The sequence below is a fragment of the uncultured Marinobacter sp. genome (assembly GCF_913055835.1).
Taxonomy (GTDB): domain Bacteria; phylum Pseudomonadota; class Gammaproteobacteria; order Pseudomonadales; family Oleiphilaceae; genus Marinobacter.
Genome location: NZ_CAJXKQ010000003.1, coordinates 57296 through 113317 on the forward strand (window position 1 = coordinate 57296; position 56022 = coordinate 113317).

The following is a 56022-nucleotide window of genomic DNA, read 5'->3' on the forward strand; positions in this document are numbered from 1 at the left end:
AAAGATGTTTGAGGAGACCAACGTGGAACGCGAATCGATGGAATTTGATGTTCTGATCGTCGGCGGCGGCCCGGCGGGCCTGTCGGCAGCATGCCGTGTCATGCAGCTGGCGCAGGAAGCTGGCGAGGAACTCACCGTATGCGTGGTAGAAAAAGGTTCTGAGATCGGCGCGCACATTCTGGCCGGTACCGTATTCGAGCCCACTGCCCTCAACGAACTCTTCCCGGACTGGAAAGAGAAAGGCGCTCCGCTGAACACCCCGGTTACCCGCGACGACATTTTCCTGCTGAAGAACCAGGAAAGCGCCACCAAGATCCCCAATGCGTTTGTGCCCAAGAACATGCACAACCATGGCAACTACATCATCAGCCTGGGCAACCTGTGCCGCTGGCTGGCCGAACAGGCCGAGCAGCTCGGCGTAGAGGTCTATCCCGGCTTTGCCGCCTCCGAGACCATCGTTGAGGATGGCCAGGTGAAAGGCATTATTACCGGCGATATGGGCGTTGCCCGTGACGGTTCCGAGAAAGACGGCTACATGCCGGGCATGGAACTGCGTGCCAAGTACACCCTCTTTACCGAAGGCTGCCGTGGTCACCTGGGCAAGCGCCTGATCAACGAGTTCAACCTGGATGAAGGCAAGGATCCCCAGCACTACGGTATCGGTATCAAGGAGCTGTGGGACATTGATCCGGCCAAACACGAGCCGGGCCTGGTTGTTCATACTACCGGCTGGCCGCTGAAGGAGACCGGCTCCACCGGTGGTTCCTTCCTGTATCACCTGGAGAATGGCCAGGTCTACGTGGGCCTGATTACCGATCTGTCCTACAGCAACCCGCACCTGAGCCCGTTCGAGGAATTCCAGCGTCTGAAGCTGCACCCGGAGATCAAGAAACACCTGGAAGGCGGCAAGCGCGTTTCCTATGGCGCCCGTGCCATCACCAAAGGCGGCTACAACGCCCTGCCCAAGATGAGCTTCCCGGGCGGTCTGCTGCTGGGCTGTGACGCCGGCACCCTGAATGGCTCCAAGATCAAGGGCTCCCACACCGCCATGAAATCCGGCATGCTGGGTGCAGAAGCGGTTTTCGAGGCGCTCAAGGACGGCAAGAGCGGTGAAGAAATCACCAGCTTCCAGAAGAAGTTCGAAGACAGCTGGCTGTTCAAGGAGCTGTACGCCGAGCGTAACTTCGGTCCCGCCATGCACAAGTTCGGTAACGTGGTTGGCGGTGCTATCGCCTTCTTCGAGCAGAACATCCTGCGTGGCAGCCTGCCGATCACCTTCCACGATACCACTCCGGACTACGCCACCCTGAAGCCGGCGGCCGAGTGCAAGAAGGTGACCTATCCGAAACCGGATAACACGCTGACCTTCGATCGTCTGTCCTCGGTGTTCATTTCCAACACCAACCATGAGGAAGACCAGCCGGTACACCTGAAGCTGACCGATCCGGAGCTTCCGATTCGCGATAACCTTCCGAAATACGACGAGCCTGCGCAGCGTTACTGCCCTGCTGGTGTGTATGAAGTTGTCGAGAAGGATGATGGCAGCGGCAAGCGCTTCCAGATCAACGCCCAAAACTGTGTTCACTGCAAGACCTGCGATATCAAGGATCCTGCCCAGAACATTACCTGGGTGACGCCGGAAGGCGGCGGTGGACCGAATTATCCGAATATGTAAGTTCGGATTCCGGTGATAAAAACGGCCCCTCGCGGGCCGTTTTTTTTGGATTCGGATTGTCGGATTACGGCTTCGCCTAATCCGATCTACCGGTTTGACGTGCGCTTGGGGTGGTTTTTGTCGTCGGATTACGGCTTCGCCTAATCCGACCTACTGGTTTGACGTGCGCTTGGGGTGGTTTTTGTTGTCGGATTACGGCTTCGCCTAATCCGACCTACTGGTTTGAAGTGCGCTTGGGGTGGTTTTTGTTGTCGGATTACGGCTGCGCCTAATCCGACCTACGGGGTTGGGGTGAGGCTTCGAAGTGTGTTTTTGTAGGTCGGATTAGGCGCAGCCGTAATCCGACACGATTATCTCCGGGCATAAAAAAACGGCTCCCTCGGGAGCCGTTCTTCGTTGCGCTTCAGAAAAGCTTAGTGAGCGTGGCCGTGCTCTTGCTCTTCTTCAGTCGCGTCGCGAGCCTCTACCACTTCTACGTCGAAGTGCAGAGTCTGGCCGGCGAGCGGATGGTTGGCGTCGATGGTGACGGTTTCGTCGCCAACTTCAACCACGCGAACAACCTGGGGGCCGCCCGGGGTTTGCGCCTGGAACTGCATGCCCGGCTCGATGGTATCAACGCCTTCAAATGCAGAACGCGGAACCGGCTGGATCAGCTCTTCGTTAACTTCGCCGTAGCCTTCAGCAGGTTCTACAGAAACCTTAACCTGATCGCCTGCGTTCTTTTCGTTCAGTGCACTTTCCAGTCCACCGATAATGTTCTGTGCACCTTCCAGGTAAGACAGAGGCTCACGACCTTCTACACGGGAGGAGTCAAGCTGCTCTCCCTGATCGTTGGTGAGCGTGTAATGGATGGTGACAACACGAGGTTGGGCCATGTGATCTCCTTGCGTGTCGCAATGACTGTTTAATTGATTTAGGCAATCGAAAGTGATCGTGAACAGCCAGACTGCACAGAGGGACTAACGACCACCGGGCCTCGTTAGAGAGCCAGGCTCATAACAAGTATGAAAACACAGTTTAACAACTGAGTTAGTGCGTTTTCTACCGTAATTCTGGGGCCGCGGTACGGGTTTTCAACCACCCTTCCCGATTTTGTAGAAAATTCCGTGACTAAAAACGCCCAGAACCGGATGGCCGTCCTCGTTTCGCTCCACCACATGCTCCGCCAGGTCATAATAGGCCGCGGTTACCAGTCGGGCTTCGACCCCGTGGCGTACCTGTACGACGGGACGCGGTTCCTCGGAGCCCGGATAGGTTCCAACTTCCAGAGGATGGTGTTGGCCAATCTCCAGCGTCTCGCCCACGTTGGTGGTCAATGAGATGACCTGCCTGTCGCCTTCTCCGGTTACCTGGAGCGAATGGGCAAGCAGCGGCGTATCCTCAACCTGAATCCGCCATTTTTCAACGGGCGTCACCAGGTAGTAGTCGCCATCCTCTTCCCGGCGGAGAATGGTGGAGAACAGCCTCACTATTGCTTCGCGAGCCATGGGCTCGCCCTTGAAGATCCACTGGCCGTCCCGGCTGATACGAAGATCCATATCGCCGGACAGCTCCGGGTTCCACTGATCAATTGGCGGGTTACCGGGTTTTTTCACGGTTTCCTCCACCTGTTTAGCAAGATTTTCCGGATTCATGCTCATAACCGTGGCTCCCGGTTCAATGATTTACAACCCGCGCATCCACTCCGCACGAAGCGGCGCTGCGCCCGGATTGGTGATAGCCAGGTTAACCTGGTCCAGCATTTTCTGCTTGTCGCGACCAAGGGTCCCTTTCAGCACCAGGTAGTTGGAGGCGTGATCGCTGCGGAAGATGGTTTTGTCGAGTTCAAGGTGCTCAAGGAAAAGCCGAATTTCTTCGAAAAGCCCCTGCTGGGAGAGTGGGGTGAAATCATCACCGAAGCCCTCCCGAAAACGCTCCTCCCCCTGGGGAAAACTGACCACGAGCGTGGACAGATAATCCGGCTGGGTCTCGTTGCAGAGTGTCGCGGTATTGATCGCGTGCTGGCGCGAGAGGCTCTCACCTCCGAGCCCGTTCAGCACCATCACGGAACTGGTCAGGCCGGCCTCCCGAATCTTCACCAGCGCCGAGCGGGTGGATTCCCAGGTTTCGCCCTTGTTGACGCGGCGCAGAACCTCGTCGTCACCGGATTCCATGCCAACATACAGAATCTGCAAGCCGGCTTCTTTCAACTGGGCCAGCTCCTCCACGGATTTCTTTGCAAGATTGCGGGGCAGACAGTAACTGGACACCCGCTGGAGGTCCGGAAACGCCTCACGTAGCTGCGTGAGAATCTCCAGCAGACGACGGGTAGGCAACACCATGGCATCGCCATCCGCCAGGAACACCCGGCGCACGCCACCCAGGCTACGGGCGGCGTTCTGGATATCCTTGAGCACGTCATCAGGCTTGCGGGCCCGGAATTTCTTCTGCGGTTGGGTATACATCTCGCAGAAGGTGCATTTGTTCCAGGAGCAGCCGTTGGTCACCGGCAGTATCAGTGACTTGGCTTCACTGGGTGGCCGGAACACCGGCTCCACGTAGTCAATCGGAAAGCTGTACATAGTCAGGCTCGAATTGGAGGATTCACAAATCGGTAAACGGAAGTATCAGGGCAGAAACTGCGCTTTCAAGTCTGCGCAGCCCGGGCCAACCACCGGCATATCAAGCATCACAGCCTGGGAGGTCATGAACGGGATGCCCCGGCGGTGGGCGTCTACCAGGAGGGTTGCCAGGCCGCCGACCAGGGGCATGTGGGAGACAATCATCAATGGCGAATCGTGATACTCAATAAGCGCATCGAGACATTCGCCGGGATCGTCATCCGGAGTGATGAACATCTTTTCCTCAACGGGGCAATTGAGGATCTCGGAGACAATGGCAGCCGTTTGCCGGGCCCGCACATACGGGCTGCTCCAGATCAGTTTTGGCCGCCAGGGCGACTCGGCGATGCGGGCAGCAACCTCGGCAACGCCCAGCCGGCCGGATTCGGTCAGTTCACGCTCCTGATCCAGGGTATGCCAGCCAGCTTCGCCGTGACGCATGATGAGCAGTTGCAAAGACCTTCTCCTTGTAGACCCTCTAAGGCGTTTCCGGGCAGTTCTACTGGCTGATGGTACGCGGCAATATGAACTCTACGTCGGAATTCTGGACCGACATCATCAGGCTGTTGATCACCGCCTTGATTGACGCATTATCGTAAAGGATTTCGTAAAGCCCGCGAACCAGCGGCATGTAGATGCCAATCGCCTCGGCCTTCTCCTTGACCAGCTTCAGGGTATAGATACCTTCTGCAACCTGCCCAAGATCTGCAACGGCGTCGTCCAGCTTCTGGCCCTGCCCAACGGCAAAGCCCACTCGGAAGTTACGGCTCTTGGACGAGGTGCAGGTGACTATCAGGTCGCCAACACCCGCCAGCCCCATAAAGGTCATCGGGTTGGCACCGAGGCTGACGGCAAACCGGCTCATTTCTGCAAGGCCCCGGGTAATCAGCATGGCCTTGGCGTTCTCCCCCATCTCCAGGGCCGATGCGAGGCCGGCGACAATCGCGTAAATATTCTTCAGCGCCCCGGCAAGTTCCACGCCATACACATCGACATTGGCGTAAACCCGGAAGTACTCGCAGCCCAGCAGATCCTGAACGGCGCGGCGCACATCCGGATCCTTGGCCGCAATAACGGTGGCAGTCAGGTCGCGGTTTACAATTTCTCCCGCCAGATTGGGGCCACTGAGAACGCCAATCCGACAGCGGGGAATTTCTTCCTGGAGAATCTCGCTCATCAGCTTGAAGCCGTGCTCTTCAATGCCTTTGGTCAGGCTGATAACAATCTGGTCATCGCGGAATTTATCGCAGTTTTCACGGATTACGGCCCGAAAGGCCTTGCTGGGAATGGCGACGAACACGATTTCAGCCTTGCTGACCGCATCCGCAAGATCGGTGGTGGGCTGGATATCTCCGGCCAGCTCAATGCCTGGCATATAGCGGCTGTTAATGCGGGTGGTGCGGATTTCCTCGGCCTGGGCCTCACCGCGCATCCAGAAGTGCACACGGTGACCGTTCTCACCCAGCACCTTCGCCATGGCGGTGCCAAAGCTGCCACCGCCCAGAACCGCTACATCATGCACCGGTCCGCGTGCCTCAGTATCGCGAGGCGTCGATTGTTCAGACATAGTTCTTCCGTTTGTCAGATCGGGTGTGAAACCGGCTGCGCCGCGCTCAAAAGGCAGGAGGCGTTAACCGGGCTCTTCGCATTCCAGAGCGCGCACCAGATTCTTGAATTCTTCCCTGTTTCGGTTGTTCAGGCCCATCAGCACCTTGTGGGCATCGAGAACCTTATCCCGAACCTGCTGTTCGCTGGCCCTGAGTACAGGTATTTCTTCAAGCTCTTCAATACGGGACGCGGGTTCTCGGACAATAATGAAAATCTTGTCGAAGCCCATGGAAGTGATAATGCGGGTAATGTCAGGGTTGGTCGAAATCAGCGTGGGCAGGAAATGGCTCTGTTTCTGGGCTGCCATGGCTATTTTCGCCAGCAGACCGAGCGTGGTGCTGTCGATGATCTCGGTTTCGGTCAGATCGACCACCACGGTTTTGAACTGTGGGTCCTGGGTGATGGACTCAACCAGATTGTCCAGCGTCGAACACAGGTTCAGCCGGATTTCCCCGATAAACTTCAGGACATAAATGCCCTGTTTTTCAGCTTGCAGGATCTTGTAACCAGCCATGTTTCACACTGCCACTATTTCGACGGGGTGTTATCTGATCCGTTTATGGTATCAGTTACCGACACGATAGCGATATCGTCCGGCAGCTCTGTGATCTGATCGAGGTTCAGAGCCTCGCTCAGAGAGGCGATAGTGTGACGACCTCCTGATACGAGTTCAAGTAGTGTCCGCTCCTTTTCATCCAGACCTTTTTCGCGGATAACCTCCAGAATTCCATCCGAAAACAGGGTCAGGTGGAAAGGCTTGTTCAGGGGTACTTCGTACACCTCCCACTCCGGGGTCTCAAAAAGCCCCACCGGCAGCCCGCTACCCTCGAGAAAAGCCGTCTCTCCTCCCTCGAAGGACAGAATGGGCATTGGAAAGTGTGCACCCACCGCGTAATTCAATTTACGCTCACTCAGGCAAATAATGCCAACGAACACGGTTACGTGTTTGCCGAGACCGGTATCAAGCAGTTCCGAGTTAATCCGTTCCAGGAATCTATCCGGATACAGAATGTCCTCACTGGAACCGCGGCGCAGGTTGCGTTGCAGCCGGTTTGTCAGGTTTTTCAGCAAAACCGTCACGAACGCGGAACTTGCGCCATGGCCTGATACATCCGCGATGTAGACCAGAACCTTGTCGTCGGAAATTCGGAAGTAATCCAGGAAATCACCGCTCAGATAGAGCGATGGTTTGATCATGTGGTCTACGTGCAGCCCACTCATGACCTGCTCGTGTTCAGGCAGCATCCTTAGCTGGACTTTCCGGCCGGCACGCTGGTCTGCCCTCAGCTCCGCAATGCCGTCCCGAAGATCCCGGTTTGCCTCTTCCAGTTCCTGCCGGTACAGCTGGTTAAGCCGGTTGACCCGCACCCTGTCAAACAGCTTTCCCAGCACGTCATCCAGGGCGCCCTTGTCGTCGTTGCAGGGCTTGAGCACGAAGTCCGCAGCCCCGGCCCGAAGCGCACTGACCACATCGGCACTGGATTCGCTCGATGAACAGGCGACGATCGGGGTGAAGGTTTCGGCTTCTTCCAGGCGGTTGGCAAGGTCCCGGATGGCCTCCGGTGACAGATCTGCAAAGATGACGTCGGGAATGTTATCGTCAAACAGTGCCTTGGCGCCGGCGAGATCCGGGTATCCCGTTACATAGAAGCCCCTCGCTTCGAGGTATCGGGCGAGATCCATACGGGCCTTTTCATCGGCGTCTATTATAAGTATGCGCTCGGTGCGCGAGGTCATGGCGACTGCCCTAAACTACCAGCGATAAACGATAAATTGGCTTTGTTAAGCCTATTCTGGCACGCCCCTGTGATATAACAAGGCCAGTTTCATGAAATTGGGAGATTCCATCTGATGCGACGTGCCGTTAACGATCTTCTCGGAGCCTATGACAAGCTGATCATGGATCCGGTTCACGGTGGTATTCCACTTTACCGGCACGAGATTCAGGTGATTGACCATCCGCTTTTCCAGCGACTGCGCAACATCTGCCAGAACGACATCCTGAGCCTGGTCTTTCCCGGCGCAACCCATTCCCGATTCCTTCACAGCATTGGTGTTATGCACGTAGGCACCCGGATGTTCCGGTCAATGATTGACGCCTACCTCAGGGAACGCCAACTGAGCGAACAAACCGACCTGAGCCTGAGCCAGCTTGACGCCATCGACTACCTGGCCAAAACCATCCGGCTGGGCTGCCTGTTACACGACAGTGGCCATTCAAGCTTCTCCCACCAGTTCACCCAGGCTCGACGCATTCGGGAACTGATGTCGAGGCCCGGCCGATTCCGGGATCTCTGGCGGGGCGTGGATTATTCCGCCTACCACCCGGAGGAGCCGGATGAACTGGAACACGAGCATTACTCCGTGCGGGTCGCGCACGACGTGCTGATGGCAGTGGATCTGGAAAGCGCCGGTCTTTATGCCCGGGATGTTATCGGCATCATGGAAACTACCGAAGTGAAACCCAGCGAGACCTTCTGTCGCCATGCCCGAACCTTCTGGGCATTCATTGCCGGTGAGGATGCGGCGTCGGGTTCGCCGCTGAGTGACAACATCCCCGGTCTGGTGATGGATTTGCTGTCTTCAATTGTATCCGGGGAGATTGATGCCGATCGGGCCGATTATATGTTGCGGGATGGCTTCCACTCGTCGGTAACCATAGGCGGCTTCAATCTGGACCACCTGCTGAGTAACCTGCGTTTCGGTTGGGATGTGTCCGAACCCTGGCTGGGGCTGGCCATCACCCAGAAGGGCCTGGGTGCGCTCGAAGACTTCGTTTACAGCCGCCACCAGATGTATCGGAAAGTGTACGCCCACAAGACCGCTCTCGGCTTTGACTGGCTGCTTCGGGAAGCGATCAATGAAGTGCTCGATGACCCGGAAAATTTTGAATGGGTGGATACCTGCCTGAGTGATATGACCTTCTTTGCGGAGCTCACCGACAACTTCTTCTGGGAGGCATTCAGGAAGGTGGCCCGCAAACACCCGAAGAGCTTCTCGTTCTGTATTGTGAACCGGGTGAAGCTGAACCATCTGGATACCCGGGAAGACCTCTCAGCCAGGGGCATTGAACGGCACAGTACCTGGCTGGCCGGCGAGCTTTCGCTCAGCCCGGCCCAGGTGGTGACCTGCTCAATGCGGGCGCGGTTCTCGAACATTCAGGACAATTTCAACGGTATCAAGGTACTGGTTCGCGAGCCCATTCACCGCTCCCGTTCACTGAAGAAGATCACCGATGTGAGCGCGTTTTTCAGCAAATTCAGCGACGGCACCATCACCCATTTCTACACTCGCCCGGATGTCACCACCGGCAGCCAGGAATCGCTCACTGAGTAGCAGACCCGGCATTGAGTTCGGCAACCAGTCCGCAGGCGCTGTCGAACGCACCCTCGACGCGACCACCGCTGAGCCAGTCGCCAGCCAGCCCAAGGTGATAGTCTGGGAACCACAGGTGGCCGGGCTGCTCGCCCCCTTCGGAGCGGGCATAAAGCCAACGATGAGTGACAACCTCATCTGGCCCGGTTTCGAAGCCCGTAAGTTCCTGGAACGCAGCCAGGAGTTTATCGGCCACTTCCTCCGCGGGAGCATCCACATGCTCCTCCGTCCAGGCCGGGCTGGCGTGCAGAACCCACCACTGGCCATGATCGTCCCTACCGGGTTTGCTGGAATTGTTGGCAACCCAGAACAGGGCCGGGTGCTGGCACCGCATGCCTTCGTGATGCGGCCACGGCGAGAGCGGGAAGTGCGCGGCCACGGCCCAGCACGGCAAAACCCGGCTTACGGGATCATCCAGCTGGGACGCCAATGCGTCGAGGCCACTGTCAGCCAGCAGATCCCGGGCCTGGGCCGGAGGCGCGGTAATGATCACCCCGTCAAAGTCGCCAAGGTGAGCACCGGCGGTGTCCAGGACAGCCCAGGACTGGTCGTTACGGGCCAATTTGCCTACCCGGGTTTCCGTGACAACCGTGGCATGCTCGGACAGCGCCCGGCTGATGGCGGTCATACGCGGTTTGCCTACGAAACGGGTCTCCTGGGGAAACGGCTTCCATTGACCTGCCTCCGTCTGGAAACCAAACCGGCCTTGCCAAGGTCCGAAGCTGTCAGGGCCGGCAAATTTTCGGAGAAACGGCAGAAAATCCGGGTTTCGGGAGGTGAAGTATTGTGCACCCACATCCGCCGACCCGCCCGTAACCCGTTTCGCTGCAAGCCTGCCACCGGGTCCCCGGCTTTTCTCAAAGACAGTGACGCGATGGCCGAGCCCCTGTAATTGGATGGCCGCTGTCAGGCCGGCAAGGCCTGAACCAACAATGGCAATACGGCGTATAAGTGGCGCATGAAAGGTGTGATTAAACATGGATTATCGTGCATCCAATTCCGGTAGTGAGATCGTACAACTCCCCATGAAACAGCTTTGGCAACACGGCTGACTGTGCGATCAAGGTTCCATTAAAGAGAAAGGGCAATCAGGGTATGACCCGAATGCAGCATTGGCTTACAAACATTCTGAGATGGTTCGACTCCGAAGCGGGTTCGGATCACATCGACACAACGTCCAGATCGTTCAATTTTTTAAGGGTTATCCCGTTCATAGCGCTTCACCTGGCGTGCCTGCTGGCGTTCTACACCGGTGCCAGCGCTTTCGCCATCGGGTTTGCGATCGCGTTTTTCCTCGTGCGCATGTTCGCAATCACCGGATTCTACCATCGTTACTTTGCCCACAAGACCTTCAAGACCGGCCGCCCTGCCCAGTTTGTTTTTGCCGTTCTGGGCGCCAGCGCAGCCCAGCGCGGGCCATTATGGTGGGCCGCTCACCACCGCCACCATCATCAACACTCCGATGACGTCAAAGACCTCCACTCACCCCACCAGGGCGGTTTCTGGTGGGCTCACATGGGCTGGTTCACCTGTGACGCCGGTTTCGCCACCGACGAACGCCGGGTCCGTGATTGGCTCAAATTTCCCGAATTGAGACTGATCAACCGCTTCGATGCTCTCGTACCGGCCTTGGCGGCCGTGGGTATCTACGCCCTGGGTGAGGCTTTGGCCGCCTGGGCGCCGGGTCTTGGCACCAACGGTTTGCAATTGCTGGTGTGGGGATTCTTTATTTCAACGGTGGTGCTGTTCCACGCCACTGTCTCGATCAACTCCCTGTCCCACGTCTGGGGCAAGCGCCGCTTCGAGACATCCGACGACAGCCGGAATAATTTCTGGCTGGCCCTGATCACTCTTGGCGAGGGCTGGCACAACAACCACCATCGCTGGCCCCAGTCTGTCCGCCAGGGCTTCCGCTGGTATGAAATTGACATCACCTGGTACGGGCTCTGGCTGATGTCCAAACTGGGCATCATCTGGGAGCTGAACCCGATACCCAAGCATATTCAGGAAGAAACACGCGAACTGGATAGAATGAGGAGGAGCAGGCAATGACAACCGCCTCAAAGATCGAAGTAGGAACGCGTAATTCGGCTGTGCCGGCAACGCTGGACAGTTTCCGGGCGCTGTTCAACGAACTGGACAAAGGCAACCTGAACAAGCTTTCGCGGGTCTACAGTGAGGAAATCCGCTTTCAGGATCCTCTTGGCACGGTGAACGGGCTTGATGAACTCACCCATTATTTTGCGGGCGCTTATGCCAACGTAATCTCCTGTCGCTTCGAATTTGGCGAAGCGGTTGTTGAGGGAGAGTTCGCTGCCCTGCCCTGGGTCATGGTTCTGCGTCACAAGCGCATCCGCAAAGGCCGTGAAGTTCAGGTACAGGGTATCAGCCACCTGGAGATCCGGGACGGCATGGTGTGTTACCACCGCGATTACTTCGACGCGGGAGAAATGCTCTACGAAAACCTGCCGGTCGTTGGCAGGGTCATTCGCTGGATCAAGGATCAGGCAGGATGAGTGATCGACTTCAGGAAACCTCGAATATCTGGATAACCGGTGCCAGCTCAGGCATTGGCGAGTCCGTCACTCGCGCGCTTGCCCGGGGTGGCCATCGGCTTGTTATTACCGGGCGGCGCCAGGGGGCGCTCGAGGAACTGGCCTCTGTTGCACCCGAGCGGATAATCCCTGCGGCGGCAGACACCACCAGCAAGGAAGATCTGCAAGCCATTGCCGGGACGCTCGAGAATCACGGCGACCTGAATATGGTGATTCTCAACGCCGGCACCTGCGAATACCTCGAGATTGCCCATTACAGCAGCGATGTGATCGAGAAAAACATCCACACCAACGTGATTGGCACGGCCAGGTGCCTGGATATTGCCCTGCCCGCTCTGCGACGCACCAGAGCGAAGGGGCAACCGGCCACCCTGGTGATTGTCAGCTCCTCGGCCTGGTGGTTCCCCTTTGGCCGGGCCGAAGGTTACGGAGCGTCCAAGGCTGCGTTGACGTATTTCGCCCATTCTCTAAGGGCAGACCTTGCTGCCGAAGGCATTGATGTCGTGGTCGTCTCGCCGGGGTTCGTCAAGACACCGCTCACCGACCGCAACGATTTTCCCATGCCTTTCCTTGTCTCTGCCGAAGATGCAGCTGAGCGGATTGTCAGCGGCCTGGCCCGTGGCAAGAACGAAATTGCCTTCCCCAAGCGCTTCACCTGGATGCTGAAAGTTCTCGGCGCCCTTCCCCGGCCTCTGATCGACCGCATGTCGGCCTCCATGGCTCGTAAAAGCAACACCGAACAGGAAAACAATGGATGAGTAGTGAACGTCAGCGAATTGCTGTCATTGGGGCTGGCGTTTCCGGCCTCACGGCTGCCTGGCTCTTGGCCGAGAAGCACGAGGTTCAGGTTTTTGAAGCGGGCGACTATGCCGGCGGCCACACCAACACCGAGCAGGTTGAAGCGGGCGGTCGAACCTGGCCGGTTAACACGGGCTTTATCGTGTTCAACGACTGGACCTACCCCAATTTCATAAAATTGATGGAACGGCTCGGAGTTGCGTCAGAAGTCAGCGACATGAGCTTCAGCGTGGATTGCAGCAGCACCGGCCTCCAGTACAACGGCACCAGCCTGAACACCCTGTTTGCCCAGCGCCGGAATCTGTTCAACCTGCCGTTCCTGAAAATGGTGCGGGAGATCCTGCGCTTTAACAAGGAAACCCGAGCAGATCTCGAGGCGGGTAACATCAGCAATGAGGAAACCCTAGGCGAATACCTGAACCGGAATGGTTATTCACGGTACTTCCGGAATTACTACATAGTGCCCATGGGTGCAGCCATCTGGTCAGCGCCGGAGATTGTCCTGGAACAGTTTCCCATCCGGTTCTTCCTGCAGTTTTTCAACAATCACGGCATGCTGTCTGTGGACGACCGCCCTACCTGGCGGGTAATTTCCGGAGGCTCTGCCCAGTACGTGAAGAAAATGATGTACAGGTTGGGTGATGGTATGCACCTGAACAGCCCTGTCGACAGGGTGGTCCGGGATGAAACCGGCGTTACCCTCTCGGTAAAGGGCGAGGACCACCATTTCGACCAGGTGATCTTTGCGTGCCACAGTGATCAGGCGCTTGCCATGCTGGGAGATCCCACCGACAAGGAACGGGATATCCTGGGCGCCATGGCCTACCAGAATAATGATGTGGTGCTCCATACGGACAGCAGCGTGTTGCCGGACAACCGCCGCGCCTGGGCCGCCTGGAACTATTTCATCCCGACCCACAGCACGGAGCCTGTGTCTGTAACCTACAACATGAATATCCTGCAGAATTTCCACGATGCCCCGGAAACCTTTTGCGTGACCCTTAATCGCAGCCGCGATATCGACCCCGAAAAGATCATCAAGCGCTTTGAGTACGCTCACCCAGTGTTCACCCTGGGCGCAGTGGCCGCTCAGGAGCGCTACGATGAAATCGGCAACCAGAATCGCACCCATTACTGCGGCGCCTACTGGTTTAACGGCTTCCACGAAGACGGTGTTCGCAGTGCCTTGCGGGTAACCGAGGCCTTCGGGGTGGAGCTTTGACCATGAACAGCCAGTGGCTGGAGGGTACTGTCCGGCACAGACGGAAGTACCCGGTTCAACATGAATTCAGCTACAGCACGGGCATGCTGGCCCTGGATACCGATGAGTGGGGCAAGGTTGCCGGAGTCAGCCCGTTATTCTCGCTGGAACGCTTCAACTGGATGTCCCTGAAGCGCAGGGATTACTTCCGCCCGGAGACAGACGATCTGTCGGTTGCCGTTCGCGACCATGTGGAGGAAGCCACCGGCTGGCGTCCGGACGGGGAAGTGGAATTGATTACCCATCCCCGCTACTTTGGCTATGTGTTCAACCCGGTCAGTTTCTATTTCTGCTACCGCGCCGGGGAACGCCCCGCTGATGGCGTGGTGCCGAAAGTCATCGTTGCCCAGATTACCAACACGCCCTGGCACGATCGCCATGCCTATTGCCTCGAAACCACGGGGGCAGAACCCAACCAGGCGGGTTGGCGCACGGAGCAGTTCGGCTTCAGCAAGCGTTTTCATGTGTCGCCGTTCAATGGCATGAACCAGCACTACGAGTGGACATTCAGTTTCCGGGGTCCGGAGCTGAGAATCCACATGAATGTTCTGGAGGAAGGCCGTAAACATTTTGATGCCACCCTGGTAGTCCAACGCACCCCTATCACTCGTAAAGATGTGCACAGAAGTCTTCGAAAGTTTCCGCTTGAGGCATTCAAGGTTGTGGCAGGCATTTACTGGCATGCCCTCCGGCTCAAGCTCAAGGGTGCACCGTTCTATAGCCACCCGGACAAACTTCCCGAGGACGATAATGCCTACCGCCGTGGGCACGATGATGCCGGGCTGGACGTCACCAGCTCCGAGACCAATGACAAGATTCGTGGAAGGGTAAGCTCATGGAGAACGTGAATACTTCCGTTGAACACACCTCATCTGGCTCCGGCAGCCTGCCGGCCCTAAGCCGGTTTGCGAGGACCCTGGTGATTCAGCAGCTCCGGTTACTCGGCGAAGGCCAACTGACGGTGAAGGAATCCGGCTTTGACGACCTCGTATTCGGAGACGGCAACAGCCAATACCAGCCGGCGGAACTGATTGTCCATGACCACAGCACCTGGCGTGACTTGCTGACCGGCGGCAGCGTTGGCGCAGCGGAGGCTTATGTGGCCGGTGACTGGTCTACCCCCGATCTGGTTGCCCTGCTCCGGTTCTTTACCCGCAACGTCGATCGCATGAACGAATTCGAAGACCGTTTCAGCTGGGTTACAAAGCCCGCCCTGAAAGGCCTGCACTGGCTGAACCGGAACACCAAAGAAGGCTCCCGGAAGAACATCAGCGCCCATTACGATCTGGGTAACGACCTGTTCGAGACGTTCCTCGACCCGACCATGATGTATTCCTCGGCCATCTACCCAAGTGCTGACTCCACACTCGAAGAAGCCGCCGTGCACAAGTTGGATACGATTTGTCGCAAGCTCGATCTCCAGCCGGGTGACAAGGTGATCGAAATTGGCACCGGCTGGGGCGGGTTTGCGATTCACGCGGCCAAGCACTACGGCTGCCACGTGACCACCACCACCATTTCCCGGGAACAGCTGGAATTGGCGAAGGAACGGGTGCAGAAGGAAGGTCTGGAAGATCACATCACGCTTCTGTTCGACGACTACCGCGAGCTTGAGGGCCAATTCGACAAACTCGTCTCCATCGAGATGATCGAAGCGGTTGGCCCCCAGTTCCTGGACAGCTACTTCTCCCAGATTAGCGCTCTGCTGAAGCCCGATGGCCTGGCGCTCGTGCAGGCCATCAATATGCCGGAACAGCGCTACCAGAGGGCCCTGAAGAATGTGGACTTCATCCAGCGCTTCATCTTCCCCGGCAGCTTTATTCCTTCGTTCGGGGCCATCCTCGAATCGGTCCGCAAGGAAAGCAAACTGGTGCTCACCCATGCCGAAGACACCGGTTTCCACTACGCCCGAACACTGCGCGACTGGTGTGACCGATTCATGGCCCAGCGGGAGAAGCTGGAATCCATGGGTTACGACGAAGCTTTCCGGAGGCTGTGGCACTTCTACTTTGCCTATTGTGAGGCGGGTTTCAGCGAGCGCGCCATCGGCGTGTCCCAGCTGGTTTTCGCCAAGCCCGGCAACAAACGAGAGAATATCCTGAGCGTATGATTGCGTCAGAAACGGCTCGTAACGTATTGAACTTCCTGCTGTTCCAGGCGGGCTGGTTTGCCTGTGTGTTTTACCCGGGGCTAATCGGGGCCGGGATCGTGGTGGTATTTCTCGTGCTGCACTTTTTACTGGTCAGCCAGAACCGGATGACCGAATTGCAGTTCATCGGCCTGGGCACGGTGGTTGGTTCTGTTCTGGACGGCATCTGGTTTCGGACCGGTATTCTGGACGACGGTTCTGGCCAGGTATTATTGACGCCACCCTGGCTGGTGGCGATCTGGGCCATCTTCATGACCACCCTGAGTCATTCCCTGGACTGGATCAGCAAGAAGGCGTGGCTGCCATTCGTGCTTGCGCCCTTCGCCGGGCCGTTTGCCTATTGGTCCGCAAGCCAGCTTGGGGCTGTTCAACTTCCGGAATTGATTCCCTCGCTGATTGCGCTCGCATTCGGCTGGCTGTTTGTTTTCCCGCTGCTCCTGTTCGCACGTAAAACGCTTTATCCGGAGCTGGTGAGATGAGATACGAAAGCCTGTCTGTTTCTTTTGTTTTTTTGGCGACTGCCCTGCCGGCCCTGGCACAGGATTTCCGCTTTACCGGCACTGCTACCGCGAACGACGGCAGAGTCCTCTATGAGGAACGCCACTCCGTTGATGGCACCTGCGAGGAAGGGGTCTTCCGGCCCCAAGAGCATCAAGTGGCCTATCACAAACCGGACTCCGAAGAATCGTTCGCCAGCAAGACGCTCGAATATAAAACCTCAGTGCTTCGCCCGACGGTAGAGTTCGTGCAGCCGACCTTCGATGAAAAAATGGAGATCACCTATCCCGAGCCGGAGACGCTGGTGATTGACTGGCAGACGCCCCAGGGTGATTCGGAGCGTTTCCAAGTGGCATTTCCCTCCGATACCGTCGTGGACGCCGGATTCGACAACTTTGTCCGTCAGAACTGGGAGAGCGTGGTCGCGGCCGAGCCTGTGGAATTCCGGTTTCTCGGGCCTACCCGGGGCGAGCACTACGGCTTTGTGCTGGAACGGGTCGAAAACGACCAGGTGGATGCCGATCATGTCGTTCAGATACGCCCGACGGGCATGGTGCTGAGGTTCCTGGTGGACCCCATTGTCCTGGGTTACAACGACTCTGGCTCACTGTCCGACTATCTGGGCCTGACCAATATCCGGAAAAACCAGGACGAAAATTACACTGCCCACATCCGCTATTCCGTGGAAACCACCCCGGATTGTGAACTGACCCCCTGAAACCGTCGCCCCTGCCAAGGCAGACCCGAGGGGCCAATGTGTTAAACTCCGGCGGGAATCAACGCCGGAGAGTTTTTGTAATGATGTTCGTCTCTTTCAACGTCAACAGTATCCGCACCCGCCTGCACCAGCTTGAGGCCGTTATCGATGCCCTGGCCCCGGATTTTATCGGCCTCCAGGAAACCAAGGTTCAGGACGAGGACTTTCCGGTGGAAGCAATACGGGAACTGGGCTACCACGTGCATTTCCACGGCCAGAAAACCCATTACGGCGTTGCCCTGCTGTCAAAGGCGGAGCCGGAAGAGGTTGTCAAAGGCTACCCCTGGGACGGCGAGGATTCCCAGCGCAGGCTGATTACCGGTCATTTCACCGTCAATGGTGAAAAACTGACGGTGATTAACGGCTATTTTCCCCAGGGCGAAAGCCGTGACCACCCGGTGAAGTTCCCTGCCAAGGAAAAGTTCTACTCTGATCTGATGCGTTACCTGGATGAGCTCAAGCAGGCCGGCGGCCATGTGGTGGTTATGGGTGATATGAACATTTCACCAACCGACAAGGACATCGGTATCGGCGCCGACAACGCCAAGCGCTGGTTGCGGACGGGCAAATGTTCCTTCCTCCCGGAGGAACGTGAATGGCTTGGCCAGGTAGAGTCGCGGGGATACACCGATGTGTTCCGGCACCTGCACCCGGAGGAAGCAGACACCTTCAGCTGGTTTGACTACCGCAGCAAGGGATTCGAGCGGGATCCCAAGCGAGGCCTCAGGATCGATCTGATTATGGCCAGTGACAGTTTGCTGCCAAAAGCCCGACAAGCGGGTGTTTCCTACGACATTCGCGCCATGGAACGGCCGTCCGACCACTGTCCGGTCTGGGCGAGCTTCGAACTCTAGAAGCTGGCCCGGCGCGACATGAAAAAAATCAAAACCCGCGACCGTATTCTCGACACCAGCCTGGCGCTGTTTAACAGCGTCGGCGAGCCCAATGTCACAACGCTGCTGATCTCCGATGAGATGGACATCAGCCCTGGCAACCTCTACTACCACTTCAAGAGCAAGGGCGACATTGTCGAGGAGCTTTTCGACCAGTACGAGCATGATATGGTGGATCTTCTGGCGGTGCCGGAAGACGCCGACATAAGCCTCGATCAGCAGGGCTTTTTCCTGCACCTGCTGTTCGAGACCGTTGCCCGCTACCGTTTTCTTTACCAGGATCTGGTGAACGTTTTGTCGAGATATGATCAATTGCAGGTTAGGTTCAAACGCATCCAGAAGAAGAAAATGGTCGCCTTCAGAACCATTTGCGAAAGTTTCCGGCGCCAGGGATTCATGGAGATTGAAGCGGAAGAACTTGAGTCATTGTGTGTGCAGTTGACTCTAACTGCCTGTTACTGGAGCGCTTTTGATACCCTATCCCATCTGGATGACAGGGAGTCAGTCGATCCGGGCCGTGGGGTCTACCAGATGATGCACCTGATCCTTCCCTACCTTGAGCCAGGCCACCGGGAAGAAGCCCGGCTGATGAGCCGGGACTATCTCTGAGCGACGGAATTACTCCTCTTCATCGTCGCCGGCGCGATTGCGCAGGCGAGCGATTTCCGATTCGAGGGCCTCGATTCTCCGCTCCAGGGATTCGATCTCTTCCCGACGATGGATTCCGAGGCGTCTCAGTGCTCCGGACACCCGTTCATCGAACATGTGCTCAAGCCGATCCCAGGTGCCGGTGGCACGTTCACGAACACCTTCAACCCGGTCCTCAACAGACCTGATCTGTTTTTCGACCACGCCCCGGGTTTTGTTCTCCAACTGCTCACCTTCCTGAACGAGACGATCGAAGAAGCGGCCGGTGTCCTCCTCGGCTTTGGTGTAGGCGCCAAGCCCCGCCAACCAGATCTGGCGGGCAGAATCCTTGATTTTTGCCGCCAGTTGCGGATCATTCTCCGGCTTATCGTCTTTCTCATCAGACATGTAACAACCTCGGGGGTACGGATATTTCTCTTGAAGGCCTATTGTATTACAGCTTCGGGCGGATTTCAGTCGGCCTGAAAGCCGCACCATGACAGGCCGCAGTATAAAGACGTATCCAATATGAAAAAATGTTTTCAAACGAAAGTTGTTCTCGCTTGAAGTGTTCAAAATATGGTCAATACTTCCCAATACCGGCGTCCCTGCTGATGCCGGTTTGTCTGGAAGTCTTTCATGGATACTACTCGCACGCCTCTGCCCGGCATCCTTTGCCGGGCTTTTTTTTGGTATTATTGCCCCCAGATATATGCTTATTCCAAAATAACCAATGTTAACCTTGGGAGTATCGAATGATTGAAATCGCGTGGAATAACTTCACCCCCTGGTCTGCGCTGGCGGGGGGCATTCTGGTAGGCATCGCTGCCGCCAGCTTTCTGCTTCTGAATGGGCGGATTGCAGGCATCAGCGGAATTCTTGGCGGCCTTCTTTCACCGGCAAAAGGCGATATCGCCTGGCGGTTGGCGTTTCTCCTCGGGCTGATCGGTGCTCCGGCAGTCTGGATACTGGCCACTGAACTTCCCCCCATTGAAATCGAGGCGGGCTACCCAGCACTTATTATTGCCGGACTTTTAGTGGGTGTCGGCACTCGATACGGCTCCGGGTGTACCAGTGGGCATGGTGTGTGTGGCCTCTCCCGACTTTCTCTTCGCTCCCTTGCTGCCACCCTGAGTTTCATGGGTGCCGGGTTTGTCACTGTTTATGTCATTCGTCATCTTCTGGGAGTCTGATGCCATGAAATTTTCCCTTGCTTCCCTCTTTGCCGGTCTCGTGTTTGGCCTGGGGCTCATCGTGTCTGGCATGGCAAACCCCGAGAAAGTACTTGGCTTCCTTGACATCGCCGGTCTTTGGGATCCGTCACTGGCCTTTGTGATGGGCGGCGCCATCATGGTAGGTGTGGTCGCGTTTGCCGTTGCCCGTAAACGTACCCTGTCCTTCCTCGGCTTCCACATGAAAATGCCCACCAGCAACCATATCGACAAGCGGCTGATCCTTGGTGGTCTGATGTTCGGCGTCGGCTGGGGTATTGCCGGCTTCTGTCCGGGACCCGGGCTGGTAGCACTCGGTGCCGGCGAAACCAAGGCGGCGGTCTTTGTTGCAGCCATGGTGGCGGGGATGGGCATCTTCGAAGTGATTGAGCGCAACCGCGCGAAAGCGTAAGTAGTTTCTGTTAATTTCCCTGCCGCCACTCTGACACAGCCCCGAGGCTGTGCCATTATGGCGGCAGCTTTAATAGCCGATTCGGAGAAGACATCCATGGATATCAGAAAGATAGACGACACTATTTCGGTGGCGCCCCAGATTTCCGTTGACGACGTTGAAGAAGCCGCGAAGCTGGGTTTCAAAACCCTGGTGGCAAACCGACCGGATCACGAAGAGCCGGGCCAGCCGGCAATGGCTGATATTGAAGCGGCTGCCCGGGAACAGGGCCTTGAATGGGTTTATATGCCGGTGGAATCGGGCAACATCACCGATGACGACGTAAACCGCTTTGCACCAATGATCCGGGATGCCGAAAAGCCCGTACTGGCATTCTGCCGCTCCGGAACCCGCTGCACCGTTCTCTGGGCACTGAGTGCGGCCCGAAACACGTCAGCCAATGAAATCTTTACCAAGGCGCGCAACGCCGGTTACGACATTTCCGGCCTTGCACCACGGATGGCTCAGCAGGCCGCCGACAAAGGCTGACAATCCAACTGCCTAATCAACGTTCAGGATCCACCGCATGCAATACAAAGGTTCAGAGAATTTCAGCCACAACCAGCCTGACCGACTGGGAGTGCTGGTAACCAATCTCGGTACCCCGGACGCGCCGACCACGTCGGCACTCCGGCGCTACCTGGCTGAATTTCTCTCGGATCCACGGGTGGTGGAATTACCAAGACCCTTGTGGTGGCTGATCTTGCACGGCGTTATCCTGCGCATTCGCCCCAAGCGCAGTGCAGAAGCCTATTCCAGCGTGTGGCAACCGGAAGGCTCTCCCCTGCTGCTTCACACCGCGAAGCAGGCCGAAGGCATCCGAGAGGCGCTCAAGCGCAAATACGGCCCCAATGTGGTGGTCGGGTTTGCCATGCGTTATGGCAACCCGTCGATTGCCCGGGTTCTGGATGAGATGCAGGAACAGGGTGTGCGGAAGTTACTGGTTCTGCCGCTATATCCGCAATACTCCGCCTCAACGTCTGCTTCCACTTTCGACGCCATCGCCAAAGATTTCACCAAACGGCGCTGGCTGCCGGATTTCCGGTTTATTTCCCACTACCCGGATTATCCGCCATACATTGAGGCCATGGCGCGCCATATCGAGGCGCACTGGGCGAATCACGGGCGCAATCAGAAGCTTGTGTTCTCCTACCATGGGGTTCCACTCAAGTACCTGACCAAGGGCGACCCGTACCACTGTGAGTGCCACAAGACTTCGCGATTGCTGGCAGAACGGCTTGGGCTGAGCAAGGAAGATTACATGACCACCTTCCAGTCCCGATTTGGCAAGGAGGAGTGGCTCAAGCCTTACACGGATGAAACCCTGAAATCACTGCCCGGCAAGGGCGTGAAATCCATCGATGTGTTCTGCCCTGGCTTCTCTTCGGATTGCCTGGAAACCATTGAGGAAATCGATGAGGAGAACCGTGAATACTTCATGGAGGCCGGCGGCGAGGGATTCAGTTATATCACCGCGCTGAATGCCACGCCGGGGCATATCGAAGCCCTGGTGAAACTGATCGAGGAAAACCTGGAAGGCTGGCAGGTGCCAAAGAACGAGCCTGAGGCCCTGGCTGCGCGGCAAGAACGAGCCGATGAGCAAAAAGAGATGATTTATCCGGGCCGGGATCTCTGACCAGGCCCGGGCTCAGTGCCGGAGTGGTATCAGCTGCTCCGGTCTTCCCCCTTCTCCCACGGGTCTGCTGATAGATCCGGAACAGACTGACAGAAGGCGCACTCCTCCGTATCGACCGCTGCACCGCCCGCCTCCACGTAGCGCACTTTATGACTTGCCTTGCCGCGATTGGCAGACACGGAGAATTTCCGGTCCCTGCGTTCACTCGGGCTGTTGTCACGTGGCTGGAATTTTTGAGAGTCGGTCATAATGAGGCCTCCAGATCTATAACTCGATAATGAGGATCGACTCGCCCTGAACCAAGTAGGGATTACCGCAGCTTCAAAACGGTTTGACGATCTGTCTGGAGACGAAATGCTTTGGAGAGAAAAAGAGGGAGAGGAAAAATGGCGGTGGGCCAGGGATTCGAACCCCGGGAAGGCTACTAACCTTCGGCGGTTTTCAAGACCGCTGCATTCAGCCACTCTGCCAGCCCACCGGTTTTTCCATTCGCTGCCATTGCGACAGCGGTGAGCATGATACCGGAATTGCCTGTGCTGTCAACGCTCTGCATAAAACCCGCCGCATTTTTCAACATTAACGGTTTTTAATGGAATCCGGGAGGCGGTTTCCTGTCGTAAATGATTGAAAGTTGCGTATCTGACACTATTATGGGACACAGTATCCAGTCGTTATAAACGGAGATGACAATGGAAGACAGACGATTCGGCGTTCAGAACTCTCAGGGAGCCTACTCGACTCCCCAGACGGAGCGCGCGACCACTGGCATCAGCGATGATGCGATGAAGGTGTTGCGCAACACCTACATGTTGCTGGGCATGACTCTCGCCTTCTCGGCGCTGACAGCATTCCTGAACATGAACGGGACCCACCCGGGCTTCCTGATTACTATTGTAGGATACATTGGCCTGCTGTTCGCAACCTATAAGCTGAAGAACAGCCCCTGGGGCATCGTGACCACGTTCGCCCTGACCGGCTTCATGGGTTACACCCTGGGCCCGATCATCGGTGCCTTCGTGGCTGCCGGCGCTTCGCAGATTGTCGCCCAGGCGCTGACACTGACAGCCGTTGCGTTTGTCGGTCTGTCTGCCACAGCGATCATCACCAAGAAAGACTTCAGCTTCATGTCCAGCTTCCTGACCGCTGGTGCATTCGTGCTGATCGGTGCCATGCTGCTGGCCTTCCTGATGGAGAGCTCTGCCCTTCATCTGGCGGTGTCCGCTGGCTTCACCATCTTTGCGTCCATCATGATCCTGTTTGAGACCAGCCAGATCATCAAAGGTGGAGAGCGCAACTATGTGATTGCCACCGTGGGTCTGTATGTATCCATCTACAACCTGTTCGTCAGCCTGCTGCACCTGCTGTCTGCGTTCAGTGGCGAAGATTGATACCAGGCTGAATAAGCTGGTTCAAAACCCCGGCAGTTGCCGGGGTTTTTGCTTTCGGTAAACTGAAACCCCGTACACGGCAGATCAACAACGAACAGAGCCCATGGCCGAAACTGCTTCTGAAACCTTCACCCTGGTAATCACCGGCGCCCCCTATTCGTCCCAGGCGCCCCAGACTGCCCTTGGCTTTGCACAGGCTGCGGTAACCGCCGGCCATCGCATTGACCGGGTATTTCTCTACGGAGACGGTGTCCATCTGGCCTCGGCATTGTCCGCACCGCCCTCTGACGAGACCAACTGGTCCGAAGAATGGTCGCGATTTCTTTCCGAGCACAGTGTTCCCGGTGTCGCCTGTATTGCGTCGGCGCTGCGTCGTGGTCTGGTGAACGAAACAGAACAGAAACGCTATGAATTGCCGGCAGCCAATCTCCGGACGCCATTTGAGATTGCCGGTCTCGGAGAATGGGTTGAAGGACGCATCAAATCCACGCGCACGCTCTACTTCCACGCCGGAGACTGACCATGAGCACACTGATCATGATTGACCAGGCTCCCTACGGTGCGTGGACGGGGCGGGAAGCACTGGACATGGCGTTCTCGCTTGCAGCCTTTGACCAGCCGGCATCATTGTTCTTCACCGGAGCCGGTGTGAACTGGCTGAGGCAGAATCAGGAAGCCGGCGGTATCGGCCAGAAGTCGGTGGAGAAGAATCTGTCAGCAGCGCCGATATTCGGTATCGAGGCGATCCTGGCCGACCGCGCCGCCTGCGAAACCTATGGGCTGGATGAGAACTCGCTTATAGAAGGCGTGACCCTGGTGGATGCCGACGCTGCTTTGCTCAACGATTATGATCACACCGCTTTTGCAGGTTAACCATCATGGCTACCATCCAGACATTGCACATACTGAACAAATCACCGGACCACCCCCGTGCGGCCCGCTGCCTTGAAATGGTGTCGGAGGATGATGGCCTGCTGCTTACCGGCGGAGGTGTCCTGTTTCTTGCAACCGGACATCTGTCCGGCCCCGGCAAGGTATTTGCGCTCTCGCCGGACATTGATGCCCGGGGGCTTGGGGAGTTCAAAGGCAGCAACGCCGAACTTGTAGACTTCGCCCGGATGGTCGAGCTTTCACTTGAGGCAAATCGGGTAATCAGTTGGTAGGCCATGATGTCTGAATCAATGCCAGAACGAAACAATGAAGGCTTTCTGGAAGACGCCTTCGACTGGACCGAAGGTGTCGCGGCAGTCATTGCGGCCGAAGATGAGGTAGAACTCACCGAAAAACACTGGGAAATCATCCAGTTTCTTCGGTCTTTTTATAAAGAACATGAAATGTCGCCACCCTCAAACCGCCTGTTCGTGAAGGCTGTCAAAGAGGCGCTTGGGGAGGACAAAGGCAACAGTATTTATCTGATGCAGCTGTTTCCCGGCACACCGGCAAAAACCGCCTGCCGGATTGCCGGGCTACCCCGCCCCACGAATTGTCTGTAGGGCTTTAAGGCCGTCTCAAAAACCCGCCAGGGACAGAAACTGAAGCAACCCTGCCAGGGCGCCAAAAAGACCGCCCACCAGCATCAACTGCACCTCTTCTTCCCGGAACGCGGGGCGAAGTATGTCCTGGAATTCATCCGGTTTTAGCGCTTTCATCTGGCCCGACAGCACTTCTGCGACGACCGGTGCCCGCTCCCGGTTGAAGGCCGGATCGCTGAACACATCAGAGGTCGCCAATACGGCCTTCTGGTTCATGACCCGCTGCAGCTCCGTGTAACCCGTCATGCCCATGGTCACCTGAGCTGTCAGCTTCATGATCACGGAGTTGTCCAAAAGTGGCCGCAGGTGCTTCTGGATGATCGCCCGGGTTCTGTCACCATGACTGCCATTGATCATGGCGTCGGCGACTTTCTCCACGGTAATCAGCTCTTCCGCCACCAGTTTTGCCCAGACATCGCTGATCTCCGGTTGCCTGCGCAGAAACAGCCCCTGAATTTTCCAGAACAGAAAACGCCGGGGCCTGAGTGGCGCGAAGATCAGATTAATCGCAATCCAGTTGGTCACGAAACCAACCACAAAGCCACCCACTGGCAGCAGCCATGGTTCCGGGTAGCGCGTCCATAAAGGCACCAGTACCGCTCCCAGGATTCCGCCAATAATCGCCCCGCGGTTGATTACCGATTGCAGTTCCACCGCGCCGGCTTGCTGGAAGATCCGGTTCATCATATCCGGGTGCTTTTCCAGTTCCCGGCTGAGAAGGGCCTTCAGATCCACCAGCTCATCCAGATCGTCGCCGAAGTCCTCAACCAGCTCCTCTACCCTGGACGGTAACTGCTCCCGGGCCCACTGGTATATCCGGTTTCTGACAAACAAAGGCAGGTTGTCCCAGAGAACCGGCTGGATTTCGTACATGACTTCATCAATATACTCATCCATCCGCGGAGTTACCTGGGAAATAACCTGTTCAACGATGCGCTGGGGTTCCAGCTTCTGGTAGACGGCGTTCAGATCGCCGAACTGCTGGAGGGTCCTGTCGATGCAGATGTGCGCCATTTTCTCGGCCTTGCGGGGGATGACCCCCTGCCATCCAACCAGGCCCACGCCGATGAACTGCACCGGATAAAAGGACATCTGGATGGCAAGCCAGTTGGTCAGCCAACCCACTACGGCCGCCATGAGTGGCAGGGACAGAAGCGCAACGTCGAACAAGTGAAACCCCGGTGTAAGAGTGTAATCCGTTTAAGCCGGTGATAATGCCGTTAACGGCCAGTCAGGATAGTACCTGCCTGATGTTTCTGTGTATGCGACAAATGATGAAGTAATTGAAATGTCACAACATTGGCCGTGTAGCCATGATCGTGACGGTATTGCGGCAGTCTGGAGCGGGTGCCGCGCCTCCAGGAACAGGAGGCGCAGTACACCGGAGAACGATCGCCTTACTGGTAGTAGGCGTTTTCGGTGTAGGAGTGGTCGGTTACATCACGAACGGCAGTGATTTCCGGTACGCGATCCCTCAGGGTCGTTTCGACACCCTGCTTCAGGGTCAGACTGACCGCAGAGCAGCCCTGACAGCCACCGCCGAAACGCAATACGGCTACGGACTCATCCACAATCTCGACAAGAGAGACCTCGCCGCCATGCGCAGCAAGATTGGGATTGATTTCGGAAGCCAGAATGTAGTTCACGCGGTCCGGAAGCGGTGCGTCGTCATCAATCTTGGGCACTTTTGCGTTCGGTGCCTTGATGGTGAGCTGACCACCCATCTGGTCCTTGGAGTAATCCACGTACGCCTCTTCCAGGAAGGGTACGGAATTGTGATCCAGATACAGGATGAACTTGTCCAGATCAACCTGCTCGTCCGTGGGTACGACTTCATTGGGCGGGCAGTAGGCCAGACAGGTCTCGGCGTTCTTGGTGCCGGGCTGGGTAACGAATATACGCACACCCATGCCTTCCACGTCCTGTTTTTCGATAAGTTGTGCAAGATAATCCCGTGCGGGATCTGTCACAGTAACCTGAGCCATGTTTTCAACCAACCCGTTTGAAAGTTTGAGTTTATTTTAAGGGAGTTCGCGGGAACATGAAAGACCAAGTAAAATAGTCGGGCTTTACCAGGGTAATGAATTTCCCGTATTGGCAGGTATTTGCGAAAGGCAATTGATAATCGTCATTCGTACTAAGACGGGCTCAGGCATTTTTGCTATGATCCCGCGCCATTGACATTGATACAACGTTATTAACGACATCCGGAAGTAATTCTATGACCGATCGCACCACCCGTCTCGACCAGCTCCACAAGGCCCTGCAGGAACGCATTGTGATCCTTGATGGCGGCATGGGCACCATGATCCAGAATCTTAAACTGGACGAGAAGGCGTTCCGTGGTGATCGGTTTGCCGACTACGATCGGGAAGTTCAGGGCAACAACGATCTCCTGAACCTGACCCAGCCCGCCCTGCTCCGGAATATCCATGCGGACTATCTGGATGCCGGCGCCGATATCATCGAAACCAACACCTTCAACTCCACCCAGCTTTCCCAGGCGGACTACGGGCTGGAGTCGATTGCAAAGGAACTGAACGTGGCCGCGGCGAAGCTGGCCCGTGAGATTGCTGACGAGTACACCGCCAGAAATCCCGACAAGCCACGCTTTGTGGCCGGTGCCGTTGGGCCAACGTCGCGTACCGCTTCCATCTCACCGGACGTGAACAACCCCGGCTACCGTAACGTCGATTTCCAGACCCTGGTCGACAACTATTACAAGGCGGTCGAGGGCCTGGCCGAGGGTGGCTGCGACCTGATCCTGATCGAAACCATTTTCGATACCCTTAACGCGAAGGCGGCCATCTACGCCACCCAGCAATACTTTGAAGACAGTGGCATCACGCTGCCGATCATGATTTCCGGCACCATTACCGACGCTTCCGGCCGAACCCTTTCCGGTCAGACTACCGAAGCCTTCTGGAACTCTGTGGCCCATGCCAACCCGATTTCCGTTGGCCTGAACTGTGCGCTGGGGGCGGATGCCCTGCGCCCTTATGTCGTAGAACTGGCGGCCAAAGCCGAAACCTATGTCAGCGCCCACCCGAACGCCGGTCTTCCCAACGAGTTTGGCGAATACGACCAGACACCGGAGGAAATGGCCGAGATTATCGAAGGCTTTGCCCGTGACGGTTTCCTGAACATTATCGGTGGCTGTTGCGGCTCCCGCCCGGACCACATTGAAGCGATTGCCCAGGCAGTGGCCAAGTACCCTCCCCGGCAGATTCCCGAGCGTGCGAAGGCTTTGCGCCTGTCAGGCCTTGAGCCGTTTACCGGTGACGACAATGTGCTCTTCATTAACGTGGGTGAGCGAACCAACGTTACCGGCTCCAAGCGTTTCCTGCGCCTGATCAAGGAAGAGCAGTACGAAGAAGCACTCAGCGTCGCCCGGGACCAGGTTGAAAACGGTGCCCAGATCATCGACATCAACATGGATGAGGGCATGCTGGAGTCGAAAGAGGTGATGGTTACCTTCCTGAACCTGGTGGCCTCCGAACCGGATATCTCCCGGGTGCCCATCATGATCGACTCCTCCAAGTGGGATGTGATCGAGGCTGGCCTTCGCTGCATCCAGGGCAAGGCGGTGGTGAACTCCATCAGCCTCAAGGAAGGCGAAGAAGAGTTCATCAAGCGCGCCCGGGACTGCATGCGCTATGGCGCCGCCGTGGTGGTCATGGCCTTTGATGAACAGGGCCAGGCCGACACCTACGAGCGCAAGACCGAAATCTGCAAGCGCTCCTACGACGTGCTGACCGGCATCGGCTTCAACCCCGCGGATATCATCTTCGACCCCAACATCTTCGCCATTGCCACCGGCATTGAGGAGCACAACAACTACGCGGTGGACTTTATCAACGCCACCCGCTGGATCCGGGAAAACCTGCCCTACGCCTCAATTTCCGGCGGTGTGAGCAATGTGTCCTTCTCGTTCCGGGGCAACGACGTGGTTCGAGAAGCGATCCATTCGGTGTTCCTCTACCACGCCATCAAGGCGGGCATGAACATGGGCATCGTGAATCCTGGTCAGTTGGTGATCTACGACGAGATCGACCCGGAGCTCAAGGAGCTGGTGGAAGACGTTGTCCTGAACCGTCGCGATGATGCCACCGACCGCCTGCTCGAGATTGCCGAACGCTACAAAGGTAAAGGCGGCAAAACCCAGGAAGAAGACCTCGCCTGGCGTGAATGGCCTGTCGAAAAGCGCCTCGAACACGCCCTGGTGAAAGGGATTACCAGTTACATTATTGAAGACACTGAAGCCTGTCGGCAGAACGCCACCCATCCCATCGAGGTGATCGAAGGGCCGTTGATGGATGGCATGAATGTGGTTGGCGACCTGTTTGGCGACGGCAAGATGTTCCTGCCCCAGGTGGTGAAGAGCGCCCGCGTCATGAAACAGGCGGTTGCCCACCTAATCCCCTACATCGAAGCCGAGAAAACCGAAGACCAGAAAGCCAAGGGCAAGATCCTCATGGCTACGGTGAAGGGCGATGTCCACGACATCGGCAAGAACATCGTGGGCGTGGTGCTGCAGTGCAACAACTACGAGGTGATTGACCTGGGCGTGATGGTGCCCTGCGACAAGATCCTCGCCGCTGCCAGGGAGCATGACGTCGACCTGATTGGTCTGAGCGGGCTGATCACGCCATCCCTGGACGAGATGGTACACGTGGCCCGTGAGATGCAAAGGCTGGATTTCAACATCCCGCTGATGATCGGCGGTGCGACCACTTCGAAGGCCCACACGGCCGTCAAGATCGAACCCCAGTACAAGAACGACATTGCCCTGTACGTGTCGGACGCGTCCCGCTGCGTGAACGTGGCATCGCAGCTGCTCAGCAAGACTGCGAAACCGGAATTCGTGGAAGCGGCCCGCACCGAATACGACGAGATCCGTGAACGCAGGAAGAATCGGGGCGACCGAACCAAGCTGATCTCCCTGAAGGAAGCCCGCGACCGCGCTCCGGAGATCTCCTTCGAAGGCTACCAGCCTCCGAAGCCAGCGTTCACCGGCATCCGGGTATTCGAGGAGTATGACCTCAATGAGCTGGTGGATTACATCGACTGGACGCCATTCTTCCTGTCCTGGGATATTTCCGGCAAGTACCCGGCCATCTTTGATGATCCCAAGCGGGGCGAAGCGGCACGCCACCTGTTTGATGATGCCCAGAAGATTCTGCACCGGATGATTGACGAAAAGCGGGTCTCGGCCCGTGGCGTCATCGGTTTCTGGCCTGCCCACCGCCGCAGCGACGACATTGTGTTGTATACAGACGAGTCTTGCAGCGAGGAACTGACCACCCTGCACCACTTGCGTCAGCAGGATGAGAAGGCGCCGGGCAAACCCATGATGGCACTGTCTGACTTTGTCGCGCCTGAAGGTTCCGATGTCGTGGACTACGTGGGCGGTTTCGCGGTGACCACCGGCATCGGTGCAGAGGAATTTTCAGTCGAGTTCAAGGATGCCAATGACGATTACAACGCCATCATGGTCAAGGCCTTGGCCGACCGGTTGGCGGAGGCTTTTGCAGAGCGTATGCATGAGCGGGTGCGTCAGGAGTTCTGGGGCTATGCCGCTGATGAAAAGCTGGCAAATGACGACCTGATCAAGGAAAGGTACCGCGGGATACGTCCTGCACCGGGCTATCCGGCCTGCCCGGACCACACCGAGAAGGCAACCCTGTTCAACCTGCTCGAGGCTACCGACACAGCGGGCATTGAACTGACAGAACATTTCGCCATGTTCCCGACCGCGGCCGTATCCGGGTGGTACTTTGCGCATCCGGAATCCAAGTACTTTGCGGTAGGGAAAATTGGCGCAGATCAGGTTGAGGACTATGCTGAACGCAAAGGCATTTCCAAGGCCGAAGCAGAACGCTGGCTTGCACCAAGCCTGGCCTACGATCCGGCAGAGTAAGCTTCAGGCAGAATAAAGATCAGGGGCAGACGTATGACGCAGTCTTCAGAGGCAGAGAAGAAGGATCAGGAAAAGCGGCGCGGACCTGGTGTTTTCAAAGTCATGCAAAGCATTCTGGCCGGCGCTTTCGGAGTACAGTCCGACAAGCGCCGGGAAGAGGACTTCTCAAGCCACAGCCCCTGGCCTTACATCATCGCCGGCATTCTGTTCACAGCCAGCTTCGTGGTGGGTCTGATTGTTATCGTGAACCTGGTACTGGCGAGCCAGTAGGGTTACTGGCCAGCCACCCAGACTACGGCGAACGCAACGGCGAGTACCACCAGAAGAACGGCGGCAACGGCATCGGCCTGACTGTCAGAGCGTACGGTCTTTTTCATGTCTGTTCCTCTTTCCGAGTTGTGTCTCGTGTTCTTCTTGTTTTCAGGGCAGCACCGCGCACCGGCCCTGCTGCCTTTATTAAGTTAAGCAGTTAATTGATATTCGTCCAGTCCATTGTTCCCGTTGCTTATCGCCTGAATCGATAAACATATTTTGAAATAATCATTTTAAGAATAAAAACCCGCTGTTATCCTTCCCGTCAGATATAAGGCCGTCGGCCTCGATATGTCGCTTTCAAGCAGGATCTTCCCACTATGTACGTATACGATGAACACGATCGGCAAATGGCTGCCGAGAGGGTTGCCCAGTTCCGTGACCAGACCGAAAGGGCCCTGGCCGGTGAGTTGGCAGAAGATGAGTTTCTTCCCCTTCGCCTGCAGAACGGCCTGTACGTTCAGCGTCTTGCCCCTATGCTCAGGATCTGTGTTCCCTACGGCATGATGCGTTCAGACCAGCTTCGCCGACTTGCCCGGATTACCCGGGACTATGACAAAGGCTATGCGCACTTCACCACGCGCCAGAACGTACAGCTGAACTGGCCGGCACTGGAAGACGTTCCCGATATTCTTGCGGAACTCGCAGAAGTGGAAATGCACGCCAACCAGACCAGCGGCAACTGCATCCGTAACACCACCACAGACCAGTTCTCCGGTGTTCAGTCCGATGAGATCGCAGATCCTCGTCCCTATTGCGAGATTATTCGCCAGTGGTCCACCTTTCACCCGGAATTCGCCTTCCTGCCACGGAAATTCAAGGTGGCCGTGAATGCTTCCGAGCACACCGATCGTGCCGCCATCCAGGTTCACGATATCGGTCTGCAGATGGTGCGTAATGAGGCTGGCGAGCTCGGCTTCCGTGTTCATGTTGGTGGCGGCCTTGGCCGTACCCCCATGGTTGGCCCGGTGATTCGTGAGTTCCTTCCGGAGCTGGACCTGCTGACCTATCTGGAAGCCGTGCTGCGGGTTTATAACCGCTATGGCCGGCGGGACAACAAGTTCAAGGCCCGGATCAAGATTCTGGTGAAAGCGCTCACGCCCGAGGGCTTTGCCGAGAAGGTGGAAGCCGAGTGGCAGCACATCAAGGATTCCCCTACCCGGCTGACACCCGATGCGGTTCAGCGTATCCAGGCCTACTTTACCGAGCCGGATTACGCAGCGCTGGAAAATGCCACAGACCTGTTGGGCAGCCAGCGTTTTGAGAACCGGGGTTTCGACCAGTGGCTGACCCATAACGTGGACACCCACAAGAAGCCGGGCTATGCCATTGTCACCCTGACCATGAAGAAGACCGGTACGCCACCGGGGGATGTCAGCGACAAACAACTGGAACAGATTGCCGATCTGGCTGACGAGTTCAGCTTTGGCGAAATCCGGGTAACTCATCAGCAGAATGTGGTGCTGGCCGATGTGCGCCAGGATCGCCTTTTTGAGCTGTGGCAGGCAATCACTCCGATGGGCTTCGGTACCGCGAACCTGAATACCCTGACGGACGTGATCTGCTGCCCCGGTGGCGATTACTGCGCCCTGGCCAATGCCAAGTCCATCCCGGTGGCCGAAGCCATCCAGCGGCAGTTCGATGATCTGGACTACCTGTACGACCTTGGCAACATTGATCTGAACATTTCCGGCTGCATGAATGCCTGCGGTCACCACCATGTCGGCAATATCGGTGTTCTCGGTGTCGACAAGAAGGGTGAGGAGTTCTATCAGATCAGCCTTGGCGGTTCGTCCCATCATGACGCCTCGATTGGCAAGATTCTGGGACCGTCGTTTGCCCGGGATGAAATGCCCCAGGTGATTTCCAAGATCATTGATGTTTACGTGGATAAGCGCACGGAAGAAGAAACCTTCCTGGATACTTATCGTCGTGTAGGAATTGATCCCTTCAAGGAGCGGGTATATGCCTAACGTTATTTCCCCGGATGGAAGCATCCGCCAGGACAACTGGGTTGTGGTCCCCCGCCCGGCCGAAGGCGAATCTCTGGATATTCCGGCGGACCATCCGGCATTGATCCCTGCGGATCTTTGGCTGGCCGGTTACGAGCACTTCACCGGAAGAAAGGATATCGGCGTGTGGTTTGACAGCCACGACGAGCCGGAGATTCTGGAAGGCCACGTGAATGAGCTGCCGGTGATTGCAGTAAACTTCCCGAAATTCAGTGATGGCCGGGGCTACAGCATTGGCCGGTTGCTGCGGGAGCGCTTTGGCTACAAGAACGAACTACGTGCTATCGGCGACGTTCTGCTGGATCAGCTGCAGTTCATGAAGCGCTGCGGATTCGATGCCTATGTGCTGAGGGCCGACAAGGACATCACCAAGGCGCAGAAGTGCCTGAACTTCTTCAGCCAGGGCTACCAGGCCGCAACCGACACCGACATTCCGCTCTTCCGACGTCGCGCGTCTTAGTTATCAGACTTTAAAGTACGAAGAGAGGGGATTCACTTTCCAAAACACGCTCCTTGCGGCACATCCCTGTGACGCTTGGGCTCCGCCATCCATGGCTCCGCACAGTTTTGGAAAGTGAATCCCCTCTCTTCTATACAAATCTCTCAGTACGGTATCGTAGGTCGGATTAGGCAAAGCCGTAATCCGACAAACAACCGCTTACTTCGAATGATCCAAAACAATCTTCCCGGCTGACTCCCCTTTCAAAAACGCCTTCAGCGCCCCATCAAGCTCACCACGACCGATATCACGCGCAGACGCCTCCGTCTTCGGACACGCCCACTCCCCCGCGAATTTCTTCCAAACGGCCTCTTTCTCCGCCAGTGGAATCTCTACGGAATCCACACCCAGCAGATTAACCCCGCGCAGGATAAACGGCAGCACCGTGGTCTGAAGGCCCGGACCGGCCACGAGGCCACAGCAGGAAACGGAACCGCCAGGCTGAATCTGCTTGAGCAGTTCGGCCAGGGGGCCACCACCCACCGTATCCACCGCGTTGGCAAACGCAGGTTTGACCAGAGGTTTCTTCTCTTCCGCCAGGGTCTCACGGCCCACCACTTCGCTGGCGCCCAGAGCCTTGAGATCTTCCGCGTGGTCGGCCTTGCCACTGATGGCAACGACGTCGAACCCGAGTTTGGCAAGCAGCTCAACGGCAACGGTGCCAACCGCACCAGAGGCCCCTGAAACAGCGACTTTACCCTGCTCCGGTTTGGCGCCCATGGTCAGGAGTTTCTGGACACAGAGGCCGGCGGTGAGGCCGGCAGTGCCATAGATCATGGCGGTGCGGGCATTCCAGCCGGCAGGCATGGGGACGCACCAGGCGCCAGGAACGCGGATGTATTCGCCAAAACCACCGTCGGTATTCATGCCCAGGTCGTAGCCGGTCACGATAACGGGACTGCCGTTCGACGGGGTTCCCGTGGCAGATTCAACAACTTCACCTGCGGCGTCGATACCCGGGGTATGTGGGAAAGAACGGGTGACACCCTTATTACCGGAAGCTGACAGCGCGTCCTTGTAGTTAAGCGAGGAGTGGCTGACCCGGATAAGGACCTCGCCATCGGGAAGGTCTGCGGTGCTCAGGGTTGTCTCGGCGCCGACATACTCTCCGTTCTGCTCTTCGACACGCCAGGCTTTGAATTCGGTATTGGTTGTCATCGTTGTTCCCCGTTTTCAGTAGGCTACTGGAACTTCTGGTTGCGGAAGGCACCCAAAACTTTCCAGACCGTGTGTTCAAGCGCCGCACTGGTTGCCAGCCCGAGCTTTTCCGGGAGGGTGCGTTTGCGCTGGTATGCCACTGAGACTACGTCCGCGCGGTCACAGGCTTCAATGAGATATTCGTCGGAGGTTTTGATCTCGTCGATCAGTTTCACCTCCAGCGCCCGCTTGCCAAACCAGATATCGCCATTGGCAACCGCGGCGATATCCAGATCCGGACGTCGCTCGCTCACATACTCCTTGAACAGACCGTGGGTATCTTCCAGATCTTCGAGGAACTTCTGACGCCCCTTGTCGGTATTTTCTCCGAAAATGGTCATGGTGCGTTTATGCTCCCCGGCCGTCAGCACTTCAAAGTCCACATCGTTCTTCTTGAGAAAACGGTGGAAATTCGGGAGCTGGGCAACCACGCCAATAGAACCCAGAATGGCAAACGGCGAGGCGACGATCCGGTCAGCAACACAAGCCATCATGTAACCACCGCTGGCGGCGACTTTGTCGACACAAGCGGTAAGGCGTACACCCTTGCTGCGAATCCGGTCGAGTTGCGCGGCGGCAAGACCGTAGGAGTGGACCAGTCCACCACCGCTTTCCAGGCGGATGACGACTTCGTCTTTTTCCGGATCAGCGATGCTCAATACTGCAGTGATGGCGCGGCGAAGCGGATCCGTGTCGCTTGCCTTGATATCGCCATCGAAATCGAGAACATAAACGCGACCGCGACTGTCGCTCTGTTCGTCGCTATCTTTCTTCCCCTTGGCCGCCTTCTTCTCGGCCTTTTGCTCTTTCTTTCGGGCCTTCTGGAAGAGCTTGCGTTGTTGATCCGACATCAACTTGGACTGGATCGTTTCACGCAGTTTTTCGTATTTCTCGTTGAGTTTCCGGATCTTGAGCTCTCCCTCGCCCTCATGATCGCCCCGATCCTTCTGGGCGGCAGACATGATGACAGAGATCACCACCAGGGCCGCCACCACGAAAGTAACGATCTTGGCCAAAAACAAACCGTATTCTGTCAGGAACTCCAAAGTGCTTCTCCAACTGGATGTACAAAGGCAAGAGTGTAACTTACCGAATTTATGGTGATAAGGAGAGCAAAAAAATTAAAACAAGCGTTCGATCGACCTTGACAGAGCCGACCACTAACCATAAAGTCGGATGGCGAGGTCGGCTCTACCCGGGCACCCGATCAGGCTCGTGAAGCCAGGGACATCAAGCCGTCGTGATCATGACTAGACAACCATCAAAAGGGTAAAACAATGTCTGTAGCTCAGGTATTTGAACAACTCGAACAGAATTTCAACGCAGACGCAGCTCAAGGCCTGGACCTGGTCTTCCAGTTCGACATCGAAGACGACAAGACCTATCACCTCGTCATCAATGACGGCACCTGCAAGATGCACGAAGGCGCCCATGACGATCCTTCTGTCACCCTGATCATGAACTCCGAAACCCTGAAGGGCATCGTTTCCGGCGAGACTGACGGTATGCAGGCATTCATGGCAGGCCAGCTGCGCGCTGAAGGCGACATGATGCTGGCAACCAAGCTGGGCGAGCTGTTCAAGATGGGCTGATTGGCCCCGGCACGTGTTGTGAGGAAAACCTGCGTTTCGGCGCAGGTTTTTTTATGCCCCGGGATACTATTGATCCCAGAACTGAACTGCGGCCCTTGCCTGCTCGTTTACCGGAACAGCAGCCAGGCCCGTGGAGGAAAGTTTGACTTCGAAAACCGCCCCGTCCCGCATGGGCATGAAGGTCATGTTGCCACCGACAGCCTCCACAAACGGCAGGTTGAACTGCTGATCCCACTGCCAGAGGTCCGGCCAGATGCTTTCAGCAAGTCCGATTGCTGTTCTGGGGGCAGATCGTTCCTGCTCCAGCGACGTGTAGCGCCCACTCAATTGTTCCAACCGATAGCCCGGTGCGATATCAAGCCAGCGGAAGGGACCGGAAAACCGCATAATCCGCGCATCAATCTGCCACTGGTCCCCCTGCAGCGTCCTTACCGCTACTGTTTCGCCCATACTCTGGAGCGTGACCTGCCAGATCTGCTCGGCCTGTCGCTGCGTGGAGATGGTTGCAACGGTCTGCAAGCCAACCAACGAACGGTAGCTGGTGAGGTTTACTGCGATAACGAGGACATAAAGGCCGGCGAGAATGACGCCAAATACCGCCATTCCTTTCAGCCAGGACAACAACCAACGGGGGTGTCTGAAAAACACCAGGCCCGCGATTACCATTACCGCGCCTGCAGCGGCCAGTACGATGGTAGCGAGCGACTGGGACATGAAACTACAAACCTACATCGTCCAGCGACGATTCTGCCAGTTTAAGCAGGTCAATGTTGCGGTCTTCACTCTTACCGATGCTCTCAATGTAATATTCCAGCGAGGTCAGCGCGTCGGCGAGAGCTTCAAGCACCTGAGCGGCCGGGGCTTCCTTGGCATCCAGCAAACGCTCCTGGATAGAAGCGGCCACACGCTCAAGAACCCCCGCTGCCCCGGGGTCGTTAACCATCTGCAGGCCACCCCAGATGCTGTGCAGTGTCGCTGGCAGGTTGGCCAGGTGAAGTTTATCGTAGTCAGATTCAATAAAGGCTGTAATGGCCCGTTTTGCCAGGGTCAGAGCTCCCCGGGCCTCATCCGCGACCACATACAACGCCTCCCGAAGGTACACGGATTCTTCCCGTTTACGTTCGCCGCCTGCCAGCGCATCCGTTTCGGAGGTAATGCCACGGGTAACAATTTGCATGACCGCATCTTCAATACCCAGCACTGAATCCGCCAGGCGATAGAGCTCATCGTCGCCCGGGAGCCGCGATTCTGCCTCCCAGCTGCGGAGTTTGCTGGCTTCTTCCCGGGAAATGCCCGCCAACTTGTTCAGGTCAAGCATCACCAGCGTGTTCGCCAGACGCTCCAGGGCATCGGCAATGGAAGACAGCTCTGCCAGATCCGGCTCGATGCCGCGTTCAATAATATCCAGTTTGTCTTTCAACTGGTTCAGCTCGTCCTGCAGGGCTTCCGACAGGGATTTGAGCACATCGGTCCCGGGACCATACAACCTGCGGGCATGGGCCTCGAGCATGGAATCCGGGAAGTCGGCCGGTGCGAGATGGTAAGCGGAGAGCACCTGGGTCACTTCAGGGTTGGCGGAGCCACTGCGATACAGCAAGTAGACCAGATCACGGATCAGCGAATCCGGCGCGTCTTTGGCCGTAGCAACCTTGCCCACGTAAACCACTTCCCGGGCGTATTTTTCGATCCGCATGAACATGCGCTTCCGGGCCTTGGTAAATATCATCGCCCGATCAAGCATCGTGTCTGCAACGATGCCAACGAGACACCACATCTGCCCCATGGGGGCACCCTGGCACAGGCGCGCAAGCCCACGGGAGGCGCGCCCGATGAGCTTCTTGTTCACCACGTCGTTGCGGTCGCGCAGAATGCCTAGAAGCGCCACCTGAAAGGTCAGGCGCATACGGCGAGCCATGATTTCGTAATCAGCCTCGTTGCCGTCAAAGGGCTCCACCGTCACGCCAGCGCAGAAATCAGGGCGTTCCTTGACGTCGACATCAAAGAAACAGGATTCGGGATAGGGCTTTTCCCGCCGGGCCTCACGAAGATCGTTGATGACAGGAAGCAGCAATTCGGGGTGATCTTCCCTTTGCTGGTGGTAATACTCGACGTAGCGGCGGAGGATAAACAGCGCGCTGTTGAGTGTGGTCAGGAGGATGTTTTTGTCGTCGTTGGCACCAACAGGCACATCGTTGGCCATGGTGACCGCTTCCTGGCACAACAGGGTGCCGCCGCGCAGCTCCACCAGGATAAAAATGCCCCGCAACTGATTGATGAAATCAACACAGTTCTGGAGATCCTCACCTCTTTCGCGGTTTTCCTGAAAGCGTTCAAGGCTGGATTCTGCCTGCTTGATGGTCTGTTCTATTTCACTTTTGACCAGATCAAACGACTGCGATTTCGTCGCGAGAGACGACTGAACCATAAACGCTTCCCGTTAATGTTGCGGAGACTACCGCATCCTCTTTGGTGGCGACTGGTCTGGCGATAGCGAACCAGGCCTTTTTGTTCTGGGCCGGCTAACCCCTTTTCCGGCCAAAGCGAGTTCGCAAAAAACTGGCGAACTTATCATTACTTATAACATAAAACTCAAGTACCTCAAGAAAGGCGGAATGTAACATTTGGTACAGACCGACCCAGTTCTCATTCTGCGGTCTGGAGTTTGCCCCACACGGTTTCGCCCGCCTGTTTTTCCAGCAGCGACATGAACTCCTCGTGGGCTTCATTTTCCGCACTGGAAGCCCGAACCACCGACAGTGGGGCCCTGTCCGCTGGAAGCCTTCTGATGCCGCCGGCGACGCCACCGTTTTCGGAACCGGCGTCCAGAGACAGAGCCGTCTGGCCACCAGTGAGGAGCAGGTATACGTCGGCGAGGATCTCCGCATCCAGCAAGGCTCCGTGGAGGTCACGGTTGCTGTTGTCCACACCGTAGCGTTTGCAGAGCGCATCCAGGTTGTTCTTCTGCCCAGGGTGACGCGCCCGTGCGATAGCCAGAGAGTCGACAATTCCGCAATGGTCAGCGGTTTTACGCACCGGTTTCAGGCGGGCAAATTCCGAATCCATAAAGCCGACGTCGAAGGCGGCGTTATGGATAACCAGCTCGGCGCCTTTGATGAATTCGAAGAACTCGTCGGCAATGTCGGCAAAACGGGGCTTGTCGGCCAGGAACTCGTTGGTAATGCCGTGAACGGTTATCGCTTCGGCCTCAACTTCGCGGTCGGGGTTAATGTAAACATGGTAGTTGCGTCCGGTGAGCTGGCGCTCCATCAGTTCAACACAGCCGATCTCGATGATCCGATGGCCTTCGGCGGGATCGATACCCGTGGTTTCTGTATCCAGTACGATCTGTCTCATTTGCTAAACCTGGTTATCTGCATTTATGCGTTTGAAAGCTCTTCGACACCGCGATTGGCGAGTTCATCAGCCAACTCGTTGTCGGGAACACCGGAATGGCCTTTTACCCAGTGCCAATTGATCTTGTGCCGGGCGACTTCCGAGTCCAGTTCACGCCACAGATCCTCGTTCTTGACGGGCTTTTTCGCAGAGGTTTTCCAGCCATTGCGTTTCCAGCCTGCCATCCATTCGGTGATACCCTTGCGCACGTACTGCGAGTCCGTAAACAACTCCACCTCGCAGGGGCGTTTCAGGGCCTCCAGGCCACGAATGGCCGCCATAAGCTCCATGCGGTTGTTGGTGGTGGTGGCCTCGCCTCCATGCAGAGTCTTGCGGTTATCGCCATAACGCAAAACCACACCCCAGCCGCCGGGGCCAGGGTTGCCCTTGCAGGCGCCGTCTGTATACAGGATTACCTTGCCGGCCATTCAGTCTCCTGGTTCGGTTATCAATAAGTCACTTGAGCTTGTCTGGGAGTGCGCCACTCCGGCTGCAGCCCCGGGAAGCGCCAACGGTGCCGGTCCCCGGTAGGGCAATAACCTTGTTCTGCCGCCATACAGGGCGTCTCGGCAGCCGGGCATGCACGCGTTTTTTGGCAAGGATACAGTAATAGGCGCCCACTGGCAGGAGCCGATTTCCGGATAGACGGCTGTCAATCCGGCTCAACGGTTTACGACCGCTGCGTTGAAGAGGAGTTCTGAAAAAACGGGTAACCGATGCCTCGACATTGAACCCCAGCAGGCGCAGCCAGTCTTCCATCCGCCCACGTAACAGGAAACGACCTCCCCACGGGCCCTCGCTGCTCCTCGTGATCAATTTACGCGCTCCCCACAGGCTGAGCGGGTTGAAGCCGAACAAGGCCATGGTACCCTCACCCCGAAGCACTCTCGCCGCCTCCCGAATCACCTGGTGCGGATAGGGAGAAAAGTCGGCAGTGTGGTGCAGCACCACAAGATCCATAGAGTCTCCGGGAAAGGCCAGTTCATCAGAATCACAAATGGCTACCCCGTCGGGTATGTGCGGGTACCATCGGGGTGTTGTCATGATCTTCTGGGAAAAATCCGTGCCTGAAGCCAGCGGTAGCCGATGGCTGATTCCCACCTGCAACTGTCTGGCACCCGTCAGGCGCTGGAGCTCAGCATCCACAAAACGCCTCTGATCTGCCAGCAGCGCCCGGCCCAGTGGGGTCTGGAACCAGCGCTCAAAGCTCTCATGTCTGGCGGAATAATCAACTGCGTCAGGTTCACTCACCAATGCGCCACTCCCGGAAGCCCTTTGCCATGGTTGGGGCCTTGTATTTAATGCTCTATCATATCAGTCACATTCGATAAGCACATGTGGGGCCCTATGCTGACCATTTCTGCCATTTCCGCTTTCAGCGACAACTATATCTGGTGCCTTTCCGATTCCTCCAGCGGCAAAGCGCTGATTGTCGACCCCGGCCAGGCCCAGCCGGTTCTCGATCATCTGGTCGAACACAGTCTGACACTCGATACCATCCTGGTAACCCATCACCATCCGGATCATGTTGGAGGGGTCAAAGAACTGGTTTCCCGCTTTCCGGATTGCCGTGTAACCGGCCCTGCTGATTCGCCTTATAAAGGCAGCACCAACCTGGTTCACCCAGGCGATGAGGTTATCTGGGAGGACATCACCTTCCAGGTTCTCGGCGTGCCCGGCCACACCCTGGATCACATTGCCTATTTCACGGATGTCGAGGTTCATGGCCGGCCCGTGCTGTTCTGCGGCGACACCCTGTTTGTTTGCGGTTGCGGCCGGCTGTTCGAGGGTTCTCCGGAGCAAATGCGCCAGTCTCTCCAGACCCTGAGAGCCCTGCCGGGTAAAACCGCGGTTTACTGTGCCCATGAGTACACCCTCGCGAATCTCCGTTTCGCCCGCAGCTGGCTTCCTGAAGATGAGGGACTCCGGGATTTCGAGCAGCAGTGTCAGGCTGCCCGCAATGAAGGAAAGCCAACCGTTCCTTCCGTACTTGAAGACGAGAAGCGGCTGAATCCTTTCCTCCGCTGGGATGATCCGGCTGTGGTGGACTCGGCCCGCAGCTACTGCGCCAGCCACGGCTTGCCGGCGGATTCCGAAAACGCCATCTTTGCGGCCATTCGCCATGGCAAGGACAACTTCTGACGCCCGGCGATACGCACTTAACAAATCCTCTCACAGCCGTAACGAGAGGTTTCTTGACCGCTTTAAAAGTGGTCCCATAGAATCGTTTCAACTTTGTGACCGTAAATTGTTCAATACGCCGGGTTTTCACTGTCTGCGCCCGGCCTCAACCTGGAACCGGATGTTGTTATGTCGGTCAGTCGATTGTCATTGTTGTTTTTCGCCGGAGCCCTCGCGAGCGGCTGCAGTAGCCTGGTCAAGCAGGGGGAAGAAAGTCCGCTGAATACGCAGGAAGTCACTGTTGCCGCCGGCGATGAGGGGCTGAAGAAAGCGGTTGAGACCGGAGAGAACGGCAACGCCACTCGAAACGAACCGCTCGATGAAGCCATTGCTCCGGAATTGAAGGATGCAGCCAGGGATGCCCGTGAGAAGCTCGACAATCCGGTGGAAAAGACCGCCGAAACAGCGGTGGTCGAACAGGATCTCTGGGCCAGATTGCGGTCGGGATTTGCACTGGATCATGACATTGACAATGAGCGCGTCCGGGACCAGCTAAACTGGTATGCCCGTCACCCCGGCTATATTGACCGTGTGGTTGAGCGAGGTAGCCGCTACCTGCACTACATTGTCAATGAGACCGAAAAACGAGGCCTCCCGGCCGAGTATGCCCTGCTCCCCATCGTTGAGAGTGCGTTTGATCCGTTTGCCTATTCTCATGGCCGTGCAGCCGGTCTCTGGCAGTTCATCCCCTCCACAGGAAAGTACTTCGGGCTGACACAGAGCTGGTGGCATGACGATCGCCGTGATGTGATCGCCGCCACCGATGCTGCCCTAACCTATCTCGACCGCCTGGCCAACCGGTTTGACGGCGACCACACGCTGGCTCTTGCGGCCTATAACAGCGGCGGTGGCACGGTCTCCAGCGCTATGCGCCGGAATCGCAACAGCAACAAACCGACCGATTTCTGGTCTTTGCAACTGCCACGGGAAACCCGCCATTACGTGCCGAAACTAATTGCACTGGCCAAAATCTTCGATAATCCCGAGGCCTATGGCATTGAATTACCCTCGCTGAAAGACGAGCCCTACTTCGAGGTTGTTGAGACAGGCTCCCAGCTGGATCTTGCCCAGGCGGCGGAGCTGGCCGGCGTGGATGTGGATGAGATTTACCTGCTCAACCCCTCCTACAACCGTTGGGCCACTTCACCGGACGGCCCGCACCGACTGCTCGTTCCGGTTCAGAACGCCGGGAACTTCCGCACGGCTCTGGCGCAAATCCCTGCCGGGCAACGGGTTTCGTGGCGTAACTACAAGGTCAAATCCGGCGACAGCCTGAATTCTATTTCCCGGAAATTCTCGACCACGCCGTCGGTTCTCCAGCAGGTGAACAACCTGAACAGCGACCTGATAAGGATTGGCCAGAGGCTGATGATTCCGTCTGCCTCCAAGGGCAGCGACGCCTATGCCCTGAGTGCTTCCCAGCGGCTCGAGCGCAAGCAGGACCGTAAGCGGGACGGCAACAAGGTTCGCTATACGGTTCGTAAAGGCGACACCTTCTGGGACATTGCCAGGGAGCATCGGGTGTCCGTGCGTGAGGTTGCTGCCTGGAACGGTATGGCGCCTGGCGACCCGCTGATACCGGGCAAGGAACTGGTTATCTGGTCCAAAACCAGTCAGCCCACGGTAATGGCAGCTAACAGTGGCCGCGGCGAGGCAATGGTTCGAAAGGTAGGCTACCGGGTACGCAAAGGCGACTCCCTGGCCCGGATTGCCAGCCGGTTTTCCGTGAATGTGCGGGATATCGCAAGCTGGAACGATCTGAACACCGCCCGTTATCTGCAACCCGGGCAAAGTCTGGTACTCTACGTTGATATCCGAAACAGTCCCTGACGTGCGAGACTTATGACAAGAACACGGAAAGCCTCATCCCTTACGTCGTTTTTTTCAGCCCTGGCAATTATTGCCACACCGTTCATCTCTCCGTTTTCCGTCGCCGAAGAGGCAATGCCCGCACATGGCATTGCCATGCACGGCGAAACCAAATACCCGGCCGGGTTCAGCCACTTCGATTACGTTAATCCGGATGCCCCGAAAGGCGGCACGCTAAAGATGGCCGTTGTTGCCAACGGCTTTGACTCCTTCAATCCCTTTGACATCCGTGGCGTCGCTGCAGCGGGGATAAGCACCTATCTGTACGATACCTTGCTGGAGTCCTCCGACGATGAGCCCTTCTCGGCCTACGGCCTGATTGCTGAATCCCTGGAAACGCCCGAAGACCGAAGCTACGTTGTGTTCAACATCCGTGAGCAGGCGCGGTTCCACGATGGCGAAGCCATTACCGCCGAAGACGTGAAGTTTTCTTTCGACACGCTCACTACCAAGGGGCATCCCTTCTTCCGCAACTACTATGCGGACGTCAGCAGCGTGACAGTAGAGGGTCCTCGCCGGGTACGTTTTGATTTCAGCGATACCAGCAACCGTGAGCTGCCGCTGATCCTGGGCCAGATGCCCATTCTGCCGGCGCACTATTGGGCCGATCGTGAGTTTGGCAAAAATGGCCTCAACCCGCCGGTTGGCAGTGGCCCCTACCGGATAGGCGACTTCGAGGCCGGCCGGTCCATTACCTATGAGCGCGTCGAGGATTATTGGGCCAGGGACCTGGGGGTTCGTAAAGGCCGGTTCAATTTCGATCAGATCACCTACGATTACTACACCGATGACACCGTAGCCCTGGAAGCCTTTAAAGCCGGCAGCTTTGATTTCCGGCTGGAGTCTTCCGCCAAGAACTGGGCCACCGCCTACACCGGTGAACGGTTCGAGAATGGCACCATAATCAAGGAAGCCATTGAGCACCACCGCCCCTCCGGCATGCAGGGTTTTGCCTTCAATACCCGCCGAAAGGTGTTTTCGGATCCGCTTGTGCGTGAGGCTCTGGCCTATGGTTTCGATTTTGAATGGGCCAACAAGAACCTGTTCTTTGATCAGTACACCCGGACCGACAGCTATTTCGAGAACAGCGAACTGGCTTCCTCGGGTCTGCCAACCGGTCGTGAACTGGAAATACTCGAACCGTTCCGGGATCAGCTTCCCGAAGATGTCTTCACGGAAGAGTATCAGCCACCCACCACCGAGGGTCAGCAGGGACTGCGCCAGAATCTACGGACGGCCATGGAGCTGCTGAAGTCAGCAGGGTACGAGATCCGGGATGGCAAGATGGTACACGGCGAATCCGGGGAACCACTGGCCTTCGAGATCCTGTTGTTCCAGAAGAGCTTCGAGCGAGTGGTTCTGCCCTTCAAGAACAACCTTGGCCGGCTTGGGATTGATGTGACTGTTCGACTGGTGGACAGCAACCAGTATATCCAGCGCCTGCGGGAATTCGATTTTGACATGATCACCCAGGTGTTCGGCCAATCTGATTCACCGGGGAACGAGCAGCGGGAATACTGGCACTCCTCCACCGTGGACGCCAAGGGCTCACGCAACTACATGGGCGTAAGCGATCCGGTCATCGACGAACTGGTGAGCATGGTTATCCAGGCCCCGAATCGTGAGGAGCTGGTACAGCGGGTACGGGCACTGGACCGGGTTCTCCTGCACCACCACTATGTAATTCCCCACTGGCACCTGAGAAGCGACCGCGTCGCCTACTGGAACCATCTGCAACGTCCGGCCGAAACGCCCAAGAACGGCATCGACCTGGACAACTGGTGGGCGAAGCCCTGAGGAAAGCGCCGCTAAATGGGCATCTACATACTCCGGCGTCTGGCGCTGATCATTCCCACGCTGATCGGAATCATGCTGCTCAATTTTGTTATTGTGCAGGCCGCGCCGGGTGGTCCTGTTGAGCAGCTTATCGCGGAGATGGAGGGCCACGGAGGCCGCGCCCTTGCCCGGGCTTCTGGCGGTGGTACCGCTGGTGAGGTAGCCGACTCTTCCGGCGATACACGCGGCTCCCGCGGTATTCCCGATGAGCTCCTGAAGGAAATCGAAGTCATGTATGGCTTCGATAAACCAGCCCACGAACGTTTCTTCAAGATGCTCGGCGATTACGCCACGTTCAACTTCGGTGATTCCTTCTTCCGGGAAAAAAGCGTAATCGACCTGATCCTCGACAAGATGCCCGTATCCATCTCACTGGGCCTCTGGTCGACACTGATCATCTATTTTATTTCCATCCCCCTGGGCATCCGAAAGGCCGTCACGGATGGCTCCAGGTTTGATGTCTGGACCAGTTCTGCCATTGTGGTGGGTTATGCCATACCGGGCTTCCTGTTCGCCATACTGCTGATTGTGCTGTTTGCCGGGGGCAGTTATTTCGACTGGTTCCCGCTCCGGGGACTGACGTCTTCCAATTTCGACGAGCTCACCTGGTATCAGAAAATTGGAGACTACTTCTGGCACCTGGCACTGCCGGTCACCGCAAACGTGATTGGCGGCTTCGCCACCCTGACCCTGCTCACCAAGAATTCGTTCCTGGATGAGATCGGCAAACAGTATGTGGTGACTGCCCGCGCCAAAGGCCTGGACCAGAAAGAAGTGCTTTACGGCCACGTGTTCCGTAATGCCATGCTGATTGTGATTGCCAGCCTGCCCGGTGTCCTGGTGGCTCTGTTCTTTACCGGTTCGCTCCTAATTGAAGTGATTTTTTCCCTCGACGGGCTCGGGCTGCTGGGCTTTGAAGCCGCCCTGAACCGCGACTACCCGGTGATCTTCGGTACCCTGTACATATTCACCCTGATGGGGCTGATCCTGAAGCTGATCAGCGACATCACCTATGTTTTGGTCGACCCACGGATCGATTTTGAAAGCCGGGAGGGCGCGTGAGCTTGCGTTCTCTCACTCCGATCCAGCAAAGACGCCTGCGGAATTTCCGGAAAAACCGGCGCGGTTTCTGGTCGCTTTGGATCTTTCTTGCTCTGTTTGGCCTGTCGTTGTTGGCAGAGTTGATTGCCAATGATTCCCCGTTAGTCGTGTCCTACAAGGGAGAGCTTTATTTCCCGGTGGTCCAGTCGGTGCCTGAGGAGACCTTTGGCGGCTTCCTGCCCACCGAAGCGGATTATCGCGATCCCTTTATCTCAGATGAGATAAGCGCCAACGGCTGGATGATCTGGCCACCGATCCGGTTTAGTTACAACACCATCAATTACGACCTTGAAGTACCCTCACCGGCGCCGCCCAGCGCCGAGAACTGGTTGGGAACCGACGACCAGGGCCGGGATGTCGCCGCCCGCGTGATTTACGGATTCCGGATTTCGGTGCTGTTCGGCCTGACCCTGACGATCGCCAGCTGCATTGTTGGCGTTGTTGTCGGCGCTATCCAGGGCTTTTACGGCGGCAAGATCGATCTGCTGGGCCAGCGCTTTATCGAGATCTGGTCCGGCCTGCCGGTGCTGTATCTGCTGATCATTCTCTCCAGCATTGTGCAGCCCAATTTCTGGTGGCTGCTGGGCATCATGCTGCTGTTCAGCTGGATGGGACTGGTGGATGTGGTCCGGGCGGAATTCCTACGGGCCCGTAACTTTGAATATGTGAAAGCCGCCAGAGCGCTCGGGCTGGATAACCGCAAGATCATGTTCCGGCATATTTTGCCCAATGCCATGGTGGCTACCCTCACTTTCCTGCCGTTCATCCTCACAGGTGCAATCACGGGGCTGACCTCCCTGGACTTCCTTGGCTTCGGCCTGCCCTCTGGCTCCCCCTCGCTGGGTGAATTGATCGCCCAGGGCAAGGCCAATCTGCATGCGCCCTGGCTGGGCATTTCCGCCTTTGTCTCGTTGTCGCTGATGCTCACCTTGCTGGTGTTTGTTGGCGAAGCCGTACGCGATGCCTTTGATCCGAGGAAGAGCTGATATGAACCAACTGCTTCAGATCTCCGACCTCTCCATCTGTTTCGATCAGGGGCCCGCAGCGGTCGAATCCCTGTCGCTGGCTATTCGGGAAGGCGAGACCCTGGCGCTGGTGGGCGAAAGTGGCTCCGGAAAGTCTATTTCCGCACTGTCGATCCTTCGACTCCTCGATGCACGCCATGCAAGCTACCCCAGCGGGCAAATCCGGTACCGGGGCGAGGACCTGCTGGCGGCCACCGAGAAGCGAATGCGCCAGATCCGGGGCCGGGAGATCGGCATGATCTTCCAGGAGCCGATGACGTCCCTGAACCCGTTGCACACGGTTGAAAAGCAGATTGGCGAAACACTCGAACTGCACAAAGGGATGCGGGGTCCCCAGGCCAGAAAACGTTGCCTGGAACTGCTGAACCTCGTGGGCATACAGAATCCGGAGTCCAAGCTGGGCGCGTATCCCCACCAGTTGTCGGGCGGGCAGAAGCAGCGGGTGATGATCGCCATGGCCCTGGCCAACGAACCCGATCTCCTTATTGCAGACGAACCTACAACAGCACTTGACGTAACCGTACAGAAACAGGTCCTGGAGCTGCTCCGGGATCTCCAGAAAAAGCTGGGCATGGCCATCCTTCTGATAACCCACGATCTGACCATCGTGCACCGCTACGCGGATCGGGTGGCGGTGATGGAGCACGGAAAGCTGGTGGAAGAGGCCGATACCGCTACCCTGTTCAGCAGCCCACAACACGCCTACACCAGAAAGCTGCTGGATGCTGAACCTCCCGAAGCTCCCCTGGCCCTGGGTCAACGCGCCGAGCCTTTGCTGGCCGTTGAAAACCTGGACGTGCGTTTCCCGATCCGCAAGAGCCTCCTGGGCAAGGTCAAGGAATCCTTTCACGCGGTGCAAAGTGCCGGTTTCCAGCTGAACCGGGGGGAAACCCTCGGAATCGTCGGGGAAAGCGGTAGTGGCAAGACCACCATCGGCCATGCGCTGCTGAAGCTCACCGCCAGCACTGGCAGTATCCGCCTGGCCGGTGAAGAACTGGCATTTCTGAACCAGAAGGAATTCCGGCCCTGGCGGCGACGTGTCCAGATTGTCTTCCAGGACCCTTTCGGGAGCCTGAGTCCGAGAATGTCCATTGCCGAAATTGTCCGGGAGGGTCTGGAAATCCACGACCCGGATAACGATGCCGAACATGACCAGAAGGTGATACGTGCGCTGACCGATGTCGGTCTTGATCCGGAAGCGCGGCACCGTTACCCCCATGAATTTTCTGGCGGCCAGCGTCAGCGCATCGCGATCGCACGGGCGCTGGTGCTGCAGCCCGATCTGATCATTCTGGATGAGCCCACTTCTGCCCTGGATCGCACGGTACAGAAGCAGGTCATTGAACTGTTGAGGGATATCCAGACCCGTTATGGTCTAAGCTATATCTTTATCAGCCATGACCTGGCCGTTGTCCGCGCCCTGAGCCACAAACTACTGGTGCTGCAGCATGGCCGGATCGTGGAGTATGGCGACGCGGCCGAGATCTTCCATACACCTCGCGCGGACTATACCCGCGAGCTGCTGAATGCCGCGTTCTTTTATCAGAACACAACTACGACTATTTGAGCGTTACCCCGGCCAGAGCACTCAGGGATAATGCACCCAAATCAGGAACACAGGGAGAACGACCCATGGGAATCCTCAGTGGCAAAAAAGCACTGATCGTTGGCGTAGCCAGCAAACTGTCCATTGCTTACGGCATTGCCGAGGCATTTGCCCGCGAAGGCGCTGAACTGGCTTTCACCTACCAGAACGAGAAACTTCAGCCCCGGGTTGAGAAATTCGCCGAGCAATGGGGCAGCAAGCTGACATTCCCCTGCGATGTCGCCAGCGACGAAGAAATCGAAAATGTCTTCAAGGAACTGGGCAAGCATTGGGACAATATCGACATTATCGTTCATGCTGTTGGCTATGCTCCGGGCCACGAGCTGGACGGCAACTATGTTGACGTTACTACCCGTGACGGCTTCCGCATTGCCCACGATATCAGCTCCTACAGCTTTGTGGCTCTGGCCAAGGGCGCCCGCAGCATGATGCACGAGGGCAGCTCGCTGATTACCCTGAGTTATCTGGGCGCCGAGCGGGTTCTGCAGAATTACAACGTGATGGGCCTGGCCAAGGCCTCCCTGGAAGCCAACGTTCGTTACATGGCTGCCAGCCTGGGCCGTGATGGTATTCGCGTGAACGGCATTTCGGCAGGCCCGATCAAGACCCTGGCCGCCTCCGGCATCAAGAGTTTCCGCAAGATGCTGGCCGAAAACGCCAAACGCGCACCGCTGCGCCGTAACGTCACCATTGATGAGGTCGGTAACGCCGCCGCGTTCCTGGGCTCCGATATGGCCTCCGGTATTACCGGCGAGATCATGTATGTGGACGCGGGCTTCAACATCACCGGTATGGCCGAACTGGAAGAGTAAGTTCTTCTACCCGGATGCAAAAGAGCCGGCTTTATGCCGGCTCTTTTCGTTTGACGAGGGATGATTCGTCAATCCTGATCCATCGCGGACGCCACAGCCTCTACCCACTCAACGTAGGCAGTCTGGTCAGACTCGATAATCCGCACTCCCACCAGAAATCCCGACTCATGTGGTCGACACCAGACCACCTCAACTATCAAACCGAAGGGCTCGGCGTGGTTACCGAGGGACACGCTCGCCGGTAACAGGGCACCGAGGGACAGGGGTTCCCCGGAGGACAGACACAGTCCGCTTGCGGAAATATCACGAATACCGCAGACGAGTTCCCTGGCCTCGGACGTTGCCTCCTCCGGCATGCCGGATTCGAGTTCAAGAATGGCCCGGGCACGGGCAGTCAGGCGGTAATCGGCACGGTTGTCCTGATCAACGGGCGGATCATTCCGGGTTCCAAAGCTGTAATCGTTATCTGCCATTGTTGTTTTTCCTGCTTCGGCAATATCAGTTGCGGCCGACACGGATACGGCCAACGACCCTGCTGAGGGTGTCATCAAATTCTGCGGAGGTTCCCAGAACCCGGATCCGGCCTTCGACAATACCCTCTACAAGGGCGTCCTCAAGAAATTCACGACGATTGAGGCCCAGACGATCCACAAACACCAGCTTTCTGGATGCGTTGATGCGCACGGCCAGTTTCAGACGGGCCGGTTCATCGGACGCTTCCTCGGGCTCAACGACAATCCAGCCACCCAGTTTAATGGCGTCCACCTGTTTTTCCGCCAGCAGGGTGCGTTCCTTCCGGATCCGTTCTTCTTCCGCCTTTTCATCCGCGAGGCGCTGCTCTTCGGCGGCGTGTCGCTGCCGCTCCAGCTCTGCCTCACGCTCTGCCTCCTCAGCCCTGCGTCGTGCCTCGGCCGCTTCTTTTTCCCGCCGCAGTTCCTCCGCTCGCTGCCTGGCAGCCTCCGCGGCCTGCTCCCGCTGCCGGCGTTGCTTGTCGCATACGCGCGCCAACAGCTCAACCGTTTCCGTCAGAACCGTCCCGAAAGGCGTCAGCTTGGGCAGTGGTCGGATCTGATCTTTTTCCAGTTCAGCCTGGAATTCATTCCAGGTCTGCAGGCCCAATTTTACACCGGCGCCGTTGGTCCAGAGAATTTCTGCCGATTCGGGCAGAAACGCGTAGAAAAACCGGCGTTGCTCTGCTGCACCTTCGCCTTCAACAAACCACTGCCCCTCGAAGGGCCTGAAGGTTTCCTCAGCCGGCACCTCAAAGCCGAGCCAACTGCTATCCCAATGAAAATTGCCTGCTGCGGGTAGAGCCTCCACCAGATCAGGCGCCTCTCCCCTGAGCCTCGAAACCATGACGGCTTCAATACCGGCCAGGGATTCCGCCGGGAGCGCTTCGTTGTATACCCGTTTCCAGACGTCGAGAACACGGTCACCGATCTGTTCACCAACGTGATAGAGCCGGTTTCGGTCTTTGTCGGAAAGGGAGGGATCACCAATCCAGACCAGCCACTCGAGAAGCTTGCTGCCATGGCGGAAAGCCTCCCCCTCAAGGCCCGAATCCCAGACCGACTGCTTGAGCAGGCGCTGCCAGTAATCAAGAATGAACCGCACAATCGGTACAGGAAGACGACGACCCTGGAGTGCGCGACCGATGAGGGCCCGGGCCGTCTGGTCGGCTTTGCGTTGTTTGGCAGCCCCCTGCTCTGTTTCCAGCAGCCGTTGGCGAAGTTTTCCAACTTGGGCATCCCTCTTCTCAGCGTCTTCCTGCCAGCGATAACAGAAATCGTTCACAGGTTCCGTCTTGCCGGATTCGAAACTGGCAGAAACGGCTATTACCAGCGAATCAAGCTGATCCAGCAGAACTTTGGAGGAGCGACCTCCGGAATCGCTCCAGCCCCGCCACTCCTGCAAACTGTCCAGCCAGCTGAGAATCGGCTCGCTGAACGCTTTCTTTCCTTCGAGATTCATTCGCCAGGCAAGGTAGAAACGCAGCCTCGCCACGCGCCGGGCCAGGCTGGGGTGCAGGCCACTGGTTTTCAGGAAGACATCCATGATGCGGTCGGCCACGTAAGCCGCGTTTACCTGGCGGGCTGACCATTCCAGATGGACAGAGCGGATTACGTGGGTAACCCGCTCGTCGCGCTGCTCGGACCAGCACGAGATCAGCAGCGGGCGCCAGTCACTGACAGCCTCTGGTTCCAGCTTGCCAGCCGGGTATGGGAGGTCAGGAACACGAATGCCGGCCAGGACATCGTCAATCTTGCCTGAAACCGTTGCAACGGAAGGCACATCTTTCGGTCTCCGCCTGTTTTGCGACATCCGTTCCCCATACCTAAGAAGCGTTGAAAAGGCCCTGTAAATAACGCAGTATAACCAACTCGCCGGGGTTTACCGCAACCGTGCACCGGCGCTATTCGCGTTAATCTGCAACCCTGTTGGCATATTCCATGGTCCACCAGGGCTGCAACGATCAGAATCGGGGAAGCAGAACAACATGCCGGGCAACAAACTAGAGAATCTGAATGTGGCGAGCCAGGAAGCACTGATCACTCCTGAAGCGCTGAAAAAGGAGATGCCACTCTCCGACAAGGCCGCAGAAACCGTCTCAAAGGGCCGCCAGGCCATCTACGACATCATGGATGGTAAAGACCACCGGCTATTCGTGGTGGTGGGCCCCTGCTCCATTCACGATGTTGAAGCCGCCAGGGATTATGCTGCGCGCCTGAAGAAGCTTGCCGATGAAGTCAGCGATACCCTGCTGATTGTTATGCGTGTCTATTTCGAAAAGCCACGCACAACCGTCGGCTGGAAAGGTCTGATTAACGATCCGCACCTGAACGACACCTTTGATATTGAGCAGGGGCTTCACATCGGTCGTCGACTGCTGCTGGATATCAACGAGCTGGGCCTGCCCGCAGCCACCGAAGCGCTCGACCCGATTTCACCGCAGTATCTGCAGGACACCATCGCCTGGTCTGCCATCGGCGCCCGTACTACTGAATCACAGACCCATCGGGAAATGAGCAGCGGCCTGTCCATGGCGATCGGTTTCAAGAACGGCACCGACGGCAGCCTTGATGTCGCAGTTAATGCCATGAAGTCTGTATCTCACCCGCACAGTTTCCTGGGCATCGACCAGCAGGGCCAGGTGGCAATTATCCGCACCAAGGGTAACAACTACGGCCACGTTGTTCTGCGTGGTGGCGGTGGCAAACCCAACTACGACTCGGTAAGTGTTGCCCTGTGCGAGCAGGCGCTTGAAAAAGCGGGCCTGCGCAAGTCGATGATGATTGACTGCAGCCACGCCAACTCCAGCAAGGACCCGGCCATCCAGCCACTGGTCATGCAGGATGTCACCCACCAGATTCTGGAAGGCAATACCTCGATCCAGAGCCTGATGGTGGAGAGCAACATTAACTGGGGTAACCAGTCTATTCCCGAGAATCTGGCCGATCTGAAATACGGCGTGTCGGTGACCGATGCCTGTATCGACTGGCCAACCACCGAGAAAGCCATTCGGGATATGCGCGACAAGCTGAAGGACGTTTTGCCCAAGCGCAAAATCGGCTGACCTGATCCCAAGATAAAACGGGGAGCCTCAGCTCCCCGTTGTCATGCCCCCGCCTATCCAGTCCAGCCTTTCCCTCAGCGCAACGACGTGGCCGATGATTACCAGCGTCGGCGGCTGGACCGCTTCAGCCTCGACCCTTTCGACGATGGTACTGAGACTCCCTGTCACCACACGCTGATCCCTGGTTGTCCCCTTTGAGACCAGCGCCACGGGCATGTCCCGGGACATTCCGTGGGCGACCAGTTGCCTGCAAATGATCGGCAGCCCCACCAGCCCCATGTAAAACACCAGGGTCTGGTTGTTCTGGACAAAGTCCTTCCAGGGCAAATCGCAGGTATCATTCTTGAGATGGCCGGTCACGAACCTGACCGACTGGGCATGATCCCGGTGGGTCAAAGGAATACCGGCGTAGGCGGCACAACCGGAGGCGGCGGTAATGCCCGGCACAACCTGAAACCGGACACCGGCATCGGCCAGGGTCTCGATCTCTTCCCCGCCTCGACCGAAAATAAACGGGTCTCCACCCTTGAGACGAACGACTTTTCGCCCCTGCCTGGCCAGATCCACCAGGCGCTGATTGATCTGGTCCTGGGGCAAAGTGTGATTGGCCCGCTGCTTGCCCACATGGATCATCTCGGCGGTTTCCGGGATCATAGCCAGTATTTCCGGTGAAACCAGACGATCGTAGAGTACAACCTCTGCGGAGTTGATCAGCCGCCAGGCCTTGAGTGTCAGCAGTTCAGGGTCCCCAGGCCCGGCCCCGACCAGAGCCACCTCGCCTGCGGACGTGTTCGGGTTCGAGGTCACCGGGTTAACCCTGTACCTTACCGGTGCAGGGGTTGCACCAACGCCCTTCCCTGGTGCGTTTTCTGGCTGATCACTCATTGGATTCTGTCAATGCCTCCCATGTACGGCTTGAGAACTTCCGGAACCACGATGCTGCCGTCTGCCTGCTGGTAATTCTCCATGACCGCGATCAGGGCGCGGCCAACTGCAAGCCCTGACCCGTTCAGCGTATGAACAGGTTCCGGCTTTCCGGTTTCCGGGTTACGCCAACGGGCATGCATGCGGCGTGCCTGAAAATCACGGGTGTTCGAGCAGGATGATATCTCACGGTACTTGTCCTGCCCTGGCAGCCAGACTTCCAGATCGTAGGTTTTGGCCGCCGAAAAGCCCATGTCGCCACCGCAGAGTGCAACCACACGATACGGCAGTTCCAGCAACTGGAGCACTTTTTCGGCATGGCCGGTCAGGGCTTCCAGCGCGGCGTCTGAATCCTCCGGACGAACCACCTGAACCAGCTCCACCTTGTCGAACTGGTGCTGACGGATCATGCCGCGAGTGTCGCGGCCGTAAGAGCCTGCTTCACTGCGGAAGCATGGCGTGTGGCAGACCATCTGTAGCGGCAATTCCGCGGCATCGAGAATGGAGTCTGATACCAGGTTGGTGGCGGGCACTTCCGCAGTAGGAATCAGGTAGAGCGGATGCTCGCCCTCGGTTTTGAACAGATCTTCCTCGAACTTGGGCAACTGGCCGGTTCCGTAGAGGCTATCGGCGTTAACCAGATAGGGTACGTAGGTCTCCAGGTAGCCATGCTCGCGGGTATGGAGATCCAGCATGAACTGGGCCAGTGCCCGATGCAGCCGGGCCACCTGTCCGCGCATGACCGCAAACCGTGAGTGCGCCAGGCGGGTCGCTGTCTCGAAATCCAGGCCTTTCAGGCCTTCGCCCAGGGCAACGTGATCTTTTGGCTCGAAATCAAAGGTCTTTGGCGTGCCCCAGGCCCGAATCTCGACGTTATCGTCTTCACTTTCACCGGCTGGTACGTCTTCGTCCGGAAGGTTCGGGATTCCAGCCAGGAAGGCATTGAGTTCTTCCTGCAAGGTGCGGAGTTCATCTTCCGCTTCGGATCTCCTTTTCTTCAGGTCTTCCACCTCGTCCAACAGCGGCTGGATATCCTCACCGGCCGCCTTGGCCTTGCCAATCGACTTGGACCGCTTGTTCTGCTCGCTCTGCAGGGTTTCCGTGCTTACCTGAAGGGCACGACGGCGTTCCTCAAGCTGCTCGAAGGCGGCGGTA

Annotated in this window: 57 protein-coding genes and 1 tRNA gene (1 of these 58 running past the window's edge); 34 read left to right on the top strand and 24 right to left on the bottom strand. The window is 57.1% G+C overall.

Annotated features, from left to right (window positions below; all coding sequences use genetic code 11):
* The first annotated feature begins 22 nt into the window (after window positions 1-22).
* Window positions 23-1675: an electron transfer flavoprotein-ubiquinone oxidoreductase gene (locus tag QZ534_RS02910; RefSeq protein WP_296931254.1), complete on the top strand. Its 1653-nt coding sequence runs from the start codon at window positions 23-25 to the stop codon at window positions 1673-1675.
* A gap of 413 nt (window positions 1676-2088) precedes the next feature.
* On the opposite strand, the gene QZ534_RS02915 is transcribed toward QZ534_RS02910, so the two are convergent.
* From QZ534_RS02915 to QZ534_RS02945, 7 genes are all read right to left on the bottom strand, one after another.
* Complete coding sequence (locus tag QZ534_RS02915; protein ID WP_296931256.1) at window positions 2089-2550, bottom strand: peptidylprolyl isomerase; 462 nt, start codon at window positions 2548-2550, stop codon at window positions 2089-2091.
* Between the two features lie 198 nt (window positions 2551-2748).
* Complete coding sequence (locus QZ534_RS02920) at window positions 2749-3315, bottom strand: DUF1285 domain-containing protein (RefSeq protein ID WP_296931258.1); 567 nt, start codon at window positions 3313-3315, stop codon at window positions 2749-2751.
* Window positions 3316-3339: 24 nt separating this feature from the next.
* Window positions 3340-4236: a radical SAM protein gene (locus QZ534_RS02925; protein ID WP_296931260.1), complete on the bottom strand. Its 897-nt coding sequence runs from the start codon at window positions 4234-4236 to the stop codon at window positions 3340-3342.
* Window positions 4237-4281: 45 nt separating this feature from the next.
* On the bottom strand, window positions 4282-4731 hold the full coding sequence (gene sixA, locus QZ534_RS02930) for a phosphohistidine phosphatase SixA (RefSeq protein WP_296931262.1): 450 nt from the start codon (window positions 4729-4731) through the stop codon (window positions 4282-4284).
* A gap of 43 nt (window positions 4732-4774) precedes the next feature.
* Window positions 4775-5842 (bottom strand): NAD(P)H-dependent glycerol-3-phosphate dehydrogenase, encoded by a 1068-nt coding sequence (locus tag QZ534_RS02935; RefSeq protein ID WP_296931264.1) that lies wholly within the window; start codon window positions 5840-5842, stop codon window positions 4775-4777.
* A 63-nt stretch (window positions 5843-5905) separates the two neighbouring features.
* Window positions 5906-6397 carry an STAS domain-containing protein gene (locus QZ534_RS02940; protein WP_296931266.1) on the bottom strand — a complete coding sequence of 164 codons (492 nt, stop codon included), beginning with the start codon at window positions 6395-6397 and terminating at the stop codon, window positions 5906-5908.
* 14 nt (window positions 6398-6411) lie between these two features.
* Window positions 6412-7620 carry a SpoIIE family protein phosphatase gene (locus QZ534_RS02945; RefSeq protein WP_296931268.1) on the bottom strand — a complete coding sequence of 403 codons (1209 nt, stop codon included), beginning with the start codon at window positions 7618-7620 and terminating at the stop codon, window positions 6412-6414.
* A gap of 114 nt (window positions 7621-7734) precedes the next feature.
* On the opposite strand from QZ534_RS02945, the gene QZ534_RS02950 reads away from it, so the two are divergent.
* A complete protein-coding gene (locus tag QZ534_RS02950) occupies window positions 7735-9219 on the top strand; it encodes a phosphohydrolase (protein WP_296931269.1) in 1485 nt (494 codons plus the stop codon).
* On the opposite strand, the gene QZ534_RS02955 is transcribed toward QZ534_RS02950, so the two are convergent.
* A complete protein-coding gene (locus tag QZ534_RS02955) occupies window positions 9209-10237 on the bottom strand; it encodes an FAD-dependent oxidoreductase (RefSeq protein ID WP_296931272.1) in 1029 nt (342 codons plus the stop codon). The two genes, QZ534_RS02950 and QZ534_RS02955, sit on opposite strands and share 11 nt — an antisense overlap.
* A 116-nt stretch (window positions 10238-10353) precedes the next feature.
* Here QZ534_RS02955 and QZ534_RS02960 point away from each other — a divergent pair, with 116 nt between their 5' ends.
* From QZ534_RS02960 to QZ534_RS03005, 10 genes are all read left to right on the top strand, one after another.
* Complete coding sequence (locus QZ534_RS02960) at window positions 10354-11310, top strand: acyl-CoA desaturase (protein ID WP_296931274.1); 957 nt, start codon at window positions 10354-10356, stop codon at window positions 11308-11310.
* Window positions 11307-11774: a nuclear transport factor 2 family protein gene (locus QZ534_RS02965; protein WP_296931276.1), complete on the top strand. Its 468-nt coding sequence runs from the start codon at window positions 11307-11309 to the stop codon at window positions 11772-11774. The genes QZ534_RS02960 and QZ534_RS02965 overlap by 4 nt, the downstream gene beginning before the upstream one ends.
* Window positions 11771-12571, top strand: coding sequence for an SDR family NAD(P)-dependent oxidoreductase (locus QZ534_RS02970; protein ID WP_296931278.1), 801 nt, complete (start codon window positions 11771-11773; stop codon window positions 12569-12571). The genes QZ534_RS02965 and QZ534_RS02970 overlap by 4 nt, the downstream gene beginning before the upstream one ends.
* Window positions 12568-13833, top strand: coding sequence for an FAD-dependent oxidoreductase (locus QZ534_RS02975; protein ID WP_296931280.1), 1266 nt, complete (start codon window positions 12568-12570; stop codon window positions 13831-13833). Before QZ534_RS02970 ends, QZ534_RS02975 begins: the two co-directional genes overlap by 4 nt.
* Before the next feature lie 2 nt (window positions 13834-13835).
* Window positions 13836-14720 (top strand): DUF1365 domain-containing protein, encoded by an 885-nt coding sequence (locus QZ534_RS02980; RefSeq protein ID WP_296931282.1) that lies wholly within the window; start codon window positions 13836-13838, stop codon window positions 14718-14720.
* A complete protein-coding gene (locus tag QZ534_RS02985; protein WP_296931284.1) occupies window positions 14708-15982 on the top strand; it encodes a cyclopropane-fatty-acyl-phospholipid synthase family protein in 1275 nt (424 codons plus the stop codon). Before QZ534_RS02980 ends, QZ534_RS02985 begins: the two co-directional genes overlap by 13 nt.
* On the top strand, window positions 15979-16500 hold the full coding sequence (locus QZ534_RS02990; protein WP_296931286.1) for a DUF2878 domain-containing protein: 522 nt from the start codon (window positions 15979-15981) through the stop codon (window positions 16498-16500). The genes QZ534_RS02985 and QZ534_RS02990 overlap by 4 nt, the downstream gene beginning before the upstream one ends.
* Window positions 16497-17237 (top strand): hypothetical protein, encoded by a 741-nt coding sequence (locus QZ534_RS02995; protein ID WP_296931288.1) that lies wholly within the window; start codon window positions 16497-16499, stop codon window positions 17235-17237. Before QZ534_RS02990 ends, QZ534_RS02995 begins: the two co-directional genes overlap by 4 nt.
* Before the next feature lie 80 nt (window positions 17238-17317).
* On the top strand, window positions 17318-18130 hold the full coding sequence (gene xthA / locus QZ534_RS03000) for an exodeoxyribonuclease III (protein WP_296931290.1): 813 nt from the start codon (window positions 17318-17320) through the stop codon (window positions 18128-18130).
* Window positions 18131-18148: 18 nt separating this feature from the next.
* Window positions 18149-18778, top strand: a complete 630-nt coding sequence (locus QZ534_RS03005) for a TetR/AcrR family transcriptional regulator (RefSeq protein WP_296931293.1) — start codon at window positions 18149-18151, stop codon at window positions 18776-18778.
* A 9-nt stretch (window positions 18779-18787) separates the two neighbouring features.
* Here QZ534_RS03005 and QZ534_RS03010 read toward each other — a convergent pair whose 3' ends face one another.
* Complete coding sequence (locus QZ534_RS03010; RefSeq protein WP_296931307.1) at window positions 18788-19204, bottom strand: phasin family protein; 417 nt, start codon at window positions 19202-19204, stop codon at window positions 18788-18790.
* 347 nt (window positions 19205-19551) lie between these two features.
* On the opposite strand from QZ534_RS03010, the gene QZ534_RS03015 reads away from it, so the two are divergent.
* The 4 genes from QZ534_RS03015 to hemH all read left to right on the top strand — a co-directional run bounded on the left by QZ534_RS03015 (window position 19552) and on the right by hemH (window position 22094).
* Window positions 19552-19989, top strand: coding sequence for a YeeE/YedE family protein (locus QZ534_RS03015; protein WP_296931309.1), 438 nt, complete (start codon window positions 19552-19554; stop codon window positions 19987-19989).
* Between the two features lie 4 nt (window positions 19990-19993).
* Entirely contained in the window at window positions 19994-20419 is a 426-nt protein-coding gene (locus tag QZ534_RS03020; RefSeq protein WP_296931311.1) for a YeeE/YedE family protein, read from the top strand.
* Between the two features lie 96 nt (window positions 20420-20515).
* Complete coding sequence (locus tag QZ534_RS03025; RefSeq protein ID WP_296931313.1) at window positions 20516-20947, top strand: TIGR01244 family sulfur transferase; 432 nt, start codon at window positions 20516-20518, stop codon at window positions 20945-20947.
* A 37-nt stretch (window positions 20948-20984) separates the two neighbouring features.
* Window positions 20985-22094 carry a ferrochelatase gene (hemH, locus tag QZ534_RS03030; RefSeq protein ID WP_296931314.1) on the top strand — a complete coding sequence of 370 codons (1110 nt, stop codon included), beginning with the start codon at window positions 20985-20987 and terminating at the stop codon, window positions 22092-22094.
* Between the two features lie 29 nt (window positions 22095-22123).
* Here the strand turns inward: hemH and QZ534_RS03035 are convergent, their stop codons facing one another.
* Both QZ534_RS03035 and QZ534_RS03040 read right to left on the bottom strand, forming a co-directional pair.
* Window positions 22124-22342: a hypothetical protein gene (locus QZ534_RS03035; protein WP_296931316.1), complete on the bottom strand. Its 219-nt coding sequence runs from the start codon at window positions 22340-22342 to the stop codon at window positions 22124-22126.
* Between the two features lie 139 nt (window positions 22343-22481).
* A tRNA-Ser gene (locus tag QZ534_RS03040) sits at window positions 22482-22572 on the bottom strand.
* 211 nt (window positions 22573-22783) lie between these two features.
* Here QZ534_RS03040 and QZ534_RS03045 point away from each other — a divergent pair.
* The 5 genes from QZ534_RS03045 to QZ534_RS03065 all read left to right on the top strand — a co-directional run bounded on the left by QZ534_RS03045 (window position 22784) and on the right by QZ534_RS03065 (window position 24975).
* On the top strand, window positions 22784-23482 hold the full coding sequence (locus tag QZ534_RS03045) for a Bax inhibitor-1/YccA family protein (protein ID WP_069183578.1): 699 nt from the start codon (window positions 22784-22786) through the stop codon (window positions 23480-23482).
* Window positions 23483-23585: 103 nt separating this feature from the next.
* Window positions 23586-24002 carry a sulfurtransferase complex subunit TusD gene (tusD, locus tag QZ534_RS03050; RefSeq protein WP_296931320.1) on the top strand — a complete coding sequence of 139 codons (417 nt, stop codon included), beginning with the start codon at window positions 23586-23588 and terminating at the stop codon, window positions 24000-24002.
* Window positions 24003-24004: 2 nt separating this feature from the next.
* Window positions 24005-24355, top strand: coding sequence for a DsrE family protein (locus QZ534_RS03055; protein ID WP_296931322.1), 351 nt, complete (start codon window positions 24005-24007; stop codon window positions 24353-24355).
* Between the two features lie 5 nt (window positions 24356-24360).
* Entirely contained in the window at window positions 24361-24645 is a 285-nt protein-coding gene (gene tusB, locus QZ534_RS03060) for a sulfurtransferase complex subunit TusB (protein WP_296931324.1), read from the top strand.
* A 3-nt stretch (window positions 24646-24648) separates the two neighbouring features.
* Window positions 24649-24975, top strand: coding sequence for a TusE/DsrC/DsvC family sulfur relay protein (locus QZ534_RS03065; RefSeq protein WP_296931326.1), 327 nt, complete (start codon window positions 24649-24651; stop codon window positions 24973-24975).
* Between the two features lie 15 nt (window positions 24976-24990).
* Here QZ534_RS03065 and QZ534_RS03070 read toward each other — a convergent pair whose 3' ends face one another.
* The gene (locus tag QZ534_RS03070; RefSeq protein ID WP_296931328.1) at window positions 24991-26184 is read right to left on the bottom strand and encodes a hypothetical protein; all 1194 of its coding nucleotides are present in this window, start codon (window positions 26182-26184) and stop codon (window positions 24991-24993) included.
* A 227-nt stretch (window positions 26185-26411) separates the two neighbouring features.
* Window positions 26412-26999, bottom strand: coding sequence for a Fe-S biogenesis protein NfuA (gene nfuA / locus QZ534_RS03075; protein WP_296931330.1), 588 nt, complete (start codon window positions 26997-26999; stop codon window positions 26412-26414).
* 236 nt (window positions 27000-27235) lie between these two features.
* On the opposite strand from nfuA, the gene metH reads away from it, so the two are divergent.
* The 4 genes from metH (at window position 27236) to QZ534_RS03095 (ending at window position 33718) form a co-directional block, all read left to right on the top strand.
* Window positions 27236-30934, top strand: coding sequence for a methionine synthase (gene metH, locus QZ534_RS03080; RefSeq protein ID WP_296931332.1), 3699 nt, complete (start codon window positions 27236-27238; stop codon window positions 30932-30934).
* A 33-nt stretch (window positions 30935-30967) separates the two neighbouring features.
* On the top strand, window positions 30968-31204 hold the full coding sequence (locus QZ534_RS03085; protein ID WP_296931334.1) for a DUF2970 domain-containing protein: 237 nt from the start codon (window positions 30968-30970) through the stop codon (window positions 31202-31204).
* Between the two features lie 362 nt (window positions 31205-31566).
* Entirely contained in the window at window positions 31567-33219 is a 1653-nt protein-coding gene (locus QZ534_RS03090) for a nitrite/sulfite reductase (protein WP_296931335.1), read from the top strand.
* Window positions 33212-33718: a DUF934 domain-containing protein gene (locus QZ534_RS03095; protein ID WP_296931337.1), complete on the top strand. Its 507-nt coding sequence runs from the start codon at window positions 33212-33214 to the stop codon at window positions 33716-33718. The genes QZ534_RS03090 and QZ534_RS03095 overlap by 8 nt, the downstream gene beginning before the upstream one ends.
* Before the next feature lie 198 nt (window positions 33719-33916).
* Here the strand turns inward: QZ534_RS03095 and QZ534_RS03100 are convergent, their stop codons facing one another.
* Window positions 33917-34915, bottom strand: coding sequence for a YhdH/YhfP family quinone oxidoreductase (locus QZ534_RS03100; RefSeq protein ID WP_296931339.1), 999 nt, complete (start codon window positions 34913-34915; stop codon window positions 33917-33919).
* 23 nt (window positions 34916-34938) lie between these two features.
* A complete protein-coding gene (gene sohB, locus QZ534_RS03105; protein ID WP_296931340.1) occupies window positions 34939-36000 on the bottom strand; it encodes a protease SohB in 1062 nt (353 codons plus the stop codon).
* A gap of 231 nt (window positions 36001-36231) precedes the next feature.
* On the opposite strand from sohB, the gene QZ534_RS03110 reads away from it, so the two are divergent.
* Window positions 36232-36546, top strand: a complete 315-nt coding sequence (locus tag QZ534_RS03110; RefSeq protein WP_215985131.1) for an SCP2 sterol-binding domain-containing protein — start codon at window positions 36232-36234, stop codon at window positions 36544-36546.
* Window positions 36547-36612: 66 nt separating this feature from the next.
* On the opposite strand, the gene QZ534_RS03115 is transcribed toward QZ534_RS03110, so the two are convergent.
* The 5 genes from QZ534_RS03115 to QZ534_RS03135 all read right to left on the bottom strand — a co-directional run bounded on the left by QZ534_RS03115 (window position 36613) and on the right by QZ534_RS03135 (window position 41190).
* Window positions 36613-37260 (bottom strand): multidrug transporter, encoded by a 648-nt coding sequence (locus tag QZ534_RS03115; RefSeq protein ID WP_296931344.1) that lies wholly within the window; start codon window positions 37258-37260, stop codon window positions 36613-36615.
* A gap of 4 nt (window positions 37261-37264) precedes the next feature.
* A complete protein-coding gene (locus QZ534_RS03120; protein WP_296931345.1) occupies window positions 37265-38971 on the bottom strand; it encodes a chemotaxis protein in 1707 nt (568 codons plus the stop codon).
* Between the two features lie 218 nt (window positions 38972-39189).
* Window positions 39190-39900, bottom strand: a complete 711-nt coding sequence (gene dnaQ, locus QZ534_RS03125; protein WP_296931347.1) for a DNA polymerase III subunit epsilon — start codon at window positions 39898-39900, stop codon at window positions 39190-39192.
* A 23-nt stretch (window positions 39901-39923) separates the two neighbouring features.
* Window positions 39924-40367 carry a ribonuclease HI gene (gene rnhA, locus QZ534_RS03130; protein WP_296931349.1) on the bottom strand — a complete coding sequence of 148 codons (444 nt, stop codon included), beginning with the start codon at window positions 40365-40367 and terminating at the stop codon, window positions 39924-39926.
* Between the two features lie 28 nt (window positions 40368-40395).
* A complete protein-coding gene (locus QZ534_RS03135; protein ID WP_296931350.1) occupies window positions 40396-41190 on the bottom strand; it encodes a methyltransferase domain-containing protein in 795 nt (264 codons plus the stop codon).
* 96 nt (window positions 41191-41286) lie between these two features.
* Here QZ534_RS03135 and gloB point away from each other — a divergent pair, with 96 nt between their 5' ends.
* From gloB to QZ534_RS03170, 7 genes are all read left to right on the top strand, one after another.
* On the top strand, window positions 41287-42081 hold the full coding sequence (gene gloB / locus QZ534_RS03140; RefSeq protein ID WP_296931352.1) for a hydroxyacylglutathione hydrolase: 795 nt from the start codon (window positions 41287-41289) through the stop codon (window positions 42079-42081).
* Between the two features lie 168 nt (window positions 42082-42249).
* Window positions 42250-43950: a LysM peptidoglycan-binding domain-containing protein gene (locus QZ534_RS03145; RefSeq protein WP_296931354.1), complete on the top strand. Its 1701-nt coding sequence runs from the start codon at window positions 42250-42252 to the stop codon at window positions 43948-43950.
* A 12-nt stretch (window positions 43951-43962) separates the two neighbouring features.
* A complete protein-coding gene (locus QZ534_RS03150; protein ID WP_296931355.1) occupies window positions 43963-45786 on the top strand; it encodes an extracellular solute-binding protein in 1824 nt (607 codons plus the stop codon).
* A 15-nt stretch (window positions 45787-45801) separates the two neighbouring features.
* Window positions 45802-46887 (top strand): microcin C ABC transporter permease YejB, encoded by a 1086-nt coding sequence (locus QZ534_RS03155; protein WP_296931357.1) that lies wholly within the window; start codon window positions 45802-45804, stop codon window positions 46885-46887.
* Entirely contained in the window at window positions 46884-47912 is a 1029-nt protein-coding gene (locus QZ534_RS03160; RefSeq protein ID WP_296931359.1) for an ABC transporter permease, read from the top strand. The genes QZ534_RS03155 and QZ534_RS03160 overlap by 4 nt, the downstream gene beginning before the upstream one ends.
* 1 nt (window position 47913) lies before the next feature.
* Complete coding sequence (locus tag QZ534_RS03165) at window positions 47914-49518, top strand: ABC transporter ATP-binding protein (RefSeq protein WP_296931361.1); 1605 nt, start codon at window positions 47914-47916, stop codon at window positions 49516-49518.
* A 65-nt stretch (window positions 49519-49583) separates the two neighbouring features.
* A complete protein-coding gene (locus QZ534_RS03170) occupies window positions 49584-50369 on the top strand; it encodes an enoyl-ACP reductase (RefSeq protein WP_136629570.1) in 786 nt (261 codons plus the stop codon).
* A gap of 68 nt (window positions 50370-50437) precedes the next feature.
* Here QZ534_RS03170 and QZ534_RS03175 read toward each other — a convergent pair whose 3' ends face one another.
* The gene (locus tag QZ534_RS03175) at window positions 50438-50842 is read right to left on the bottom strand and encodes a PilZ domain-containing protein (RefSeq protein WP_296931364.1); all 405 of its coding nucleotides are present in this window, start codon (window positions 50840-50842) and stop codon (window positions 50438-50440) included.
* A gap of 25 nt (window positions 50843-50867) precedes the next feature.
* A complete protein-coding gene (locus QZ534_RS03180; RefSeq protein WP_296931366.1) occupies window positions 50868-52661 on the bottom strand; it encodes a DUF1631 family protein in 1794 nt (597 codons plus the stop codon).
* A gap of 205 nt (window positions 52662-52866) precedes the next feature.
* Between QZ534_RS03180 and QZ534_RS03185 the strand changes: the two genes are divergently transcribed.
* The gene (locus QZ534_RS03185) at window positions 52867-53943 is read left to right on the top strand and encodes a 3-deoxy-7-phosphoheptulonate synthase (protein WP_296931368.1); all 1077 of its coding nucleotides are present in this window, start codon (window positions 52867-52869) and stop codon (window positions 53941-53943) included.
* Window positions 53944-53970: 27 nt separating this feature from the next.
* On the opposite strand, the gene cobA is transcribed toward QZ534_RS03185, so the two are convergent.
* Window positions 53971-54828, bottom strand: coding sequence for a uroporphyrinogen-III C-methyltransferase (gene cobA / locus QZ534_RS03190; protein WP_296931370.1), 858 nt, complete (start codon window positions 54826-54828; stop codon window positions 53971-53973).
* Window positions 54825-56022, bottom strand: partial view of a serine--tRNA ligase gene (serS, locus tag QZ534_RS03195; RefSeq protein WP_296931372.1) — the 3' portion only. The gene runs 77 nt beyond the window's last position; the window shows 1198 of its 1275 coding nt (coding positions 78-1275); its start codon lies beyond the right edge, outside the window; its stop codon occupies window positions 54825-54827. Before serS ends, cobA begins: the two co-directional genes overlap by 4 nt.

What these genes read in the sequence shown, in the direction of transcription:
- QZ534_RS02955 (WP_296931272.1), bottom strand. Translation starts at nt 10,237, where the DNA reads ATGTTTAATCACACCTTTCATGCGCCACTTATACGCCGTATTGCCATT.
- QZ534_RS03120 (WP_296931345.1), bottom strand. Translation starts at nt 38,971, where the DNA reads ATGGTTCAGTCGTCTCTCGCGACGAAATCGCAGTCGTTTGATCTGGTC.
- QZ534_RS03085 (WP_296931334.1), top strand. Translation starts at nt 30,968, where the DNA reads ATGACGCAGTCTTCAGAGGCAGAGAAGAAGGATCAGGAAAAGCGGCGC.
- dnaQ (WP_296931347.1), bottom strand. Translation starts at nt 39,900, where the DNA reads ATGAGACAGATCGTACTGGATACAGAAACCACGGGTATCGATCCCGCC.
- QZ534_RS02915 (WP_296931256.1), bottom strand. Translation starts at nt 2,550, where the DNA reads ATGGCCCAACCTCGTGTTGTCACCATCCATTACACGCTCACCAACGAT.
- QZ534_RS03115 (WP_296931344.1), bottom strand. Translation starts at nt 37,260, where the DNA reads ATGTCCCAGTCGCTCGCTACCATCGTACTGGCCGCTGCAGGCGCGGTA.
- QZ534_RS02920 (WP_296931258.1), bottom strand. Translation starts at nt 3,315, where the DNA reads ATGAGCATGAATCCGGAAAATCTTGCTAAACAGGTGGAGGAAACCGTG.
- QZ534_RS03005 (WP_296931293.1), top strand. Translation starts at nt 18,149, where the DNA reads ATGAAAAAAATCAAAACCCGCGACCGTATTCTCGACACCAGCCTGGCG.
- QZ534_RS03045 (WP_069183578.1), top strand. Translation starts at nt 22,784, where the DNA reads ATGGAAGACAGACGATTCGGCGTTCAGAACTCTCAGGGAGCCTACTCG.
- QZ534_RS03170 (WP_136629570.1), top strand. Translation starts at nt 49,584, where the DNA reads ATGGGAATCCTCAGTGGCAAAAAAGCACTGATCGTTGGCGTAGCCAGC.
- hemH (WP_296931314.1), top strand. Translation starts at nt 20,985, where the DNA reads ATGCAATACAAAGGTTCAGAGAATTTCAGCCACAACCAGCCTGACCGA.
- QZ534_RS03055 (WP_296931322.1), top strand. Translation starts at nt 24,005, where the DNA reads ATGAGCACACTGATCATGATTGACCAGGCTCCCTACGGTGCGTGGACG.
- QZ534_RS02935 (WP_296931264.1), bottom strand. Translation starts at nt 5,842, where the DNA reads ATGTCTGAACAATCGACGCCTCGCGATACTGAGGCACGCGGACCGGTG.
- QZ534_RS03095 (WP_296931337.1), top strand. Translation starts at nt 33,212, where the DNA reads ATGCCTAACGTTATTTCCCCGGATGGAAGCATCCGCCAGGACAACTGG.
- QZ534_RS03025 (WP_296931313.1), top strand. Translation starts at nt 20,516, where the DNA reads ATGGATATCAGAAAGATAGACGACACTATTTCGGTGGCGCCCCAGATT.
- nfuA (WP_296931330.1), bottom strand. Translation starts at nt 26,999, where the DNA reads ATGGCTCAGGTTACTGTGACAGATCCCGCACGGGATTATCTTGCACAA.
- QZ534_RS02950 (WP_296931269.1), top strand. Translation starts at nt 7,735, where the DNA reads ATGCGACGTGCCGTTAACGATCTTCTCGGAGCCTATGACAAGCTGATC.
- QZ534_RS03110 (WP_215985131.1), top strand. Translation starts at nt 36,232, where the DNA reads ATGTCTGTAGCTCAGGTATTTGAACAACTCGAACAGAATTTCAACGCA.
- QZ534_RS02975 (WP_296931280.1), top strand. Translation starts at nt 12,568, where the DNA reads ATGAGTAGTGAACGTCAGCGAATTGCTGTCATTGGGGCTGGCGTTTCC.
- xthA (WP_296931290.1), top strand. Translation starts at nt 17,318, where the DNA reads ATGATGTTCGTCTCTTTCAACGTCAACAGTATCCGCACCCGCCTGCAC.
- QZ534_RS03155 (WP_296931357.1), top strand. Translation starts at nt 45,802, where the DNA reads ATGGGCATCTACATACTCCGGCGTCTGGCGCTGATCATTCCCACGCTG.
- QZ534_RS03015 (WP_296931309.1), top strand. Translation starts at nt 19,552, where the DNA reads ATGATTGAAATCGCGTGGAATAACTTCACCCCCTGGTCTGCGCTGGCG.
- QZ534_RS03185 (WP_296931368.1), top strand. Translation starts at nt 52,867, where the DNA reads ATGCCGGGCAACAAACTAGAGAATCTGAATGTGGCGAGCCAGGAAGCA.
- QZ534_RS03165 (WP_296931361.1), top strand. Translation starts at nt 47,914, where the DNA reads ATGAACCAACTGCTTCAGATCTCCGACCTCTCCATCTGTTTCGATCAG.
- QZ534_RS03145 (WP_296931354.1), top strand. Translation starts at nt 42,250, where the DNA reads ATGTCGGTCAGTCGATTGTCATTGTTGTTTTTCGCCGGAGCCCTCGCG.
- QZ534_RS02965 (WP_296931276.1), top strand. Translation starts at nt 11,307, where the DNA reads ATGACAACCGCCTCAAAGATCGAAGTAGGAACGCGTAATTCGGCTGTG.
- QZ534_RS03035 (WP_296931316.1), bottom strand. Translation starts at nt 22,342, where the DNA reads ATGACCGACTCTCAAAAATTCCAGCCACGTGACAACAGCCCGAGTGAA.
- QZ534_RS02945 (WP_296931268.1), bottom strand. Translation starts at nt 7,620, where the DNA reads ATGACCTCGCGCACCGAGCGCATACTTATAATAGACGCCGATGAAAAG.
- cobA (WP_296931370.1), bottom strand. Translation starts at nt 54,828, where the DNA reads ATGAGTGATCAGCCAGAAAACGCACCAGGGAAGGGCGTTGGTGCAACC.
- QZ534_RS02925 (WP_296931260.1), bottom strand. Translation starts at nt 4,236, where the DNA reads ATGTACAGCTTTCCGATTGACTACGTGGAGCCGGTGTTCCGGCCACCC.
- QZ534_RS02990 (WP_296931286.1), top strand. Translation starts at nt 15,979, where the DNA reads ATGATTGCGTCAGAAACGGCTCGTAACGTATTGAACTTCCTGCTGTTC.
- QZ534_RS02980 (WP_296931282.1), top strand. Translation starts at nt 13,836, where the DNA reads ATGAACAGCCAGTGGCTGGAGGGTACTGTCCGGCACAGACGGAAGTAC.
- QZ534_RS03090 (WP_296931335.1), top strand. Translation starts at nt 31,567, where the DNA reads ATGTACGTATACGATGAACACGATCGGCAAATGGCTGCCGAGAGGGTT.
- metH (WP_296931332.1), top strand. Translation starts at nt 27,236, where the DNA reads ATGACCGATCGCACCACCCGTCTCGACCAGCTCCACAAGGCCCTGCAG.
- QZ534_RS03065 (WP_296931326.1), top strand. Translation starts at nt 24,649, where the DNA reads ATGATGTCTGAATCAATGCCAGAACGAAACAATGAAGGCTTTCTGGAA.
- QZ534_RS02940 (WP_296931266.1), bottom strand. Translation starts at nt 6,397, where the DNA reads ATGGCTGGTTACAAGATCCTGCAAGCTGAAAAACAGGGCATTTATGTC.
- QZ534_RS02995 (WP_296931288.1), top strand. Translation starts at nt 16,497, where the DNA reads ATGAGATACGAAAGCCTGTCTGTTTCTTTTGTTTTTTTGGCGACTGCC.
- QZ534_RS03020 (WP_296931311.1), top strand. Translation starts at nt 19,994, where the DNA reads ATGAAATTTTCCCTTGCTTCCCTCTTTGCCGGTCTCGTGTTTGGCCTG.
- QZ534_RS02970 (WP_296931278.1), top strand. Translation starts at nt 11,771, where the DNA reads ATGAGTGATCGACTTCAGGAAACCTCGAATATCTGGATAACCGGTGCC.
- QZ534_RS03100 (WP_296931339.1), bottom strand. Translation starts at nt 34,915, where the DNA reads ATGACAACCAATACCGAATTCAAAGCCTGGCGTGTCGAAGAGCAGAAC.
- QZ534_RS03150 (WP_296931355.1), top strand. Translation starts at nt 43,963, where the DNA reads ATGACAAGAACACGGAAAGCCTCATCCCTTACGTCGTTTTTTTCAGCC.
- tusB (WP_296931324.1), top strand. Translation starts at nt 24,361, where the DNA reads ATGGCTACCATCCAGACATTGCACATACTGAACAAATCACCGGACCAC.
- QZ534_RS03010 (WP_296931307.1), bottom strand. Translation starts at nt 19,204, where the DNA reads ATGTCTGATGAGAAAGACGATAAGCCGGAGAATGATCCGCAACTGGCG.
- QZ534_RS03175 (WP_296931364.1), bottom strand. Translation starts at nt 50,842, where the DNA reads ATGGCAGATAACGATTACAGCTTTGGAACCCGGAATGATCCGCCCGTT.
- gloB (WP_296931352.1), top strand. Translation starts at nt 41,287, where the DNA reads ATGCTGACCATTTCTGCCATTTCCGCTTTCAGCGACAACTATATCTGG.
- tusD (WP_296931320.1), top strand. Translation starts at nt 23,586, where the DNA reads ATGGCCGAAACTGCTTCTGAAACCTTCACCCTGGTAATCACCGGCGCC.
- QZ534_RS02985 (WP_296931284.1), top strand. Translation starts at nt 14,708, where the DNA reads ATGGAGAACGTGAATACTTCCGTTGAACACACCTCATCTGGCTCCGGC.
- rnhA (WP_296931349.1), bottom strand. Translation starts at nt 40,367, where the DNA reads ATGGCCGGCAAGGTAATCCTGTATACAGACGGCGCCTGCAAGGGCAAC.
- QZ534_RS02960 (WP_296931274.1), top strand. Translation starts at nt 10,354, where the DNA reads ATGACCCGAATGCAGCATTGGCTTACAAACATTCTGAGATGGTTCGAC.